This window comes from Stutzerimonas stutzeri, from assembly GCF_024448895.1.
GTDB classification, from domain to species: domain Bacteria; phylum Pseudomonadota; class Gammaproteobacteria; order Pseudomonadales; family Pseudomonadaceae; genus Stutzerimonas; species Stutzerimonas stutzeri_Q.
The window spans coordinates 57,406-113,881 of the sequence record NZ_JAMOIC010000010.1 but is presented as its reverse complement, the minus strand read 5'-3'; the positions used below and the strand labels follow the sequence as shown (position 1 = coordinate 113,881).

At 58.8% G+C, this 56,476-nt stretch carries 55 protein-coding genes (2 of these 55 running past the window's edge); 33 read left to right on the top strand and 22 right to left on the bottom strand.

The genetic code is table 11. From position 1 onward, the window contains the following. The 3 genes from NA619_RS13775 to flgA form a co-directional block, all read right to left on the bottom strand. Positions 1–345 carry the 5' portion of a flagella synthesis protein FlgN gene (locus tag NA619_RS13775; RefSeq protein WP_255962417.1) on the bottom strand. 126 nt of this gene lie to the left of the window's left edge, so only the first 345 of its 471 coding nucleotides appear in the window; its start codon is at positions 343–345; the stop codon falls past the left edge of the window. 60 nt (positions 346–405) lie between these two features. Next, complete coding sequence (gene flgM, locus NA619_RS13770) at positions 406–732, bottom strand: flagellar biosynthesis anti-sigma factor FlgM (protein WP_255962415.1); 327 nt, start codon at positions 730–732, stop codon at positions 406–408. A 103-nt stretch (positions 733–835) separates the two neighbouring features. Then, positions 836–1,576 (bottom strand): flagellar basal body P-ring formation chaperone FlgA, encoded by a 741-nt coding sequence (gene flgA / locus NA619_RS13765; RefSeq protein ID WP_255962414.1) that lies wholly within the window; start codon positions 1,574–1,576, stop codon positions 836–838. 95 nt (positions 1,577–1,671) lie between these two features. Here flgA and NA619_RS13760 point away from each other — a divergent pair, with 95 nt between their 5' ends. The 18 genes from NA619_RS13760 (at position 1,672) to NA619_RS13675 (ending at position 17,320) form a co-directional block, all read left to right on the top strand. Continuing rightward, positions 1,672–2,604 carry a chemotaxis protein CheV gene (locus tag NA619_RS13760; RefSeq protein ID WP_255962413.1) on the top strand — a complete coding sequence of 311 codons (933 nt, stop codon included), beginning with the start codon at positions 1,672–1,674 and terminating at the stop codon, positions 2,602–2,604. A 37-nt stretch (positions 2,605–2,641) separates the two neighbouring features. Then, a complete protein-coding gene (cheR, locus tag NA619_RS13755; protein WP_255962412.1) occupies positions 2,642–3,466 on the top strand; it encodes a protein-glutamate O-methyltransferase CheR in 825 nt (274 codons plus the stop codon). Positions 3,467–3,667: 201 nt separating this feature from the next. Further along, positions 3,668–4,072: a flagellar basal body rod protein FlgB gene (gene flgB / locus NA619_RS13750; protein ID WP_255962411.1), complete on the top strand. Its 405-nt coding sequence runs from the start codon at positions 3,668–3,670 to the stop codon at positions 4,070–4,072. A 14-nt stretch (positions 4,073–4,086) separates the two neighbouring features. Continuing rightward, the gene (gene flgC / locus NA619_RS13745) at positions 4,087–4,530 is read left to right on the top strand and encodes a flagellar basal body rod protein FlgC (RefSeq protein WP_222911445.1); all 444 of its coding nucleotides are present in this window, start codon (positions 4,087–4,089) and stop codon (positions 4,528–4,530) included. A 17-nt stretch (positions 4,531–4,547) separates the two neighbouring features. Continuing rightward, positions 4,548–5,228, top strand: coding sequence for a flagellar hook assembly protein FlgD (gene flgD / locus NA619_RS13740; RefSeq protein ID WP_255962410.1), 681 nt, complete (start codon positions 4,548–4,550; stop codon positions 5,226–5,228). A gap of 31 nt (positions 5,229–5,259) precedes the next feature. Continuing rightward, positions 5,260–6,540 carry a flagellar hook protein FlgE gene (gene flgE / locus NA619_RS13735; protein ID WP_255962409.1) on the top strand — a complete coding sequence of 427 codons (1,281 nt, stop codon included), beginning with the start codon at positions 5,260–5,262 and terminating at the stop codon, positions 6,538–6,540. A gap of 195 nt (positions 6,541–6,735) precedes the next feature. Continuing rightward, the gene (gene flgF, locus NA619_RS13730) at positions 6,736–7,476 is read left to right on the top strand and encodes a flagellar basal-body rod protein FlgF (protein ID WP_255962408.1); all 741 of its coding nucleotides are present in this window, start codon (positions 6,736–6,738) and stop codon (positions 7,474–7,476) included. A gap of 46 nt (positions 7,477–7,522) precedes the next feature. After that, positions 7,523–8,308 carry a flagellar basal-body rod protein FlgG gene (flgG, locus tag NA619_RS13725; RefSeq protein WP_045426038.1) on the top strand — a complete coding sequence of 262 codons (786 nt, stop codon included), beginning with the start codon at positions 7,523–7,525 and terminating at the stop codon, positions 8,306–8,308. 29 nt (positions 8,309–8,337) lie between these two features. Further along, the gene (gene flgH / locus NA619_RS13720) at positions 8,338–9,051 is read left to right on the top strand and encodes a flagellar basal body L-ring protein FlgH (protein ID WP_255962407.1); all 714 of its coding nucleotides are present in this window, start codon (positions 8,338–8,340) and stop codon (positions 9,049–9,051) included. 14 nt (positions 9,052–9,065) lie between these two features. Continuing rightward, complete coding sequence (locus tag NA619_RS13715) at positions 9,066–10,169, top strand: flagellar basal body P-ring protein FlgI (RefSeq protein WP_255962406.1); 1,104 nt, start codon at positions 9,066–9,068, stop codon at positions 10,167–10,169. A gap of 10 nt (positions 10,170–10,179) precedes the next feature. Then, positions 10,180–11,385: a flagellar assembly peptidoglycan hydrolase FlgJ gene (gene flgJ / locus NA619_RS13710; protein ID WP_255962405.1), complete on the top strand. Its 1,206-nt coding sequence runs from the start codon at positions 10,180–10,182 to the stop codon at positions 11,383–11,385. A 2-nt stretch (positions 11,386–11,387) separates the two neighbouring features. Beyond that, positions 11,388–13,376 carry a flagellar hook-associated protein FlgK gene (gene flgK / locus NA619_RS13705; RefSeq protein WP_255962404.1) on the top strand — a complete coding sequence of 663 codons (1,989 nt, stop codon included), beginning with the start codon at positions 11,388–11,390 and terminating at the stop codon, positions 13,374–13,376. 11 nt (positions 13,377–13,387) lie between these two features. Further along, entirely contained in the window at positions 13,388–14,626 is a 1,239-nt protein-coding gene (flgL, locus tag NA619_RS13700) for a flagellar hook-associated protein FlgL (RefSeq protein ID WP_255962403.1), read from the top strand. A 136-nt stretch (positions 14,627–14,762) separates the two neighbouring features. Beyond that, on the top strand, positions 14,763–15,077 hold the full coding sequence (locus tag NA619_RS13695) for a ComEA family DNA-binding protein (RefSeq protein WP_255962402.1): 315 nt from the start codon (positions 14,763–14,765) through the stop codon (positions 15,075–15,077). Positions 15,078–15,544: 467 nt separating this feature from the next. Continuing rightward, positions 15,545–16,009, top strand: a complete 465-nt coding sequence (locus NA619_RS13690; protein ID WP_255962401.1) for a YkvA family protein — start codon at positions 15,545–15,547, stop codon at positions 16,007–16,009. A 143-nt stretch (positions 16,010–16,152) separates the two neighbouring features. Further along, entirely contained in the window at positions 16,153–16,476 is a 324-nt protein-coding gene (locus NA619_RS13685; RefSeq protein ID WP_255962400.1) for a helix-turn-helix domain-containing protein, read from the top strand. After that, positions 16,458–16,853: a hypothetical protein gene (locus NA619_RS13680; protein WP_255962399.1), complete on the top strand. Its 396-nt coding sequence runs from the start codon at positions 16,458–16,460 to the stop codon at positions 16,851–16,853. Before NA619_RS13685 ends, NA619_RS13680 begins: the two co-directional genes overlap by 19 nt. Further along, complete coding sequence (locus NA619_RS13675; RefSeq protein WP_255962398.1) at positions 16,853–17,320, top strand: tetratricopeptide repeat protein; 468 nt, start codon at positions 16,853–16,855, stop codon at positions 17,318–17,320. The genes NA619_RS13680 and NA619_RS13675 overlap by 1 nt, the downstream gene beginning before the upstream one ends. Here the strand turns inward: NA619_RS13675 and NA619_RS13670 are convergent. The 7 genes from NA619_RS13670 to minC all read right to left on the bottom strand — a co-directional run bounded on the left by NA619_RS13670 (position 17,287) and on the right by minC (position 25,952). Then, complete coding sequence (locus tag NA619_RS13670) at positions 17,287–19,083, bottom strand: bifunctional diguanylate cyclase/phosphodiesterase (RefSeq protein ID WP_255962397.1); 1,797 nt, start codon at positions 19,081–19,083, stop codon at positions 17,287–17,289. The genes NA619_RS13675 and NA619_RS13670 overlap by 34 nt on opposite strands. Positions 19,084–19,181: 98 nt before the next feature. Beyond that, the gene (locus NA619_RS13665) at positions 19,182–21,311 is read right to left on the bottom strand and encodes a carboxy terminal-processing peptidase (RefSeq protein ID WP_255962396.1); all 2,130 of its coding nucleotides are present in this window, start codon (positions 21,309–21,311) and stop codon (positions 19,182–19,184) included. 441 nt (positions 21,312–21,752) lie between these two features. Further along, on the bottom strand, positions 21,753–23,042 hold the full coding sequence (locus NA619_RS13660) for a M18 family aminopeptidase (RefSeq protein ID WP_255962395.1): 1,290 nt from the start codon (positions 23,040–23,042) through the stop codon (positions 21,753–21,755). Positions 23,043–23,340: 298 nt separating this feature from the next. Next, the gene (locus NA619_RS13655; protein ID WP_255962394.1) at positions 23,341–23,976 is read right to left on the bottom strand and encodes an RluA family pseudouridine synthase; all 636 of its coding nucleotides are present in this window, start codon (positions 23,974–23,976) and stop codon (positions 23,341–23,343) included. Between the two features lie 83 nt (positions 23,977–24,059). After that, a complete protein-coding gene (minE, locus tag NA619_RS13650; RefSeq protein ID WP_019341568.1) occupies positions 24,060–24,317 on the bottom strand; it encodes a cell division topological specificity factor MinE in 258 nt (85 codons plus the stop codon). Beyond that, a complete protein-coding gene (gene minD / locus NA619_RS13645) occupies positions 24,314–25,129 on the bottom strand; it encodes a septum site-determining protein MinD (protein ID WP_255962393.1) in 816 nt (271 codons plus the stop codon). The genes minE and minD overlap by 4 nt, the downstream gene beginning before the upstream one ends. 91 nt (positions 25,130–25,220) lie before the next feature. Further along, positions 25,221–25,952, bottom strand: coding sequence for a septum site-determining protein MinC (gene minC / locus NA619_RS13640; protein ID WP_255962392.1), 732 nt, complete (start codon positions 25,950–25,952; stop codon positions 25,221–25,223). 160 nt (positions 25,953–26,112) lie between these two features. Here minC and NA619_RS13635 point away from each other — a divergent pair, with 160 nt between their 5' ends. Then, positions 26,113–27,063, top strand: coding sequence for a lipid A biosynthesis lauroyl acyltransferase (locus NA619_RS13635; RefSeq protein WP_255962391.1), 951 nt, complete (start codon positions 26,113–26,115; stop codon positions 27,061–27,063). Here the strand turns inward: NA619_RS13635 and NA619_RS13630 are convergent. The 3 genes from NA619_RS13630 to NA619_RS13620 form a co-directional block, all read right to left on the bottom strand. Continuing rightward, on the bottom strand, positions 27,053–27,898 hold the full coding sequence (locus NA619_RS13630; RefSeq protein WP_255962390.1) for a pirin family protein: 846 nt from the start codon (positions 27,896–27,898) through the stop codon (positions 27,053–27,055). The two genes, NA619_RS13635 and NA619_RS13630, sit on opposite strands and share 11 nt — an antisense overlap. A 91-nt stretch (positions 27,899–27,989) precedes the next feature. Then, positions 27,990–28,745, bottom strand: coding sequence for an MlaA family lipoprotein (locus NA619_RS13625; RefSeq protein ID WP_255962480.1), 756 nt, complete (start codon positions 28,743–28,745; stop codon positions 27,990–27,992). 7 nt (positions 28,746–28,752) lie between these two features. After that, complete coding sequence (locus tag NA619_RS13620) at positions 28,753–30,045, bottom strand: serine/threonine protein kinase (RefSeq protein ID WP_255962389.1); 1,293 nt, start codon at positions 30,043–30,045, stop codon at positions 28,753–28,755. Positions 30,046–30,591: 546 nt separating this feature from the next. Here NA619_RS13620 and NA619_RS13615 point away from each other — a divergent pair. Next, positions 30,592–31,740 (top strand): sensor histidine kinase, encoded by a 1,149-nt coding sequence (locus NA619_RS13615; RefSeq protein WP_255962388.1) that lies wholly within the window; start codon positions 30,592–30,594, stop codon positions 31,738–31,740. A 28-nt stretch (positions 31,741–31,768) separates the two neighbouring features. On the opposite strand, the gene NA619_RS13610 is transcribed toward NA619_RS13615, so the two are convergent. Next, positions 31,769–31,993, bottom strand: coding sequence for a DUF2061 domain-containing protein (locus tag NA619_RS13610; protein ID WP_255962387.1), 225 nt, complete (start codon positions 31,991–31,993; stop codon positions 31,769–31,771). Between the two features lie 258 nt (positions 31,994–32,251). On the opposite strand from NA619_RS13610, the gene NA619_RS13605 reads away from it, so the two are divergent. From NA619_RS13605 to NA619_RS13585, 5 genes are all read left to right on the top strand, one after another. After that, a complete protein-coding gene (locus NA619_RS13605) occupies positions 32,252–32,566 on the top strand; it encodes a DUF485 domain-containing protein (protein ID WP_255962386.1) in 315 nt (104 codons plus the stop codon). Beyond that, positions 32,566–34,221, top strand: coding sequence for a cation acetate symporter (locus NA619_RS13600; protein WP_255962385.1), 1,656 nt, complete (start codon positions 32,566–32,568; stop codon positions 34,219–34,221). Before NA619_RS13605 ends, NA619_RS13600 begins: the two co-directional genes overlap by 1 nt. A 199-nt stretch (positions 34,222–34,420) precedes the next feature. After that, a complete protein-coding gene (locus tag NA619_RS13595; protein ID WP_255962384.1) occupies positions 34,421–35,227 on the top strand; it encodes an SDR family oxidoreductase in 807 nt (268 codons plus the stop codon). A 110-nt stretch (positions 35,228–35,337) separates the two neighbouring features. Continuing rightward, the gene (locus NA619_RS13590) at positions 35,338–36,483 is read left to right on the top strand and encodes a CynX/NimT family MFS transporter (RefSeq protein ID WP_255962479.1); all 1,146 of its coding nucleotides are present in this window, start codon (positions 35,338–35,340) and stop codon (positions 36,481–36,483) included. A 129-nt stretch (positions 36,484–36,612) separates the two neighbouring features. Then, the gene (locus NA619_RS13585) at positions 36,613–37,035 is read left to right on the top strand and encodes a hypothetical protein (RefSeq protein ID WP_255962383.1); all 423 of its coding nucleotides are present in this window, start codon (positions 36,613–36,615) and stop codon (positions 37,033–37,035) included. A 3-nt stretch (positions 37,036–37,038) separates the two neighbouring features. On the opposite strand, the gene NA619_RS13580 is transcribed toward NA619_RS13585, so the two are convergent. The 6 genes from NA619_RS13580 to NA619_RS13555 all read right to left on the bottom strand — a co-directional run bounded on the left by NA619_RS13580 (position 37,039) and on the right by NA619_RS13555 (position 46,213). Next, positions 37,039–37,269 (bottom strand): YheU family protein, encoded by a 231-nt coding sequence (locus NA619_RS13580; RefSeq protein ID WP_255962382.1) that lies wholly within the window; start codon positions 37,267–37,269, stop codon positions 37,039–37,041. A 9-nt stretch (positions 37,270–37,278) separates the two neighbouring features. Further along, entirely contained in the window at positions 37,279–40,038 is a 2,760-nt protein-coding gene (locus tag NA619_RS13575) for a hybrid sensor histidine kinase/response regulator (protein WP_255962381.1), read from the bottom strand. Between the two features lie 216 nt (positions 40,039–40,254). After that, positions 40,255–41,454, bottom strand: coding sequence for an osmoprotectant NAGGN system M42 family peptidase (locus NA619_RS13570; protein ID WP_255962379.1), 1,200 nt, complete (start codon positions 41,452–41,454; stop codon positions 40,255–40,257). A gap of 149 nt (positions 41,455–41,603) precedes the next feature. Then, positions 41,604–43,346 (bottom strand): N-acetylglutaminylglutamine synthetase, encoded by a 1,743-nt coding sequence (gene ngg, locus NA619_RS13565; protein WP_255962377.1) that lies wholly within the window; start codon positions 43,344–43,346, stop codon positions 41,604–41,606. A gap of 61 nt (positions 43,347–43,407) precedes the next feature. Beyond that, on the bottom strand, positions 43,408–45,180 hold the full coding sequence (locus tag NA619_RS13560; RefSeq protein WP_255962376.1) for an N-acetylglutaminylglutamine amidotransferase: 1,773 nt from the start codon (positions 45,178–45,180) through the stop codon (positions 43,408–43,410). Between the two features lie 178 nt (positions 45,181–45,358). After that, the gene (locus NA619_RS13555) at positions 45,359–46,213 is read right to left on the bottom strand and encodes a LysR substrate-binding domain-containing protein (protein WP_255962375.1); all 855 of its coding nucleotides are present in this window, start codon (positions 46,211–46,213) and stop codon (positions 45,359–45,361) included. A gap of 95 nt (positions 46,214–46,308) precedes the next feature. Between NA619_RS13555 and NA619_RS13550 the strand changes: the two genes are divergently transcribed. Continuing rightward, a complete protein-coding gene (locus NA619_RS13550; RefSeq protein ID WP_255962478.1) occupies positions 46,309–46,548 on the top strand; it encodes a DUF1127 domain-containing protein in 240 nt (79 codons plus the stop codon). Positions 46,549–46,603: 55 nt separating this feature from the next. On the opposite strand, the gene mnmC is transcribed toward NA619_RS13550, so the two are convergent. Next, positions 46,604–48,577 carry a bifunctional tRNA (5-methylaminomethyl-2-thiouridine)(34)-methyltransferase MnmD/FAD-dependent 5-carboxymethylaminomethyl-2-thiouridine(34) oxidoreductase MnmC gene (mnmC, locus tag NA619_RS13545; protein WP_255962374.1) on the bottom strand — a complete coding sequence of 658 codons (1,974 nt, stop codon included), beginning with the start codon at positions 48,575–48,577 and terminating at the stop codon, positions 46,604–46,606. Between the two features lie 180 nt (positions 48,578–48,757). On the opposite strand from mnmC, the gene pap reads away from it, so the two are divergent. Both pap and NA619_RS13535 read left to right on the top strand, forming a co-directional pair. Continuing rightward, positions 48,758–50,239: a polyphosphate:AMP phosphotransferase gene (gene pap / locus NA619_RS13540; RefSeq protein ID WP_255962373.1), complete on the top strand. Its 1,482-nt coding sequence runs from the start codon at positions 48,758–48,760 to the stop codon at positions 50,237–50,239. A 146-nt stretch (positions 50,240–50,385) separates the two neighbouring features. Continuing rightward, the gene (locus tag NA619_RS13535) at positions 50,386–51,570 is read left to right on the top strand and encodes a thiolase family protein (protein WP_255962372.1); all 1,185 of its coding nucleotides are present in this window, start codon (positions 50,386–50,388) and stop codon (positions 51,568–51,570) included. A gap of 264 nt (positions 51,571–51,834) precedes the next feature. Here NA619_RS13535 and NA619_RS13530 read toward each other — a convergent pair whose 3' ends face one another. Next, positions 51,835–53,226 carry a class II fumarate hydratase gene (locus NA619_RS13530; RefSeq protein ID WP_255962371.1) on the bottom strand — a complete coding sequence of 464 codons (1,392 nt, stop codon included), beginning with the start codon at positions 53,224–53,226 and terminating at the stop codon, positions 51,835–51,837. Between the two features lie 249 nt (positions 53,227–53,475). Here NA619_RS13530 and NA619_RS13525 point away from each other — a divergent pair, with 249 nt between their 5' ends. The 5 genes from NA619_RS13525 to NA619_RS13505 all read left to right on the top strand — a co-directional run. Next, entirely contained in the window at positions 53,476–53,943 is a 468-nt protein-coding gene (locus NA619_RS13525; RefSeq protein ID WP_255962477.1) for a DUF2059 domain-containing protein, read from the top strand. Between the two features lie 15 nt (positions 53,944–53,958). Continuing rightward, positions 53,959–54,258 (top strand): BolA family protein, encoded by a 300-nt coding sequence (locus NA619_RS13520; RefSeq protein WP_255962370.1) that lies wholly within the window; start codon positions 53,959–53,961, stop codon positions 54,256–54,258. 241 nt (positions 54,259–54,499) lie between these two features. After that, complete coding sequence (locus NA619_RS13515) at positions 54,500–55,435, top strand: rhodanese-related sulfurtransferase (protein WP_255962369.1); 936 nt, start codon at positions 54,500–54,502, stop codon at positions 55,433–55,435. Between the two features lie 58 nt (positions 55,436–55,493). After that, the gene (locus NA619_RS13510) at positions 55,494–56,126 is read left to right on the top strand and encodes a DsbA family protein (RefSeq protein WP_255962368.1); all 633 of its coding nucleotides are present in this window, start codon (positions 55,494–55,496) and stop codon (positions 56,124–56,126) included. Continuing rightward, positions 56,119–56,476 carry the start of an ABC transporter ATP-binding protein gene (locus NA619_RS13505; RefSeq protein ID WP_255962367.1) on the top strand. 1,424 nt of this gene lie beyond the right edge of the window, so 358 of the gene's 1,782 nt are visible here — the first part of the coding sequence; it begins with the start codon at positions 56,119–56,121; its stop codon lies off the right edge, out of view. Before NA619_RS13510 ends, NA619_RS13505 begins: the two co-directional genes overlap by 8 nt.

The window sequence follows — 56,476 nt, the reverse complement described above, 5'->3', positions numbered from 1 at the left end:
ACGTATCAGTTTACCGTTGCGCTCGTTCGCGTTTCGGCATGCTCCGAGTATTTCGTCGAGCTGGCTCGCCTGAGCGACGATATCTTCACCAATGGAAGATGCTGAGGCGAATGCAATAAGTCCGTTTCGGTCTGCGCTTAGTTGCGCTTTGGCGAGCGTTTGGCTCCGCATTGCTCCGTGCTGGCTGAGCAGCGCAAGCAATGCCTGCTTTTGCGTGAGCAACTGCTCCAGCCCGGCAAGATTTCGCTCTGCCAGGGCTTGGTATTCTGTATCTGTGAGCTCAAGAAGCTTACGGGCCGAGCCGATATCTTCAACAAGCTGCTGGAGCAATTCGGTGTCTTGCATTGTGGCCTCTAACGCATTCACGCTCGCCGGCACTTATCGCTAAGTATCAGTCGCCAAGTATCAGCGCTGGCTTTCAAATGCCAGTAGCTTGGACGCCACTCGCTGGCTGTCCACCTGATAGCTACCTTCGGCGATTGCCTGTTTGATCTGAGCAACACGCTCCTGATCCACAGCCGGCTGTTGATTGAGTTTTTCAGTGGTCTGCTGAAGCCGCTGCGCTTCTGGACTGAGTTGAATACTCTCGCCAGATACTGTAGTGCTGGTAGTGCTCTTTAGTGCTTCGGCATTCTGTTGAGCAGCTGGTCGCTCAGCGTTTTGGACAGTGCTGGTGCGACTGCTGCTGGATGAATTGACGGCACTGTTAGGCCGGTTGAACTCGATAGCCATGATCGAAACCTCGAATAAGTCAGGACGCTTGCCTGCTTTTCGGCAAAGCCAAGGGAAACTTTAGCTTTATTTCGAGCAGATGCAGCGCCGCAAACTTCAAGGACTACATTGCGACCTCCACCTGCCCGGGACCGATGACGCGCGCCTTGATCGTTCGGCCAGATCGTTGATTCTTGATGCGAATCTGCGTGCCGAGGGCGCCATCGGATAAAGCTTCTCCAGGCATTCTCACATTAATCGACGAATTTTTCGCGGTGATTACTACCTGGTCGCCTTTGCGAATTATTTCTGCAGCCGAGATATAGGCGGGCGGTAGGACCTGATCAGGAAGGGCGGGGCGGCTCACCTTGTTGCCCAGCACTTGATCAAACGCCGTGAGGTAGCCTTGATTCAGCAGGCTCACGTCCCGTTCAGCAAGAGTGACGTCTGCCTGTTGGATGATGGTGTCACGCGCCAGTGGTCGGCGGGCGACGATTACGTCGCGGTAAAGATGAACCTGCGCTGGCACGAAGACAGACCAGGGCGCAGTGCCTGTACAACTGACCCTGACGGTTGTGCGGCCGACCGGCTGTGCGGGGCTTTCAAGCTTCGCCTGCAATGGTTGGTCGCAGGCGGCGAGCCGCAGGCGCGGGTCCAGTCGGTTGACTTCTATTTCATGCCGGGCCTGAATTTGACTACGCTGCAAATAGTTGCCTACTTCCTGCTCAAGAAACTCGCGGGTAGCGTCGATAAGCTGTTCAGGTCGCGTAATGCTTGCTGCGTCAGCCAGCTGGACGAGGCCGCAAAGAATCGGTATCAGGAACGCTTGCTTAAGCGCCTTGCATGGATGCCGGAAAATAGTCATCTGTGTATTCATGTCATGGCAGAAGCAAAGGGCGTGCCGTTAGCTCACAGCCTGTGACGTGTGACATTAACAATCGCAAGCACGAGGGAACTGGCATGGCCGGTGTATTGGATTCGGTTAACCAGCGTACCCAGCTGGTCGGGCAGAATCGTCTGGAGCTACTGTTGTTCAGGCTCGATGACAAGCAGCTGTACGGCATCAACGTATTCAAGGTCAAAGAGGTGCTGCAATGTCCGCGTCTGACCATCATGCCCAGGTCAAGCCCGGTCGTGCGTGGGGTTGCCAACATCCGCGGTAATACTCTGTCGATCCTCGACCTGTCTTTGGCGACTGGAAAACCAGCCCTGCAAGACCTGCCCAACAGCTTTGCGATCATCGTCGAATACAACACCAAGGTGCTCGGCTTCCTGGTGCGCTCGGTCGAACGAATTGTGAATATGAACTGGGAGTCGATCCTTCCTCCACCGAAGGGCGTAGGAAACGATCATTATTTGACGGCCGTTACTCACCTGGACGGCCAGATGGTCGAGATCATCGATGTCGAGAAAGTCCTGGCTGAAGTGGCGCCAGTATCCGAACAGCTTTCGGTGAGCATTGCGGACGAGGAGACCAGCAGCAAGGCTTCGACCAGTAGAGTGTTGATCGTCGATGATTCGTCCGTTGCACGGAAACAGATCATTCGTTGTCTACAGAATCTGGGCATTGAAGTTGTCGCGCAGAATGACGGGCGCCAGGCATTGACCTATCTGCAAAAGCTGGTTGCAGATGGCAAGAAGCCGTCGGACGAATTCGTGATGATGATTTCCGACATCGAGATGCCAGAGATGGACGGATACACGCTAACGACAGAAGTGCGGCAAGATCCTGCCATGCGTGACATCCATATCCTGCTGCATACTTCATTGTCTGGGGTATTCAATCAGAGCATGGTCAAACGAGTTGGTGCTGACGATTTTCTTGCCAAGTTTCAGGCGGATGATCTGGCCAACCGAGTAATAGAACGGATCCGGGCTACGGATAGGAAATGAGGCGTCGTCCTCTCATTACGACTGGTGGGCTTTATTAGTGTCAGATGATCCGGATTTCGATCAGTTCCGCGTCTTCCTCGAGAAGACTTGCGGCATTCTGCTGGGCAACAACAAGCAGTACCTCGTCTCCAGCAGGCTAAATAAGCTGATGGAGCAGCAGGGCCTCAAGACCGTGGGTGATCTGGTCAGGAAGATCCAGGCCCAGCCACGTAGTGGCTTGCGCGAGCAGGTCGTCGATGCGATGACGACCAATGAGACGCTCTGGTTTCGGGATACATACCCGTTCGAGGTAATGCGCAGTCGCGTGCTACCTGAGCTGCTCAAAAGCGCGCCAGGGCAGCGCTTGCGTATATGGTCTGCCGCCTGTTCTTCAGGCCAGGAGCCCTATTCGTTGTCGATGACCGTCGACGAATTCGAGCGCAACAGTCCGAGTCAGCCCAAGACGGCTGTGCAGATCGTGGCGACCGAACTTTCTGGAACAATGCTTGCGGCTTCCAAAGCAGCCGAATACGACAGCCTGGCGATCGCTCGTGGGTTGTCGAGCGAGCGCTTGCAGCGATATTTCGATGTAAAGACGCCCGGTCGTTGGGTGGTGAAGCCGGCAGTCCGAAGCCGCGTCGAATTTCGTGTGCAGAACCTGCTAGATAGCTATGCGGTACTTGGAAAGTTCGACATCGTGTTCTGCCGCAATGTGCTCATCTATTTTTCGGCAGACGTGAAGAAAGATATTCTCAAACGGATCCACGCGACCTTGAAGCCGGGTGGTTATCTGTTTCTCGGCGCGTCTGAGGCATTAAACGGCCTGCCAGAGCTGTACCAAATGGTTCAGTGCAGCCCGGGAATCATCTATAAGGCCAAGTAGCCATTCGTCCAGGCGAGACGGCGGCAGAAAACCGTCATCGCGCAGCGCATAACCGGCAACGAACTGGTAATTCGTTGCCGCTTTTGACGTCTTACCCCTCGCGCCATCCTGTAAATCCCTTACAAATCATAGACCTGATTAAATGGCACGGCCTTTGCTATACGTTTGCTAAGCAGACTGTATCCGGCAGAGGGCCAGATCATGAGCATCAGTTTCGACAAGGCACTTGGCATCCACGAAAAAGCGCTTGGTTTTCGCGCTCAACGCGCAGAAGTGCTCGCAAACAATATCGCCAACGCCGACACCCCTAACTACAAAGCCAGGGACCTCGAGTTCGGCTCTGTACTCGCTGCTCAGCAAAGCAAAAATCAAGGCGGTTTTGGTGTCGCTACCACCAGTAGCAAGCACATAGCGGCCCAAGGGATGGAAATTGCCGATCCCGGTTTGCGATTTCGAACGCCTGCACATGCATCGCTCGACCAGAACACTGTAGACGCTCAGGTAGAGCAGGCAGCCTATGCCGAAAATGCTATCGACTTTCAAGCAAGTTTCACCTTGCTCAACAGTAAGTTCAGGGGGCTGATGAGCGCCCTGCGCGGCGAATAAGAGGAGCGAAAGCCATGTCCCTTAGCAGCGTATTCAATATTGCCGGCAGCGGCATGAGTGCTCAGAGCACGCGCCTGAACACAATTTCCAGCAACATTGCCAACGCCGAAACGGTGTCGTCCAGCGTTGACCAGACCTACCGCGCACGGCACCCGGTTTTCGCAACCATGCTCCAGCAGGCGAATGGTCAGCCGGACCAATCGCTCTTCGCCGAGCAGAATCAGGCAGGTGCTGGGGTTCAGGTGCTTGGTGTGGTTGAAGACCAGAGTGAGCTACAGGCGCGCTATGAGCCTAATCATCCGGCAGCGAATGAAGAAGGGTACGTGTACTACCCGAACGTCAATGTCGTTGAAGAGATGGCTGACATGATTTCCGCGAGCCGTTCATTCCAGACTAACGCCGAGTTGATGAACACGGCCAAGACCATGCTTCAGAAAGTTCTGACCCTGGGTCAGTAACCTTACGAGAGATAGCCATGAGCACGACAGGCGGCGTTAGCGGTACCGGTTCGGTAATGGACCAGTACCAGATCAAAGATCGCGAAGTAAAAAGCAATGATCTCGGCAAGAACGAGTTTCTTGAATTGCTGGTGACCCAGCTGAACAACCAGAACCCGCTGGAGCCGCAGGAGAACGGCGAGTTCATTGCCCAGCTTGCGCAGTTCAGTACCGTGGAAGGAGTGGAGAAACTGAACTCGAGCATGGAAACCATGCTGTCGGGGTATCAATCCTCCCAGGCGCTGCAAGCATCCTCGCTGGTCGGTCGTAAAGTTATCGTGCCAACCGATAAGGCTGTTGTGGACACCAGTGAAACATTCAAGGCCAGCATCGTGCTGCCGACGACGAGCAGCAACGTGGCGGTCAACGTCTATGACAGCTCAGGTACTGCAGTGAATCGGATCAACATGGGGGCCCAAGAGGCCGGCAATGTTTCATTCATGTGGGATGGCAAGGACTCGAGTGGCAAAACATTGCCACCGGGTACATACCGATTCGAAGCGCAGGCCACTTATCAAGGCGAGACGAAAGGGTTGTACACCATGCTTCCCGCCAATGTAGATAGCGTCACTCTTGGGCAGAACGGCGGGGAGCTGCAGCTCAACCTGGCCGGTGTGGGCAGTATTGGACTGTCGAAAGTCCAGGTCATTGGTCAGTAACCGCCGGCGCGCCCGGTAACAGGAGCAGTTCATGTCGTTCAATATCGGCCTCAGCGGCATGCGTGCCGCCAGCAAAGATCTCAATGTCACAGGTAACAACATCGCGAACGCTGGCACGGCGGGCTTCAAGCAGTCCCGCGCGGAATTTGCGGATGTGTATGCCTCGTCGGTGCTCGGCACCGGCAAGAACCCGCAAGGCAGCGGCGTGTTGTTGGCTAACGTTTCTCAGCAGTTCAACCAGGGCAATATCAACTACACGCAGAATGCACTGGACCTGGCAATCAACGGCAACGGCTTTTTTCAGGTCAGTAACAACGGCGCGCTGAGCTATACCCGCGCCGGTTATTTCGGTACTGACAAGGTAGGTAACCTGGTCGATAACTTTGGCTACAAGCTCCAGGGTTACTCTGTTGACGGCAACGGCAACATCCAGACTGGCCAAGTGAGCGACCTGAAAATTCAGACTGCCAGCCAGGAGCCCAAAGCTACTACCAAGGTCACCCAAGGATTCAACCTAAACTCTACCAATATCGAGCCGATCAACACGCCGTTCGATCCGGCCGACCCGTTGAGTTACAACTCCTCAACATCGACCAACGTTTTCGATGAGCAGGGTAATTCCCACGTCATGACGCAATACTTCGTCAAGACCGGTACCGCTAACACGTGGCAGATGCATGTACTCGTGAATGGGCGAAACCCGTCGGATCCCGTCAACAGCACGGCGCCAAGCACGACGAACCTGGAATTCAGCCCCTCCGGTACCCTTGTCAACCCGGCCAGCGGAAGCACTCCCATTGCGGGCTGGCAGCCTGCGGTCAAGAATACTGATGGCAGCTGGTCCCTGAATAACGCTGCTCCGGCCGCGGGTCTCGACATGACCATCGACATGCGCGGTTCGACTCAATACGCCAGCTCGTTCGCCGTCAACAATGTGAGTCAGGATGGTTACACCACAGGTGAACTGGCCGGTCTTGAAATCAGCGAAACCGGCGAAATCTTCGCCCGCTATACCAATGGCCAGTCCAAGGTACAGGGGCAGATCATTCTGGCTAACTTCGCCAACGTTCAAGGATTAACGCCGGTAGGTAAAACCCAGTGGGTGCAATCGTTCGACTCTGGCGAACCCGTGCGCAACCCGCCGGGTAGCGGCACGCTAGGCTCGCTTCAGGCGGGTGCCCTTGAGGATTCCAACGTCGAGCTATCAGACCAGCTCGTCAACCTGATCGTGGCTCAGCGTAACTATCAGGCGAACGCCAAGACCATCGAAACTGAAAGCGCGATTACCCAGACGATCATCAATCTGCGTTGATGATGATTGCTCAAGCCGCACCGAGGCGGCGGTAAATTGCCGTCTCGCTTTTACAAGGTCCATCAGGGCCTTTTTTTTTGCGATAAATTCTCTGTGAATCAACAATTTAAGTTTCGATTATTGCGGTGGCACGTCTATTGCTTAGTTGGTGTATGTAGATCTGGTTTGCGTCAATTAGCGTGTTTCGGAGGTTCGATGGACAAGATGCTCTATGTGGCAATGACGGGGGCGAGCCAGAACGCTCGGGCCCAGCAGGCGCATGCCAACAACCTGGCAAACATCTCGACTACGGGCTTTCGTCGCGACTTCGAACAGGCGCGATCGATGCAGGTGTTCGGCGACAGTTTCCCTGCTCGGGTTTATGCAATGACTGAGCGCCCTGGTACCGATTTCAGCTCAGGCACGCTCCAGGAAACCGGGCGGGATCTGGATGTGGCGGTCGAGGGCGACGGCTGGATCGCCGTGCAAGCGCCTGACGGTAGCGAAGCCTATGCCCGTACCGGCAGCCTTAATGTCGACACCCTCGGAATGCTTAGGACCGGAGACGGACTGCCGGTTCTCGGCAATGCCGGGCCGATTGCTGTGCCGCCAGACGAGAAAATCGACATTGGCGCGGACGGCTCTATCAGCATTCGAGCACTGGGTGAGAACCCTAGTGTCGTCGTCGGTGTAGACCGTCTGAAGCTCGTGAACCCCGACCCGAAGCAGTTGGAGAAGGGTACCGATGGCCTGATTCGAATGAAGACCGGTGAGCCTGTGGAGGCTGACGCTGCGGTTCGCGTGACCTCGGGATTTCTTGAAGCCAGCAACGTCAATGCCGTGGCCGAGATGACGTCGATGCTCGCGCTGTCCCGCCAGTTCGAGCTTCACGTGAAAATGATGCGTACTGCCGAAGAAGATGGTGCCGCTGCGGCCCGAGTCTTGCAGATCAGCTAAACAAACTAGGCGGCGCGCCCGAATTCCGGCGCACGAGGAGAAGAACATGCTTCCAGCACTGTGGGTCAGCAAGACCGGTTTGTCCGCACAGGACATGAACCTGACCACCATTTCCAACAACCTGGCTAACGTGTCCACCACCGGCTTCAAGAAAGACCGGGCCGAATTCCAGGACTTGCTCTATCAGATCCGCCGTCAGCCGGGCGGCCAGTCCACTCAGGACAGCGAGCTGCCCTCAGGCCTCCAGCTTGGTACGGGTGTTCGCATCGTCGGTACGCAGAAGCAATTCACTGCTGGCAGCCTGCAAACGACCGAGCAACCGCTCGATATGGCGATCAACGGCCGCGGCTTCTTTCAGGTCCTGCTGCCAGACGGCACGGTTTCCTACTCGCGTGACGGCAGCTTCCATCTGAATGCCGAAGGCCAGATCGTAACGTCCAACGGCTATGCCCTGGAGCCTGCGATCGTCGTGCCGCCGGAAACCCAGACATTTACCGTTGGCGAAGACGGCACTGTCTCCGTGACGACCCTCGGCAATCCGGCTCCGCAGATCATCGGCAACCTGCAGACCGCTGACTTCGTCAACCCGGCGGGCCTGCAAGCCATGGGCAGCAACCTGTTTCTGGAGACCGCAGCGAGTGGTGCTCCCCAGGTGAGCACTCCTGGCCTCAACGGCCTGGGCACCGTACTGCAGAACACATTGGAAAACTCCAACGTCAGCGTCGTTGAAGAACTGGTGAACATGATCACCACTCAGCGCGCCTACGAGATGAACTCGAAAGTCATCTCCACGGCCGACCAGATGCTGTCTTTCGTTACCCAGCAGCTGTAACAGCTGTTAGCCGCTGGATTGAGGTGATTATGCGCCGCTTGATGATTGTCCTTCCGCTGATGTCTGCCGTGATCCTGACCGGTTGCGTGGCGCCGGCCCCGAAGCCTAATGACCCGTACTACTCCCCGGTACTGCCGCGTACTCCGCTGCCGGCTGCGCAGAACAACGGGGCGATATATCAGGCTGGCTTCGAGACCAACCTGTATGACGATCGTAAGGCTTATCGGGTTGGGGACATCATTACGGTCACGCTCAACGAGAAGACCCAGGCGAGCAAGAACTCGAACTCGAAGATCTCCAAGGACAGCAGTGCCAACATCGGTCTCGGGTCGTTGTTTGGCGGCGCGGTTGCAATAGCCAATCCGCTGGCCGGCAGCGGTCTGCTTACCGGCGACAAGCTGGGCCTGGGTGCGGAATACGATGCGTCACGTGATACATCCGGTTCCGGTCAGGCAGGGCAGAGCAACAGTCTCTCCGGTTCGATCACCGTGACCGTCTCGGACGTATTGCCCAACGGCATCCTGGCGATCCGCGGTGAGAAGTGGATGACGCTGAATACCGGCGACGAGCTGGTGCGCATAGCTGGACTAGTGCGCTCGGACGATATCGCCACCGATAACACCGTTCCTTCAACCCGTATCGCTGATGCACGCATTACCTACTCTGGCACCGGCGCCTTCGCCGATGCCAGCCAGCCCGGTTGGCTGGACCGTTTCTTCATCAGCCCGTTGTGGCCGTTCTAAAGCAGGTGCACGCAATGAAATTGTTCAGCTCGATCGTAGTTGCCGTGCTGTGCCTGGCCGCCGTTCCGGTTCATGCCGAGCGGCTAAAGGACATCGCAACCATCCAGGGCGTGCGTAGCAACCAGTTGATCGGCTACGGCCTGGTGGTCGGCCTGAACGGCAGTGGCGATCAGACCACACAGACGCCATTCACCGTGCAGACCTTCAACAACATGATGGCGCAGTTCGGTATCAAGGTTCCCGCCGGCGGCAACGTTCAGCTCAAGAACGTGGCTGCCGTGTCGATCCATGCCGATCTGCCAGCATTTGCCAAACCCGGCCAGACGATCGACATCACCGTATCGTCTATCGGCAACGCCAAGAGCCTGCGCGGCGGTAGCTTGCTGATGGCTCCGCTTAAAGGTATTGACGGCAACGTATACGCCATCGCCCAAGGCAACCTGGTCGTCGGTGGCTTCGATGCGGGTGGTGCGGATGGTTCGCGCATTACCGTCAACATTCCTTCAGCGGGTCGTATCCCGGGCGGCGCAACGGTCGAGCGGCCGGTGCCGAGCGCGTTCAATCAGGGCAGCACGCTGACCATGAACCTCAATCGTCCGGACTTCACCACCGCCAAGAACATCGTTGACCACATCAATGAACTGCTTGGCCCAGGCGTGGCGCAGGCCCTCGACGGCGGCTCGATCAGCATCACCGCACCTCTGGATCCGAGCCAGCGCGTCGATTATCTGTCGATCCTGGAAAACCTCGAAGTCGATGTGGGTCAGGCAATCGCCAAGGTCATCATCAACTCGCGTACCGGTACCATCGTGATTGGTCAGAACGTGCGGGTTCAGCCAGCTGCGGTGACGCATGGCAGCCTGACCGTGACCATTTCCGAAGATCCGCAGGTCAGTCAGCCGAATCCGCTTTCGGACGGCCAGACAGTTGTCGTGCCCAACTCAAAGGTGAAAGCCGAGCAGGAAGCCAAGCCGATGTTCAAGTTCGGCCCCGGCACAACGCTCGACGAGATCGTTCGCGCTGTGAATCAGGTTGGTGCTGCCCCCAGTGATTTGATGGCAATTCTGGAAGCGCTCAAGCAAGCCGGTGCGCTGCAAGCCGACCTGATCGTTATCTGAGGAACGAGACATGGAAAATCGTCTGGGACTGGGTCGTCGCACGCCTGACAGCGGTAGTTACTCCGACCTGAATCGGCTGAATCAGCTCAAGGTGGGCAAGGACCGCGACGGGGCCGAGAACGTGCGCAAGGTCGCGCAGGAATTCGAATCCTTGTTCATGAACGAGATGCTCAAGTCGATGCGTGCAGCGACTGAGGTTCTGTCCAAAGACAACCCGCTCAACAGCCAGGCGAGCAAGCAGTACCAGGACATGCACGACCAACAGCTCTCGGTCACCCTGTCCAAAGAAGGCGGCGGTATTGGGCTTGCCGACGTGCTGATCCGCCAGTTGAGCAAGGATCAGAAGCCAGACGAGAAGCCCAACCCCTTTGCCCAGGTCGCGCAGACCGAGGGCGCCAAGTGGTCGAGTAACCCTAATGCCAATGCGACGCTCGCCAAGGTGGACCCGGCTCGCAATGACTCTCAGTTGTTGAATCAGCGCCGTCTGGCACTGCCTGGCAGGCTGGCCGAGCGTGCGCAAGCGGATGTGGCTGCGACTGCGACGAGTCCTCAGGTCGATCAGGCCAACCAGGCTGGCGTCACTCAGCCGCTGGTGGCCATTGACTGGAAGCCGGCAACCGCCTTCGCCGCCCCCAAGGAAGCGGCCTTGACCGTCAATGGTGTCGAGGCGACCGCGCCCAGCGCACCGAGCAAGACGCGCTTCAGCTCTCCCGCAGAATTCATCGCGACCATGCTGCCTATGGCGGAGAAGGCGGCCAAGCGTCTCGGCGTTGAGCCACGTTTCCTAGTGGCACAGGCTGCGCTGGAAACAGGTTGGGGCAAGTCGATGATCAAGCAGAAGGACGGCAGCAACAGCCACAACCTGTTTGGTATCAAGGCGAATGGCTGGAGCGGTGAGTCGGCAAAAGTCACCACGACCGAATACGTGAACGGCAAAGCGACCAAGCAGGTGGCCGGTTTCAGGGCTTACGACTCGTTCGAGCAGAGCTTCAACGATTACGTACGTCTGCTTGAGAACAACGAGCGCTACAAGCCGGCGATACAAGTGGCCAGCGTTTCCGGCGACTCCGAGCGGTTCGTCAATGAATTGCAGCGGGCCGGTTACGCGACCGATCCTCAGTACGCGAACAAGATCAACCAGATCGCTCGCAAGGTGCAGACCTATCAGACAATCGCCGACGCCAGCACGTCGCCCGCAATGCGGACTAGAGGTTAATCATGGCTGACCTACTGAATATTGGCCTGTCCGGCCTGAGCGCCAGCAAGAGCCAGCTCTCCATCACCGGCCATAACATCAGCAACGTCAACACGCCCGGCTACAGTCGCCAGGACGCATCCCAGGCTACCCGCGTGCCTCAGTTCAGCGGGGCAGGGTACGTGGGTTCTGGTACGACGCTTGTGGAAATCCGCAGAACCTACAGTGAGTTTCTGACCAGCCAACTGCGGAGCAGTACCTCGCTGAGCAGTGATGTTGAATCCTATAAAGGCCAGATTGACCAGCTGGACTCTCTGCTCGCGGGGAGCACGACGGGCATCACGCCCTCCCTGCAGAAATTCTTCTCAGCATTTCAGACGGCTGCGGAAGATCCAGCCAATATTCCTGCGCGGCAGCTGGTGCTGGCCGAAGCAGAAGGGCTGGCACGCCGGTTCAACACCGTATCGGATCGCCTGACCGAGCAGAACAATTTCACCAACAAGCAGATGTCAGCGGTGACCGATCAGGTCAATCGACTTGCTGGGACCATAGGCAGCCTCAACCAGGCTATCGCTACCGCGTCTGCAAACGGCAAGCAGCCTAACGACCTGCTCGACAAGCGTGACGAGGCGGTTAGACAGCTGTCGACTTACATCGGCGTCACCGTCACTCCGCAAGATGACAACAGCTTCAACGTGTCCGTAGGTACTGGTCAGCCATTGGTGGTGGGCAGCACTGTCAGCCGTCTGGAGGTTGTACCGGGGCAAAGCGATCCTAACCGTCATGAAATTCAGTTTGTCAGTGGTAACTCCAGGCAAGGCATTACTTCGCAGATCAGCGGCGGGGAGTTGGGTGGCCTGATCCGCTACCGGGAAGACGTGCTGGATTCGACGATGAACTCGCTTGGCCGCTTGGCTCTGGCGGTCAGTGATCAGGTCAACTCGCAGCAGTCGCAGGGGTTGGATCTGAAAGGGCAGGTCGGTGAAGCGCTTTTCGGCGACTACAACGCAGCGTCATTGGCAGGCTTGCGGGCGACTGCGTTCAGCAGCAACACCTCGGCAGCAGACGCATCGCTCAGTATCACCAACACTGAAAACCTGACGATCAGTGACTATCGTATGGAATTCGATGGCACCAACTACTCGGCCCGGCGGTTGAGTGACAACGCCAGCATCGCAGTCAGTACCAACGCTGGTCCTCCCGCATACCTCAGCTTCGCCGATAATGCCGGCAAGGACCAGGGGTTCACGGTGGCTATCAGCGGCACGCCGAACGCGGGTGACAAGTTTTCGCTGCAGCCAACGCGACGTGGCGCTACCGACATCAAAACGGTTCTGGATCAGGCAGATCAGCTGGCGTTCGCAGCGCCAGTGCGGGCACAGAGCAATCTGCAGAACATTGGCAATGGCGCGATCAGCCAACCTGAAACCTCAGCAGCGGTGAATATCGACACGCTGAAGGCAGCGCTTTCATCCGCGATCACCCTGACCTATAACAATGGGACTCCGCCAACCATCAGCGGGACAGGCGTCACTCAGGTAAGTCCAGCCGTCTTTACGCCTGGGCAGACCAACGAGTTAGCGGTGATGATCGATGGCCACAGTTTTAAATTCACAGTCAGTGGCCGTCCGCAGCAAGGCGACACCTTCACGATCGGTTTCAACCAGAATGGCGTTTCGGATAACCGGAACGCATTGAAGATGGTTGATCTTCAGACCAAGCAAACGATTGGAGTCGACGCCGGTGTGGCTGGGTCGGGTAAGAGCTTTACCGATGGTTACGGCGAACTGGTCGAGCGTGTCGGCACGCTTACCGCTCAAGCGCGAATGGACAGCGATGCAACAGGGGCGATTCTCAAACAAGCTACCGATAACCGTGATTCGCTCTCGGCAGTCAACCTCGACGAGGAGGCGGCCAACCTGATCAAATTTGAGCAGTACTACAACGCGTCTGCCCAAATCATTCAAGTTGCGCGCACCATGTTCGATACATTGATAAGCACCTTCAGGTAACAGGCCCGATCATGCGCATCTCGACCTTGCAAGCGTTCAATAATGGCGTCAATGGCATACAGCGAAACTATGCCAACGCCACACGAACACAAGAGCAGATCAGTACAGGCAATCGGATCCTGACACCGGCAGACGACCCCGTGGCATCGGTGCGCCTCTTGCAGCTCGAGCAGCAACAGAACGTGCTGAGTCAGTACGACTCGAACCTCACGGCGGCGAAGAACAGCCTGACCCAGGAGGAAGTGACGCTTAACTCGGTTAACACAGTCCTTCAGCGCGTGCGTGAATTGACCGTGCAGGCGGGCAATGGGTCGCTTGACCCGCAAGACCGCAAGGCAATCGCCTCAGAGTTGGGCGAGCGGGAAGACGAACTACTGTCACTGATGAACACGCGCAATGCGCGAGGCGAGTATCTGTTCTCAGGTTTCCAGGGCAAGACCCAGCCCTTCGTCCGTGGTCCTGACGGAAGCTATAGCTATCAGGGTGACGAAGGTCAGAGGAAACTTCAGGTCGCCAGCTCGCTGAACATCGCTATCAGCGACAACGGCAAATCGGTCTTCCAGTCTGTAACCAACGCTGGGCGTCTGTCGATGAGTCCTTCGGCCGACATGATCGTTGCGCCAGCGGTGCGGCTGTCGGCGCCTCTGGTCGATGATGAGGTTGCCTTTGCGGCTTCTGGTTTTCCTGCAACTGGAATTGAGATTCGCTTTGCGGACCCGGCTGATCCTAAGAAATATGAAATTTACGAAGTGGGTGGTGCTACAGCTCTAAGTGCCGGTCGGTTGGATGAGGATGACGACTCAAGCGATAAGATCGTATTCCGGGGTATGACGATTCATGTCGATGGCGTCCCGAGCGGATCGGAAACCTTCACGGTCAACAGAAATGGAGAGGAGAAACAGGGCATCCTGGATACTATCGCGGGCCTGCGCAAGGCCTTGGAAAGCCCTACTACCGGCAACACAGGTGTACGCGACGCCGTTGCGGTGGCTTTGACCAACCTCGACCACGGTATGGTCAGCGTCGACCAGGCACGCGGCAATATTGGTGCCCGCTTGAACGTCATCGAAACGACGCAGACTGACAACGAGGATGTTGCGCTGGTCAACAAAGGCGTCCAGGCCGAGCTGCGTGAGCTTGATTATGCCGAGGCGTTGTCTCGCTTATCCATGCAGACAGTTGTGCTTGAGGCTGCTCAGCAGAGCTATGTGAAGATTGCGGGGTTGAGTCTGTTCAACGTGATGCGTTGATCCGCTGGGCTCAGGGTGAGGCATCGGTCACGGAACGGTGTCTTCGGTTTGACATGTCATTGTTCCGGCTTAGAGTGGTGGCTGCGGCGCATGGAGTACCGCGCTGTTAATCCAATACTCATAAGGACATGAAAAAATGATTAAAACTCTCCTTTCTGCAACTGTTTTCGCGATGCTCGCTGGCCTTTCTGTCAACAGCTATGCAGCGAAAGCAGATCCCGCCACAACCGCTTCAGCGGCCATTGTCCAGACGGCCCCAATCAACCTGAATGCTGCCGACGCCGAGACTCTGACCCGCGAGCTGAAGGGCATTGGCCAGACAAAAGCGAAAGCCATTGTCGAGTATCGCGAAACCCACGGTGCCTTCAGCTCCGTTGACGAACTACTCGAAGTAAAGGGAATAGGCGCAGCGACATTGGAAAAGAACAGGGCCAAGCTCAGTTTGAATTGATGGTTCCTAATTGAGTAGAAAAAACCGGTCGAAAGACCGGTTTTTTTTTTGTTTAAAGATCCTCAGCCGAGGCTTTTTTCTCGAAAGCGATCCGGGCCGTCCACTACTGCATCAATATTTCTTCCGGAACGAGGGGGCCGCAAGTTTGTCTTCTTTAAAGCTATTGGGCAGAAGGGGAATGTCAATTTTCTAGCCAATTTTTGCCTTTAATGCGTTTGGCATATTGCGGTTATGCATCTTGAGATTCTGTTATTCCCCGGTTGAGTTCGATAGGTATTAGATCCAGTGGAGATCATAACGTACTGTTTTTAAGAGTAATTTTGGTGGGTATAAACTCATTGATCGGGATGTAACCCTCGTCAGCCGGGCGTCTCCGGCAATCATTCAGAACCGTTCACACAGTTATACACAAGGTCTGTGGGTAATTAGGCAACGCTGTTTGGGCGCGGGTCTAGGAGGAATCATCGATGAAAGCACCTTGGAAATTCCTGAAGTACCTGCCAATGGCGCGGGGTGTGCTGGCCCGGGGAAGGCTGCCGGTCGTGCTTCTGGCCGTTGCGCGCAAGCGATCAGCCAAGGGCGGCGGTCTGATCAAGGGCCTGCGTGAAGACCTCGGCCTACTGCAGGCGCTCTGCGTAGCGTGGTGGCGAGGCGAGTACAGGGCCATCAGCAAACCTGCTCTGGTCGCTGTGGTTGCTGGTCTGCTGTACTTTCTATCGCCATTGGACGCCATCCCAGATTGGATCCCGGGTCTGGGTTTCGTTGATGATCTAGCCGTCCTGGCTTGGGTCATGCGCAAATGGGCCGATGAACTTCAAGCGTTCCGCGCGTGGAAAGATCGTCAGTCAGCTGATGTGCTGGCAGACATCAACCGTTTGCCTGACCCTGACGAGCCGATGGTAGATGAGGTAGGGCGTGCACGAGGCGCCTAGGTGCGGTACTGGACGCCTGAGTCTGCGGTGCGCTGAACACCGTTGAGCCTTTTCATTCTTTAGTGCGTGATCGTCCGCTAAAAAAAACCGCTCACACTGTTAACATCCCCTTTCATTCACGGGAACAATGAACGGGGTAGCGGATGAGCGTCCAGATCATCATGCGTGACGGTGTGCCTGAATACGCTGTGCTGCCTTGGGACGATTACCAGCGTTTGCTAGGTGCTCAAAGTCCTGGCGCGGCTGTGCCAGCGGCGACCAATTGCCCTGCTGCACTCCCACGGTTCGATGAACTGGCCGTTATCCGGGATAAGAAGGGCATGACCCAGGATGCCCTCGCGCGGTCAGCCGGCATAAGCCCTGTCTATCTGAACCTCATCGAATCCGGCCAGCGCGACCCAGGGGAACCGATACGCCGCGCATTGGCCCGAGCGCTGGAGATCGAGGGATGGGAGCAACAAGCGTGAAGGATGGCGCCCCGTCAGCGCGCATCAGCAGGCAGCACTGGCAGGCTCTGCTTAATGAATTGGCCGATGCTCGACGTCAACATCATCTAGTAACTTATCGCGCATTGGTGGAGCGTCTGCAGCTCCCGGTTCCCGCGATGCAAACCCTTACTGCTGCGCTTGAATACCTGGCGGCGCTTGATGCCCGCGCTGATCGGCCTTTGCGCAGTGCTTTGGTCATAAGCCAGGGTGCGAGCCGATTACCCAAAACTGGATTCTTCGAATGTGCCACACGCCTAGGGCGGTTTTCCGGTCCTGCAGATGGCGCGGCTGCTGCTTCCTGGCACGCCGGCGAAGTAGCGCGCGTGTTCGAGTTTGATTATCCGGAGATTCCCTGATGCTGCATAAAGTACGGGCGCGTGCAGGTTATCTGGCCGCACGCAAATTGATGAGCGCTCGATGGGCGGTCCAGCATCCGAGAATATGGGGTTGGATCGAAGGCCAATTTTCCCGCATGGCCGCGATTGGTGACCCTAAGGCTCAAAGCTTCTACGGCCATATTTTGCTCTTCCGCGGGCAGGGATATGGTGCGCGGCAGGAAGGTATTCGGCTGCTGCGTCTAGCTGCCGAGAAAGGCGATGCCAAGGCCGCTTACCAGATGGGCGTCATCAGCCTTAGCGAGGATGCCACTCACGGACCGGACGGAGCAAAGGCAGCACACTGGTGGACGCTGGCGGTGGAGGCGGGACACCCGTTGGCGGCAACACGACTGGCTCAGCTCTATCTCGCCGGCGGCCACGGCTTGGAGCGAGACGTACAGAAGGCCGAGCATTACAAGGCCAGCGCCGCCAAGCTGGGGCTCTGATCTTCAGCTACATGGAGCGTCGGCTCGACAACGTATAGGCTGTAACCTGGTTTCAGCTTGGCTTGGCGTTTGGCTTCCGACGCAAGCCCGGCCAGCAGCGAAGCGTCCAAGGTGTCTCCAGCCTCGGGCTTCAGCGGAACGGCACCGACTGAGAGAGAGAGCAGGGGATAGCGCTGTGACCCGCCTTGGCGCGCTTCAGCTATGAAGCAGCCTTCAGCCAGATGCTCGCTACGATAAAACCTTCTGCAACGTATCTCGAAGGTATCGAACAACCGCTCGATTCTTGATGACCAATCTTCGGATTCGATGACGAGCATGAAGTCGTCGCCGCCGATGTGTCCGACGAAATCAGCCCCGGAATCGATCAGTTCATTAAGGCACTGCGCCAGGCACAGCAGAATCTCATCGCCCTTTGCGTAACCGTAAAGGTCGTTGAAGGGCTTGAAGTTATCGATGTCCACATAGCAGATGATAGCTTCGCGGCGATGACGCAACAGGCGCGCCAAACATTGCTGAATCGGAACGTTGCCGGGTAATAAGGTCAGTGGGTTTGCATGTTGAGCCTGGCGTACTTTCATTTCGGTAATCAGCTTGAGTACGTCTATCACCCGACCCAGTCCGTGGTAGAGGCCATTGATCGTGATGATGAACTCTTCATCGATGCGTTGGCGGGCTCTGCTGGTCAGTAGCCGGCTGACCTGCTGCAAGGAATGCCCAAGCTCGACCGCGAGAAAATCGCCAGTCATCAGCTTCGCAATTGGTTTGCGAGTCAGCAGATCGGTGGCAAAGGGTTTGAGCAGCGCTTCCGACAGCAGATTTCTGTGAACGATGCCGACGGGCGCGCCCGTTTCGTCAAGCACCGCAACTGAGTTGAGGCTTGGCTGCTGTCGGAACATTGCCAGCACTTCGCCGGCCGGGTGAGTCGTAGCAATCGCAGACTGCTTCAGAACCAAATCAGACAGGCCAGGCTGATCGTCGCTGAGCGAATCCTCGCGAGTGCTGGCGTTTGGCAGCAGAACGCTGGCATCCAAGTGCGCCTGCTCTTCTGGCCGTCCCAGCAGATACCCCTGGACCAGATCGATGCCCATGTCCGCAAGAATCTCAAGCTCTTCACTCAACTCGATGCCTTCTGCGATGACCACGGCGCGCGAAGCTCGGGCGATCTTCATGATCGACTCGACGAATTCGCGTTTGACAGGGTCCCGGTGGATGCCATCAATGAAGTAGCGATCGATCTTTACGTAGTCGGGCCGCAACTCAGACCACATACGCAAGCCGGAATAGCCCGCGCCCAGATCGTCGAGCGCGATGGAGAAACCCATATCACGGTAGTGATGCAGCGCGGCATCCAACAATTCGAAGTCATCGGTGGGGGTTTGCTCGGTCAGCTCGATCACGACGTTGTCCGCCGAGATGTTGTATTTGTGCAGCAGCTCCAACGTGCGCCCCGGCCTGTGGGTGGCGTCTAGCAGCGTCTCCGGAGATACGTTGAGGAACAGTTTGCCTTGCAGCTGCTGCTCGCTATACCGGCGGCATGCGCTTTCACGACAGGTCATTTCCAGCTCGTTCAGGCGACCCGCATGCCGAGCTGCCGCAATGAGATTGATAGGGGAGTGCAGCGAGGTATTGGAGGGGCCACGAGTCAGTGCTTCGTAGCCCAGGATACGGCGTTCGGAAAGCGACACGATGGGCTGAAACAGACTGGTGATGTCGCCGTGAGCAAGGATGTTATCCAACGTGCTCAACTGCTCGGTGACGGTCATGGCGATCTCGTATAGGACGTGAAAGTGCGAAGGGCCGCACAATGGCGGCCCTTCGTATTTCACGACGCTATGATGTCATTTTGATGACAACCCGATGTCTAGCGCCCGTTGCCGCTAGTCTCTGCCATCGCATCATCTAAGCCGAGGTAGTCGAGGAGAATCCGACCACTTTCAGAAAGATACGCGTCGTCTTCAGGTTTGATTTTCTTTTCCTCGATGTGAGGTGTTGTTTCATCTTCACGTTCGAGTTTGGCCAAAGGTTCTTCGCCCTTGGCTTTGCGCAGTGTGTTTTCAAGGGTCAACTGACGCTTCTCGATACGCTCCTGCTGGGCTCGGCGTTTTTCTTCATTGAGGCTGATGGTCGTCTCGTGAGTCAGCTCCTGCGTCAAAGCAAGGCGATCCCGGGTAAAGACGAAATCAGGGTTCTCATTGGTTCGCGCTTCGTGGCGGGCTTTCAGTTCGGCCAGGAATGGTTTGAAGGGGTTCATGTCCGGTGTGATCGCCGCGCGGATACTATCCCAGGGCATCGCTTCAGGCAGAGCGCTTTCGCCGATTTCTTTGGTGTCTACGTCGGCTGGATAGGAGATGTCCGGGATCACGCCCTGATGCTGAGTGCTCTGCCCAGAAACACGGTAGAACTTGGCCAGTGTCAGCTTGAGCTCACCATGGTTGAGCGGCTGCACCGTCTGGACTGTGCCTTTGCCGAACGTCTGGCCGCCCACGATAAGCGCGCGATGATAGTCCTGCATCGCACCCGCGAAGATCTCCGATGCCGAAGCAGAGAGGCGATTGACCAGCACTGCCAGCGGACCTTTGTAAAACGCTCCCTCCTGCTCGTCGGCTAGAACGTCTACGCGGCCATCGCTATTGCGAACCAGAACCGTCGGGCCTTTATCGATGAACAGGCCGGTCAGTTCGGTCGCTTCCTGAAGCGAGCCGCCGCCGTTATTGCGCAGATCGATGACGACGCCATCGACCTCTTCCTTTTCCAGCTCGGTCAGCAGCTTTTTGACGTCGCGGGTGGTGCTTTTATAGTCCTTGTCGCCGGCACGCAACGCCTTGAAGTCCAGATAGAACGCCGGGATCTCGATGACGCCGAGCTTGTAATCGCGACCGTCCTGCTGAAGGTTGAGGACCGATTTCTTGGCCGCTTGCTCCTCGAGTTTTACCGCCTCGCGGGTGATGGCGACTGTCTTGCTGGTCTGATCATTTGGGGCATTGCTGGCCGGGACCACCTCGAGCCGGACAATCGAGCCCTTGGGACCACGAATCAGCTTGACCACTTCATCGAGCCTCCAGCCGATGACATCAACCATTTCTTCATTGTTCTGGCCGACGCCGACAATCTTGTCGGCTGGTGCAATCTGCTTGCTTTTCTCCGCAGGGCCGGCAGGCACCAGGCGCACCACCTTGACGTATTCGTTATCGCTCTGCAGTACGGCACCGATGCCTTCCAGTGAAAGGCTCATGTTGATGTCGAAGTTTTCTGCGTTGTCAGGCGACAGATACTGAGTGTGAGGATCGTAGGACTGGGCGAAGGCGTTGATGTAAGCCTGAAAGACATCTTCCCCTCGCGTCTGCTCAAGCCGCGAGAGCTGATTCTTGTAGCGCTTGATCAGCAATTCTTCGATGGCTTTGGGCTCTTTGCCGGCGATTTTCAGCCGCAGCACTTCGTCCTTGACGCGCTTGCGCCACAGGTCATCGAGTTCCTTTTCGTCTTTGGACCAGGCGGCGTTCTCACGATCGACCAATAGCTCCTCATCGACGGTGAAGTCGAAGCCGTCCACGCCTTTTTCCAGTAAACCCAAGGTGTATTGAAGGCGAGAATGCAGCCGCTCCAAGTGAACTTTGTAGATGGTGAATCCAGGCTCGAGATTGCCATTCTTCAGGAAGTCGTCGAACTGGTTGCGCCACTCCTTGAACTCAGCCAGGTCACTCTCGGTGAAATAGCTGCGCGATGGGTCGAGCATCTTGATGTAGCTGTCGAATATCTTCGCCGAGCGCGCATCATTGAGTGGTGGCTTGTTGTAGTGATGCCGCTTGAGCAACTCAACCACGTTGAGGCTGGCAATCACCTGATCACGGTCAGGCTGCAGATAATCCCAGTGATCGCCTGCCGGCTTTGCGGATGCAGTAGCAACCTGAACGCCGAGCAGCAATGCTACTAGACCAACGGTCAATGATCGTTTGAATTCAAGGGGGCGACTCAGGGCTGTGTAGTAACGCATATTTGGCCATCAAATCAGGCGCCGGCGCAGATTGACCGGCGGGAATAAACCACAGCCCGACGGCACCTGGCGGCATAAAAGCCGTGACGGCAACCACTCCGAGCTGGCGGGGGACCCTTCGCATCACACGATACCGTATCGGTAGTCGACAGGATTAGACCGGGGTATCGCTATTGGTTCGAAATGGAAATATCAGCGGCTTGTGGCCGGCAGTTTGGCGGGCGCAAGTAGGAAGCACTATGGAGGCAGCCTGCAGGCTTTGCAAGGTGGGCGACTGGGCTATCAACGCGCGTTGAATACTGCGCGGTCGAGCCCAGCGTCCCTGCCATCGAGAAGAGTGCTGCATTGGCTGCTGTTGCACTGCTCCGGCAACCGAGATGCCCTGTTTGCGCGCTCGGGTTACCAGGCCTGAACCTGGGCAGCAACGCAGTTGTATCCGGCTTAGGGCAGTTCAGCGCTGGAGTAGAACGCGGTGAGCACTTTGACCAGATGTGCGAGGTCCTGGCTCCCCGCCAGCTCGCGTATGGAGTGCATGCCAAAGGTGGGGAGGCCTATGTCGACGGTGCGTACGCCCAGTTGACTCGCAGTGATAGGGCCGATGGTCGAGCCACAGCCCATATCGCTGCGAGTGACGAAGCTCTGTACTGACACTTCATTCTCAAGGCAGAGATGACGGAAGAATCCCGCTGTTTCGCTACTGGTGGCGTAGCGCTGGTTGCTGTTGACCTTGATCACCGGGCCGGCGTTGAGCTTGGGCCCATGATTGCCGTCATGTTTATCGCTGTAATTGGGGTGCACGGCGTGGGCGTTATCGGCCGAGATCATCAGTGAGCGATTGATGCAGCGTTGGAATGCTTCATCTCCTGGCAGTAAACGGCGCAGCACCTGCTCAAGAAACGGCCCGTCGGCCCCACAGATCGAAGCGGAGCCAACTTCCTCGTGGTCGGTGCAGACCAGCACGCAGGTTTCTTCCGGACCGGCTTTCAAAAGCGCTTGAAGACCGGCAAAGCAGGACAGCAGGTTATCCAGCCGGGCGCCGGCGATGAAGTCGCCATTCAGCCCGATGACGGCTGCACTCTGCGTATCGTAGAAGCTGAGCTCGAAGTCCAGCACCACATCAGCAACCAGGCCATGCTCGCGGCTGAGCTGATCGGCCAATAAAGCCCGGAAATCAGGCCTTTCTTCGCTGGCGACTTGTGCCAGGACGGGTGGCAATTCGGTCTGAGGGTTGATTGCCCAGCCCTGGTTAGCTTCGCGGTTAAGGTGAATAGCCAGGCTAGGAATCACTGCAATCGGAAGCTCGAAGTCGATCAGCTGGCTCTCGATCTTTCCGTCACGGCTATAGGTCACGCGTCCGGCCAGCGACAGGTCACGGTCGAACCAGGGCGCAAGGAGCGCGCCACCGTAGACTTCAACACCGAGCTGCCAGAAGCCTTGGCGCTGCAGCTCCGGCTGCGGTTTTACCCTTAGGCAAGGGCTGTCGGTATGCGCGCCGACCAGGCGCATTCCATGCTCGATCAGCGGCTCAGTGCCGAGTTGGAAGGCGATGATTGCAGAGTCGTTGCGCGTCACGTAGTAACGTCCGCCGGCCTCGGTATGCCAGGTCTCGCCCTCATCAAGCGCTTTGTACCCGGCTGCCTGCAGGGCCTTTGCCAAATTGGCGGTGGCATGAAAAGGGGTGGGGGAGGCTTTGAGGTAATCAATCAAGCCTTGGTTGAGTTCTTCGCGCATGACGAGCTCCAGACTGCGAGGCGTCAAAGTCTATAGCATTCATCGCTGGGGAATAAGCTGAAGGTCCGAAGCTAGCCGGCAGCGCTGGGTGATAACAGGACCGGATTCAATTGCGCTGAGCTACGACCTCGAAAATGTGCCAGTGCTTGAAGTTGCCCACCGCGGTCTTGCTGTCACGCCAGAATCCGCAAAGTTCGAGGTCAAAGCGCATGGGCTGGATTGCCAAGGCGAAGGGCGAGCGCCTTGTGAAGGTTTGGATGAGCCGGTGCGCCGAGAGTCGCCTTGAGGAAATCACGCATCAGAACGGAGCGGGGCAGTCGAAGCGCAGGCGCTCAGTCGTTTGCGGGTGGGTCAGAGAAAGCATGCTGGCGTGCAGGCAGAGTCGGTCGTGCGCAGCCAGCGCCTCGTCATGGGCATAAAGCCGATCGCCCAGCAGCGGGTGACCGATGGAGAGCATGTGCACGCGCAATTGATGGGAGCGACCGGTGATTGGAGTCAACTCGACGCGGCTGAAGTGGCCGCAGCGCTCCATTACTCGCCAGTAGGTCAGGGCGTGCTTGCCCAGCTCATGGTCAACCACGTGTCGGGGTTTGGTCGGCGGGTCGTAGCGAAGGGGTAGATCGATGCTGCCGCTATCCAGTTCGGGCTCGCCCCAACACAACGCTGTATAGGCCTTTTCGGTTTCACGGTCATGGAATTGCCGCGACAGCTCGCGATGGCTGTCGGCGTCACGTGCCAGCACGATAAGGCCAGAAGTTTCCCAGTCCAGCCGGTGGACGATGCGTGCTTCCGGGTAACCATTTTCCTGCAGGCGGGTGACCAGGCAGTCCTTGTTGTCGTCCGCGCGACCGGGGACTGACAAGAGCAGGGTAGGTTTGTTGATCACCAGCAGGGCGGCGTCCTGGTGAACGATCTGGATGTTGCTCAAGGGCATCTACGAATTCCACAAACGACATCGGCGACCGAAGTCGCCGACGATTGGCGCAGCACATGCGAGCCTGCTGCCTGGCCTGATTGTTAACGATCAGGCAGTGTGATGTTCAACTCGAGGATCGAACAGCTGCCCTGATCTTCAAGGGCTACCTGCACCTGATCGCTGTCGATGTTGACGTACTTTCGAATCACCTCGACCAGCTCTTTCTGCAGGGCCGGCAGGTAATCCGGTTGCGTCCGCTGGCCGCGCTCATGAGCGACGATGATCTGCAGGCGTTCCTTCGCGATGTTGGCTGGCGTTTCCTTCTTCTTGCGTTCACGAAAGAAGTCGAGAAGGTTCATTCGCGGCCTCCGAACAGTCGTTGCAGGAAGCCCTGCTTTTTCACGTCGAGGAAGCGATGATTCACTTCCTTGCCCAGCAGCCGATCCACCGCATCGCTGTAAGCCTGACCGGCATCGCTCTGGTCGTCGAGGATGACCGGTACACCCTGGTTGGAGGCTTTCAGTACTGCCTGGGATTCCGGGATCACGCCCAGCAGGCGGATCGAAAGGATTTCTTCGACGTCCTCGACGCCAAGCATTTCGCCTTTAACCACCCGCTCAGGGTTGTAGCGAGTCAGCAGCAGGTGTTCCTTGATCGGCTCGTCGCCGTTTTCGGCGCGGCGGGATTTGCTGGCCAGCAGGCCGAGCATGCGGTCCGAGTCGCGAACCGAGGAGACTTCCGGATTGGTCACGACAATGGCTTCGTCGGCGAAGTACATCGCCAGGTGCGCGCCTTTTTCGATACCGGCTGGCGAGTCGCAGATGACGTACTCGAAGTTCTGCGCCAGTTCGTCGATGACCTTACCGACGCCTTCGAGTGTCAGTGCATCCTTGTCGCGTGTCTGGCTGGCCGCAAGGACGTAAAGGTTTTCGAGACGCTTGTCCTTGATCAGTGCCTGAGTCAGGGTCGCATCGCCCTGAATGACGTTGACGAAGTCATACACCACGCGACGCTCGCAGCCCATGATCAGGTCCAGGTTCCGCAGACCGACGTCGAAGTCGACGATGACGGTCTTGTGGCCGCGCAAGGCGAGGCCGGTACCGATGGCGGCGCTGGAAGTCGTTTTACCAACGCCACCCTTGCCGGAAGTGACTACGAGGATCTTGGCCAAGGTGATTCACCCTAAATATGAAGTCGGGACCGTAGCCGAATCGGCTCACAGTACGCCCGTTTTGGTGCTTGAAAATTCGCGGCAGTATCCGTTAAAGGCGTGTGATGTTCAACACATCGCCGGATAGCCGCATCTGCACGGCTTCGGCCCATAAAGGGTCGCGTCGCAGGTCTTCGGCCACCTTGTAATGCCCGGCAATCGAGACCATTTCAGCAGCCAGCTGCTGGCAGAAAATGCGTGCGTTGGTATCACCCTTGATGCCAGCCAGGGCGCGCCCACGCAGAGGACCGTACACATGGATATTCCCATCGGCGAGAAGTTCCGCGCCTGGGCTGACGGCGGCCAGCACGATCAGGTCGCCATCTCTGGCGTACACCTGCTGGCCACCACGGATCGGAGTGGTTACGACACGGGTCGGGCGATAGACCGGTTCGGTTGGCTTGACGGGTTCGGCAGCGGCTTTACTGCCCAGGTCCAGCTTGCGCTCCTTGGCGCCCGAGGGTGGCAGCACAGGGAGGTCGAGCGCACCAGCCGCTTCGATGATCTGCGCGTCTGCCGAACGCAGCGCCAGAGTCCGCAGACCGCGCTTGCGACACAGCGCGATGAGGGCTTGCAGGTCCAGATCGCAGTCGGCGGGTAGCTTGTCCAGCGCGAGTATCAGCGGGGTGTTGTTGAAGAAGTCCGGCGCCTGCTCGACTTTAACAGCGAGCTGCTGATCGAGGCGCTCCAGGTCGTTCTGCGCCAGTTCCAGCACGGTGATGGCGAGCATGCTGCCCTTGAGCTGGAAAACGGGGGCTTGGTCGAGATGATCGGCTTGGCTCATGGTCTGCCTGCTGCGGTAAATGGCGAGGACTTATAGCGGGGCGGATCGCAGGCTGCAAGTCTTCGCCACGCTATCGGATGGATGCCGCGCATCGTGAGGCAGCCGCATCGGCAGGCGATTTTTGGCTAGAATGCCCGCTTTTATCGGTTCGAGCTTGCTGATGGATCGTCCCCGCTTTAGTAGTGCCTTTCTTCACCCGCGTTTCTGGCCGTTATGGTTGGGCTTTGGGTTGCTGTGGCTGGTGGTGCAACTGCCGTATCGACTGCTCTTGGTCCTTGGGCGCGGACTGGGTGTATTGATGTACCGGTTCGCGCGCTCTCGACGGCATATCGCGCGGCGTAACCTGCAGTTGTGCTTTCCCGAAATGAACGAAAATGAGCGCGAGCGCCTGCTGCGCGCGAATTTCGCCTCGACCGGTATCGCCTTCTTTGAAATGGCGATGAGCTGGTGGTGGCCCAAGTCCCGGTTGCAGCGTTTGGCGCATATCGAGGGTCTCGAACACTTGCAGCGGGCACAGGCCGAGGGGCAGGGCGTGATCTTGATGGCGTTGCACTTCACTACTCTGGAAATCGGGGCGGCTCTGCTCAGCCAACAGCACACCATCGATGGTATGTATCGTGAGCACAAGAACCCGGTATTCGATTTCATCCAACGCCGTGGGCGGGAGCGGCACAACCTCGATGCGAGTGCCATCGAGCGCGAGGATGTCAGGGCCATGCTCAAGGTGTTACGTGCGGGGCGCGCGATCTGGTATGCGCCAGACCAGGATTATGGCCGCAAGCAAAGCCTGTTCGTGCCATGGTTCGGCATCAACGCGGCGACGGTGACGGCAACCACCAAGTTCGCCCGTCTGGGCAGAGCCCGAGTAGTGCCTTACACGCAGGAACGGCTTGGCGATGGGTCTGGTTATAGGCTGGTCATCCATCCGCCGTTGGCCGATTTCCCGGGTGAAAACGAGGAGGCCGACTGCCGCCGGATCAATGATTGGGTTGAGGACGCTGTTCGACAGCATCCCGAGCAGTATCTGTGGGCTCATCGGCGTTTCAAGACTCGCCCGACAGGGGAGCCAAGCCTCTACCGCAAGCGCCCCAAAAAACCCGTCAGTCTGTAAACACGCCTTCGCGGACATCGCGTAGCGCTTGCTCTATCTCATCACGGCTATTCATCACGAATGGCCCGTATTGAACGATCGGCTCGCCAATGGGCCGGCCAGCCAGCAGCAGAACCCGAGCGCCGTTCTCGGATGAAACACGCACCTGGCCGTGTTCCGACAATCTGGCGAGCTGATGCTTGGTAACAGGCTTGCCAGCGACCGAAATCTCTCCTTCGAATACGTAGAGCAGCAACCGGTGACCATCCCGGATCTCCGGCTCGATGGCGCTGCCTGGTGGCAGCTGCAGATCGAAGAGCTGTGGTTCGGTGTCCGGACGTTGGACCGCGCCCGAGAGTTCGACGCCTTCAGCGCTGAAGTGTCCGGCAATGACAACTGCTTCGATGCCACTCGGCAGCCTTGTTCTGGGTATTTCCGCAGGGGCGAAATCCCGGTAATCAGGGTCGTCCAGTTTGCTTTTCGCAGGGAGGTTCAGCCACAGCTGAAAGCCGCGCATCAAACCCTGTTCCTGCTCAGGCATCTCGCTGTGAATGACACCGCGAGCTGCAGTCATCCATTGGACCCCGCCACTTTGCAGCAGGCCGACATTGCCCAGATGATCTTCGTGGCGCATGCGCCCTTCGATCATGTAGGTGACGGTTTCGAAGCCACGATGTGGGTGCGGTGGAAAGCCGGCAATGTATTCGTCAGGGTTATCCGATCCGAATTCATCGAGCATGAGAAAGGGGTCGAAGCGCTCCGGAGCCGCGCCGCCAAACAGCCGGGTAAGGCTGACGCCGGCGCCGTCTGAGGTTGCGCGACCTGTAGTGATGGCAAGAATTTCACGTGTGGGCATGGGCTCGTCCTCATTGCTGATGGACGCAGCTTAAAACGGGTTGCCCGATCGAAGGATGCGAATTCCCTTTGGTTCGTATCGGGCAAACCGATCATTCCTGAATTTGCAGCTCCCGGGCTCGGGTGTAGACGTAGCGGACCTTTTCATATTCGAACGGCGAGTTGAGCTGGCCGTAGCGAAGACTGGTGGTGTGACGGATGTCGATCACTCGCAACGCAGTGAGACCGAACTCGCCACCACTGGCTTCGGCGTAGCTGAAATAGTCCACTTGTCTTTCAACTCCGAAATCCACCGCTTGGCCTGCGGTATCACGCAAGTTCGACGGGCCGAGTGCTGGCAGGATCAGATAGGGGCCGTGAGGCACACCGTAGAAGCCCAGGGTCTGGCCGAAATCCTCCTTTTGGCGCGGCAAGCCCATGTGTGTGGCCGGGTCCCAGATGCCACCGACACCCAGGATGGTGTTGAACAGCAATCGTGCCGTGGTGCTCATGGCGCGCTCGCCCTTGAACTGCGCCACGCTGTTGAACAGCGTGGGTATCTCACCAAGATTGCTGAAGAAATTACTTACGCCGGTGCGCACGATTCGCGGTGTGACATACCGATAACCACGCACTGCCGGCAGCATCACCCATTGATCCAGGCGATAGTTGAAGTAGTACATGCGCCGGTTCAGCGATTCCCAAGGATCGTAGATGTTCAGCGCATCGAAGGTCGCCCGTTCGAACTCTCGTTGATCCAATCCGGGATTGAATTCCAGATTTCGCAGAGGATTGGTGAAACCGTCTTCATCAGCGGTGGTTGTCTGGGCATGAGCAAGGCTGCTGGTAAGCAACAGCACGGCAAGCAGGGATCGTCTAACCACGGAAGAACTCCAGCATGTCGTGGGCGTTGACCCGGTATTCGAGATTGCCGCAATGGCCGCCAAGGGGATAGAGCGTCATCCGGTCTCCAAAGGTGCGGCGCAGGAATCCGAGGTCGCCCGCCCCGAGAATGATGTCGTCAGCGTTGTGCATGACGCCAATCTTCGGGCTGTCCCGGAGATAGTCCTCCAGCGCGTACAGGCTTACCTGCTCGATCAGCTGGGCCATGCTTCCGCCATCCTGTTGTGCGCGCCACATGGGTATCAGCTGCTCGGTGATGTAGCAGTCGAAGTCACAGAGCAACGCGCGCCGGAAGAACGGCTCGAGACTGGTCCCTTCGTTGATCGGATAATCAGGCGGGACAATCAGACCACGGCGGTTTATCAAGTCGGACGTGAACGCGATATCTGCCGCGGAGAATCGAAACACCGAGCCGATCAGCATGGCCATCTGTTCGTCAGTCAGGCGCAGCGCAGACTGCTGGAAGTCGAACAGCATCGCTTCGTCCAGGTTGATCGCTCCCTGCTGACGGTAGTAGCGAGTGAGCTTTTCCAGGATGACTTCATAAAAGGTGGTGGTGCTGTCGATGGCTTCGACGCGTGTCTGGACCAGCTTGTCGAGATTCTGAATCGAGGTGTAGAGGTTGACTGGCGGGTTGATCATCAGCACCCGCTTGAAATTGAAGCTCTGGCGTGTCTCGTCCAGCTTGCTGACAAATGCGGCGTTGAGCGCACCAAGGCTGTAGCCCGTCAGGTTGAACTCTGTGACGGGCAGGTCGTGATGCTGCGCCCGGATTGCTTGCATCACTCGATAGAGATCCTTGGCATCATCCGGGCTGTAGCCAGGCGTGCCGTAGCGCGAGGCGGCGGCGATGAAGTCGAAGCTGGTCGGTGAGGACAGCTGAACCACGTGGTAACCGGCACCATAATAAAGACGCTTGAGTGACTCGGTCTTGCCAGACGAGAAGCTAGCTCCCGTTCCAGAAATGATGAACATCAGCGGGGCTGGACCCGGTTGCTTCGCCAAACGATACGTCAGCCGTTTCACAGCCCAGAAGTTTTCCGGCAGGATGAATTCACGTTCTGGTCGAAGCCGCAGGCTGTAGTCAGCCTGGTCGATATCGTCGTCGAGCGGGACCTCGGCACGCAATTCGGTGGGCGTCGTGGCGATGGTCGCCTCGAAGGGGTTGGTCAAGGGGTAGCCATACTGCTCGGCGCTGATGTCTGCGGCATGGGCAGGCGCTACGATCAGGGCCAGCAGCGCGGTCAGGCACAGCAGCTGTCGCATGTTGGATAACTCTCTAAGGAAACGCGTCGGGGACGGCAAAATCATGGTACCTGGGTGCGACTCTGATAATGGTAGTGCCGGTAAACCATAGCCGCCGACGTGTAACTCGAGCCATGTACGTGCGTTCGAGTGATGCGTGCTGATCGGATATTGAACCCGGTATTGAGGCGTAGAGTGCCTAAGATCAACTGCTCGGCGCCTACCTGCTTAGTAGCTCAGTTCGCCGTTTTTCGCGGTTTGCCCGTCGGGGACGCACCGCGCAGCGAGCCCTTTATTCGTCCCGAGCATGAGGCTTGGGCGAATAGTGGAAGCACCGCGGGGTCTACTGGTCCATCATTGACCACAAGCAAGGCTGCTGGTTGCGTTTCGGAGGTCGCTCAGTCGACGATGTGCGCTGCGTCACGCTTTGGTTGCCGCGGGCAGCAGCCTCACGACCTATTGCTACAGCGGACCTCCTCCAGTTCGCCTCCGTTCTTTCCCGGCATTCAATCCGGATGCCCCTGCGTCGAGTTTGACGTCCCGATCATTTATGCGGAGTTCTACTCGATGCGTCTTGCCCACTTCATTCTCAATAATCTCGAACCCATCCTGCAGGCCTGGGAGGACTTCGCCAAGTCGATCGTGCCTGCATCCACCACCATGAACTCCATCGAGCTGCGCGACCATGCCGAACAGATGCTCAGGGCGATTGCTGACGACATGGGCACTGAGCAGACTGCTGCGGAACAAGTCGACAAGTCCAAGGGGGACGCTCCTGAGCTGGCGGGCGAAACCGCCGCCCAGACCCACGCAGTTACGCGTCTGATGGCTGGATTCACCCTGGACCAGATGGTCTCGGAGTATCGTGCGTTGCGCTCCAGCGTGCTGATGCAGTGGCTGAGTCAGATCAAGAGCGGGACGGATTTCGAAGTCGAGGACATGACCCGTTTCAACGAAGCCATCGATCAGGCGCTAGCGGAGTCAATCGCGCGCTACTCGGAGACGGTCACTGCGTCGCGCAACATTTTTCTGGGCATCCTCGGTCACGATTTACGGACTCCGCTGGGGGCTATTTTGCTCGGCTCCGAAGTGTTGCTGCTCGCTGAGGATCTGGGCCCTCGCCCCACCAAGATCGCATCGCGCATTTATACCAGCGTCAAACGCGCCAACAAGATTGTCAGCGATCTACTCGACTTCACCCGCTCGCAGATTGGCGCAGGTATTCCCGTGCAGCGCGTTCCCACTAACCTGGTAACCGTCTGTGAAAGCATGGTCGAAGAAGTTCGGGCCTATCACCCGGAGTGTGAAATCATCTTCGAGCCGAGCGGGGAGCTGGTCGGCCAATTTGATGCGGCTCGGATGGAACAGGTGTTCTCGAACCTGATCGGCAATGCGGTTCAGCATAGTCGCGACGCTTCACCGATCCGAGTCAGTCTTCTGGTCGATCATGGTCATGCGGTGTTTTCAGTGCACAACCAGGGTGAGCCGATCGCGGAGGAGGCTATCGCTTATATCTTCAATCCGTTGAGTCGGCATTCCCAATACGCAACGGATGAACGAGGACCCAGCGCCGGACTTGGCCTCGGGCTGTATATCGCCGGCGAGATAGTCGCGGCGCATAGCGGCCGTATCGACGTGAAGTCCAAGGCCAGCTTCGGCACCGTTTTCACGGTCACCTTGCCCCTCACATCACCGGTGATCGGCCCCGACGCATGATGACGACAGGGTCACTCGGCCCTCATCGCTACGCCTGGTGGTGCAGCCAGGCGTGCGCGGGAATCGGCTCTCCCGGCGCCTGACGCTTGTCCAGGCGCTGCCAGATCTTTTCGTGAAAATAGAAGCCCACCGAATTGCACAGCGGTTCGATAGCCGCTACCAAGCCGCCGGCTGCGAGGCTGCCGGTCAGCGCGTAGGTGACCGCAAAAGCAATACAGAAATGCATCAGTGTGAACGTCACGGTCTTGGTCATAGCGGTGCCTCTGGAATTCACTCGAGAATTATTCTCTGTTGAGATGGAGTCTCGTCCGTATCCGGCGGCATTGAAAATCGCCTTACTCCATGGCTTACATTGAGCGAACCTATGTTGCTCAAATTCTCCACGAATGCGTCTAGACCGGCCGTTTCGGCAAATAAAAACCAGACCATGGTCGAGTGGTGTTCGGTCAACCTGCCTCTAAAGTAGCCGCCTCGTCCGCAACAGCGGATCTGCGAACTGTGGAGGTGGCTAATGCAGAACGAAGAAATTTACCGGCGTATCTATGCTGATCCGCGATTTCAGGAGCTGGTAGCGAAGCGCGGTCGGTTCGCCTGGCTGCTTTCGGCGGTCATGCTCGGCGCCTACCTCGCGTTCATTCTGCTGATCGCATTCGAACCCTCGATTCTCGGCATTCCGCTGGGCACCGATACCGTTACCACATGGGGGATTCCGGTGGGGGTCGGTGTGATCTTCATGGCATTCATTCTGACGGGCGTCTATGTCCAGCGAGCCAATGGCGAATTCGATCGCATCAACCAGGAAATCCTAAGCGAGGCTCAGCAATAATGATCATGCGTCTTCTGATGGCAGCCGTTGTGCTGGTTGCCTCCCCCTCGTTGCTTGCAGATGCCATCACTGGCGAGGTCGAGAAGCAGGCCACGAACTACACCGCAATCATCATGTTCGTGGCGTTCATCGTTTTCACCATGGGTATCACCAAGTGGGCGGCCAAGCGCAACACGTCCACCTCCGACTATTACACCGCGGGCGGCAGCATTACCGGATTCCAGAACGGTCTGGCGATCGCCGGTGACTTCATGTCCGCGGCGTCCTTTCTGGGTATTTCGGCGCTGGTTTACACCAGTGGTTACGACGGCCTCATTTATTCCATCGGCTTTCTGGTCGGTTGGCCGATCATCCTGTTTCTGATGGCCGAGCGACTGCGCAATCTGGGCAAGTTCACCTTTTCCGATGTGGCCTCTTACCGCCTGGGTCAGACCCAGATCCGCATCCTGTCGGCCTTCGGCTCGCTGATCGTGGTGGCCTTTTACCTGATCGCGCAGATGGTCGGTGCCGGCAAGCTGATCCAGCTGCTGTTCGGTCTCGACTATTACGTAGCCGTGGTGCTGGTTGGCGTGCTCATGGTCATGTACGTGCTGTTCGGCGGCATGCTGGCGACTACCTGGGTGCAGATCATCAAGGCGGTTCTGCTGCTGTCCGGTGCGACCTTCATGGCGGTCATGGTCATGAAGGCCGTTAACTTCGATTTCGGCAGCCTCTTTGCCGAAGCGGTGAGCATCCACGAGAAGGGTGCCGCGATCATGAGTCCGGGTGGCTTGGTATCGGACCCGATCTCCGCGATCTCCCTGGGTCTGGCGCTGATGTTCGGTACTGCCGGGTTACCGCACATCCTGATGCGCTTCTTCACCGTTGCCGACGCCAAGGAAGCACGCAAGAGCGTGTTCTACGCGACAGGGTTCATTGGTTACTTCTACATACTGACGTTCATCATCGGCTTTGGCGCCATTCTGCTGGTGAGCACCAATCCGGAATTCAAGGATGCGGCCGGCGCCATCATTGGCGGTACCAACATGGTGGCGATCCACCTGGCCAGTGCCGTGGGTGGCAACCTGTTCCTTGGGTTCATTTCCGCCGTGGCGTTCGCGACGATCCTCGCTGTGGTTGCGGGGCTGACTCTGGCGGGCGCGTCCGCTGTCTCACATGACCTCTATGCCTGTGTGATCAAGAAGGGCAAGGCAAAAGAAGAGGACGAGATGCGCGTCACCAAGATCACCACCCTGAGTCTGGGTGTAGTGGCAATCCTGCTGGGCATCATCTTTGAAAAGCAGAACATCGCCTTCATGGTTGGCCTGGCGTTCTCGATTGCTGCCAGCTGCAACTTCCCGGTGTTGTTCCTTTCGATGTACTGGAAAGGGCTGAGCACCCGCGGCGCGCTGGTTGGTGGTTCGCTGGGTCTGGCCACCGCGCTGATCCTGACCGTCATCAGCCCTACGGTATGGGTAGATGTGTTCGGGTATGCCGAAGCCATCTTCCCCTACAAGTATCCGGCGCTGTTCTCGATGATCGTGGCGTTCGCCGGGATCTGGTTCTTCTCGGTCACTGACAAGTCAAAGTCTGCTGGTCTGGAGCGGGAGCGTTTCTTCTCCCAATTCGTTCGTTCGCAAACGGGGCTAGGTTCCAGCGGGGCGGTTGCTCACTGACCTGTTCGCACGGAAGACGGTAGACAAAGGGCAGCCCAGGGGCTGCCCTTTTTTTTGCGCAAACGAGCCCCACGGATGGCGACCAGGGCGTTAAATCGGGCGCGAGACATGACCGTCATTCAGCATTTCGATAGAGGCCGGAGCCCATGCCGGCTTTCGCTAGACTCGAGGCAACTCAACGAACAAAAGGTTACAAACGATGCAAAACCGCATGATGGTCACTGGCGCCGGTTCCGGTCTGGGTCGCGAGATCGCTTTGCGCTGGGCGCGTGAAGGCTGGCAATTGGCGCTCTCGGATGTTAACGAGGCCGGACTGGTCGAAACCCTGAAGATGGTGCGCGATGCGGGCGGTAATGGTTTCACCCAACGCTGCGATGTGCGCGACTACAGCCAGCTGACCGGCTTGGCGCAGGCCTGCGAGACCAAGCTTGGTGGGATCGATGTGGTCGTCAACAATGCCGGCGTCGCATCGGGCGGTTTCTTCGACGAGCTGTCGCTGGAGGACTGGGACTGGCAGATCGCGATCAACCTGATGGGCGTGGTCAAGGGCTGCAAGGCGTTCCTGCCGCTGGTACAAAAAAGCCACGGCAAAATCATCAACATCGCCTCCATGGCTGCGCTGATGCAAGCCCCGGGGATGAGCAACTACAACGTGGCCAAAGCCGGCGTCGTCGCGCTGTCGGAAAGTCTGCTGGTCGAACTCAAGCAGCAGGAAGTGGGCGTGCATGTGGTCTGTCCGTCGTTTTTCCAGACCAACCTGATGGACTCCTACCGTGGGCCGACCCCAAATATGAAGGCGCAGATCAGCAAGCTGCTCGAAGCGTCACCGATCACCGCCGCGGACATTGCCGACTACATGTATCGCCAGGTCGCCGAAGGCGTGTTCATGATCCTGCCGCACGAAGAAGGACGCATGGCCTGGAAGATCAAACAGCAGAACCCCCAGGCGATCTATGACGAAATGGCCGTGCTGGCAGAGAAGAAACGCGCCAAGAGCAAAACCTGACCAGGCGGTCCGTTTTGCTTGCCGTGATCCAGGGTCGGGAGTAGGGTTGCCTGTCCGATCCCGTCCCGACTCATGGACTCACTGTGAAAAACCCATCTCGCTGGCTGCTCATGCTGGCTCTGGTGCTTGCCGCCATCAATCTTCGCCCCGGTATCACGTCTTTTGCCCCACTGATCGAGCGCATCGCCGCTGAGCTCGACCTAAGCCGAAGCCTGATCAGCCTCACCACCGCGTTACCTGTTCTGCTGATGGGGCTGCTAGCGCCGTTGGCGCCGCGCCTGGCTATACGTTTCGGCCTGGAGCGAACGATCGCACTCTGCCTTGCGCTCATTGGTACGGCGCTGGTGCTGCGGCTGTTTGGTGAAAACACCGTGATTCTGATCGGCACGGCCGCCATGGTGGGCGCTGGAATTGCCGTTGCCGGCCCCTTGCTGTCAGGGTTCATCAAACGCTATTTCCTCCAAAGCATGGGTAAGACCGCCGCTTTCTATTCACTCAGCATGGCGATCGGCGGGACCATCGGTGTAGTGCTGACGGCACCCGCAACTGAGGTGCTGGGTCAGCGCTGGACGTTGGGTCTGGCACTGTGGTCGATTCCGGCAGTGCTGGCGCTGGCCGTCTGGTGGCGGTTGCCCAATCAGCCTGAGGCGGCGGTCGAGCATCGGGCCGGATTGCCATGGAGCCAGCCACGCGCCTGGCTGGTCAGTATCTATTTTGCGCTACAGGCCGGCTTGTTCTATGCGCTGGCCACCTGGCTGGTAGCGCGCTATCACGAAGCAGGCTTCACCCTTCTGCAGAGCAATGCCTTCTTCAGCGGCTTCATGCTGATCGGACTGCCGAGTGCTTTCGCGATGCCCTGGTTAGCGCAGCGCTTCGGCAATCGACACCTGATGATGGCGGGTTGCGGCGTGTTGGCCACCGCCTGCTTGTTGGTTATCGCATGGCTGCCGCAGGTCGAGCCTCTTGTGATCTGCATGCTGCTGGGCGTGGCGCTCAATGGCACCTTTTCCATGTCGTTGGTGCTGCCGATGTACGAGGCGAGTACGCCTCTCGCCGTCAGCCGCCTGACTGCCATGATGCTCTGCACGGGCTACTCGCTGGCGTGTTTTACACCGGTGCTGACTGGGCTGGGACGTGATGTTGCGGGGGACTATCGGTGGCCGTTTCTGGTCCTGGCTGCCATGTCTGCGCTGATGTCCATCCTGGCTGTGCGACTGGCGCCGCGGCGCGACCTGGCAGCAGCCAACGACCGCTGAACGTTTGGCATGGCAGGTGTGTGGTCTGCGTCACTCCTGACGCAGCGCGGACCGGTTCAGTAGGGCGTAGATACTGGAAGCCGGGCCGGATTTGGTTACCATCACGCTCTTTGCTCTGGAGCGTCCTCAGTGGAGCCAGAATCCATCGTCTATGGCAGCATCCGCGGTTGGCCTTCGGCCGATGCCGATGAGTGTCAGCAGCGCAGAGCGGTGAACCGCCGCGCACTGGATCGCCTGCCCCGAGGCGATGGCTGGCCGTTCATTGGTCGGGAGATGTTTTCCTGCTGTGCCGCGGAGGGCCTCTATCAGACACAGGTGATCCACTTCGGCGCCAGCTACCGCGCGATCGAATATGAATGGTCGCTGTGGGTGCGCAATTTCGAGGCGCTACTCGACGAGCTCTACTGGACCAGCGCGGTGGTCCATCTGGAAACGGAGCTCAACGGCACTCACACCTTTCGCTGGGAAACCGAAAGCGGTTCGCATAGCCCTCACCAACGTGACTTGCGTATGCGTTGTGCCTGGGAACGCGATGGCGGAGTGCTGGGATGAGCGTCAGTCTTCCAGCCATTCCTTCGGTACATCCCTTCTGAGAACGAGCTGACACTGCTGGTGATCGGCATCGAAAACGATCACCGCGGTGCCTTTTCGCAACGCCTGCCTGACGCGCTCCACCCGGGTTTGCAGCGGTGTTTCGTCACCGTTATCGGTGCCCTCGCGGGTCACGAAGTCTTCGATGAGGCGGGTAAGGGTGTCGGGTTCGAGCTGGTCGTACGGAATAAGCATGAGGTCGGGTCAGTTCGGCGATTGAGGTTCCGGGATCGGAGCGCCGAGATGGCGGTCGAGGCAAGCATACAGCTGCTCGCTATCGAGCGGTTTACCGATGAAGTCGTTCATTCCTGCATCGCGACCTTGCTGACGGTGTACCTCGAGGACATGCGCGGTGAGCGCGACGATCGGGACTGGCGTGAGGCCCTGTTCGGCCTCCAGACTACGGATCTGCCGGCTGGCTTCGAATCCGTCCAACTCGGGCATCTCGCAGTCCATCAGAATCAACTGCGTGGCGGAAGGATCTTCTCGATAGGCAGTCACCGCCCGCTTTCCATTCTCGGCGACGGCGACTTCATAACCGCGCTTGCGCAGCAGACTCGAGACCACCATCTGACTGACAGGGTTGTCTTCTGCGACGAGGATGCGCGGGTGGGCCCGTTTCGCGGCCTGGACAGGCACCAAGGGTTGGGTCGGAGCAGTGCCGGTTGGTTGATAGAGTCGGTTCAACGCTTCACGAAGCGGGCCGAGCAACAGGGGAAGCGGCAGCCGAACCAGTCGCAATGATGAAGCCAGAGAGGGCGCCTGAATCTGGGGCGGGCAGAACAGCATGACGCGCTGGTTGGCCTCCAGCTGGCTGCTCAGAGGTGTCAGCCAGTCTTCGGGCTTTCCTGACCATGGCGCCATGATGATCAGCAGAGGTCTTGCGGCATGGCTGTCCATGTAACGTGGAAGCCGTTGTGGCTCTTCGCAGCGGACTACGCGCATGCCCCAGCGTGTCAGCAGATTGCTCATGGCGTCCAGCGACTGGATATCCTGGGATGCGATGACCGCCGTGCGACCCTCGAGCAATGCGGTAAGCGGATCATGGCCCGCGCCCGCGGCGCGCAATGGAATGCCGAAGCTGAAGCGGCTGCCTTGACCCGCGGCGCTGTGCACCTCGATCTGCCCGCCCATCATTTCCACCAGCTCCTTGCTGATGACGAGCCCCAGTCCGCTGCCACCGTAACGGCGCGTGGTACTGGAGTCGCCCTGGGAAAAAGATACGAACAGCTGTGAGAGGACGTCGCTGCGCATACCGATTCCGCTATCGGTCACGGAGAAAACCAGGCTGCGTGCATCGTGCGGGCCCTGGCGCGCGACTTCGAGGATGACAAAGCCCTTCTCGGTGAACTTCAGGGCATTGCTCAGCAAGTTGAGCAACACCTGCTTGAGCCGGGTGGGATCGCCGCGTACCCGTCGTGGGACGCCAGCCGACAGGCTCGTGTGAAGCTGTAGGTCCTTGCCAAGTGCCTGCGCACTGAACAGGCTGGTGGTTTCTGAAATCAATGCCTCGAGGTCAAACTCGATGTCTTCCAACACCAGCTTGCCGGCGCCGATGCGGGCGTAGTCGAGGATGTCGTTGATCACCGACATCAGCGAAGCACTGGAACTGGTAATGGTGTCGAGATAGAAGCGCTGATTGCGATCCAGTGAGGTTTCACGCAACAACTGCAGCATGCCCATAACGCCGTTGAGCGGGGTGCGTATCTCATGGCTCATCTTCGCCAGGAAACGGCTTTTCGCCTGATTCTCGCTTTCCGCTCGTGCTGCCGCCTGGCGAGATCTGAATCCTTCTTCCTTGAGGAGATTGATGCGGTCGGCAAGGCCGATGGACAAGGTGATCAGCTCGAAGGCGATGCCGAGCTTCACGACAGAGGCGCCGTACATGCCGAACAGATTGATGCCCAGCGAGCCGGCCGTCACGATGACGAACGTCAGCAGCAGCACCCCCCATGCCAGCGTGTAATACAACCCATAACGAACGCCACGACGCCAGACGAACGCACCAGTAAACAGCAGCCCGATCGACGAAACGATGACCATGACGCTCGCAAGAATGCTCCAGGTCTGCAGATCGAATACCAGCCCTGAGAGGAGTGCGCCCAGGGAGATGAGCAGCGCAACGCGCAGCGCAAAATCGAGTCGCGGAAAAAGCTCACGGGTATGCAGGAAGTGGCGGCTGAACTGTATGGAGATCAGGCAGTGACTGAGCATCAGCACATAGATGCCCATTGAGACGATGTTCCCGTCGTCAGTCAGCCACTTGACCAGCATGCCGTCGAAGCTCAGGGCAAACAGACCGACGTTGACGTTGTAGACCAAGTACCAGAAGTAGGCTGGCTCGCGTAGCGACAGGAACAGAAAGAAGTTGTAGCAGAACATCGCAAACAGCACGCCGTAGAAAGCGCCAGCCAATCCCATCGTCCCTTCGGTGGCCGCCGCGTTGGCGACGTAGGTGCTGAAGTACAGTGGAACATAGAGCGTGCTGGTGCTTTCGACACGAAGCAGCAGCGATGATGTTCCGGGTTTCAGATCGGTTGGAAACCAGAAATTCCTAACCTTGACCTCGCGTGAGCTGAACGGTCGGGTGTCGCCTGACTCCTGCCGCGTCAGGGTGCCGTCGGGCTGCTGCAGATACAGCTCGATATGATCGAGCAGGGGATAGTTGATCTCGATGAAGCCTGAAACGGTCTTGTCCAGCTGGTTATCGAGATCGACCCTGAACCACCAGACCGCATTGTTCTTGCCTTTGTTGGCGTGGGCTCCGCTGACCTGTTCGAAAGTCTTCTCTGGCAGGTTTAACACCTCACCGACACTGAGCTCTGCTGCCGGGTCTCGGAGAAAATAGGTCCAGTGAGCAAGCGGCTGGCGAAAGTCGTCCGAATCGACCGGAACGGGGGCGAAGGCCCACGCCTGTGTGCAAAGGCAATAAAGGAAGATGGCCAGGCAGAGACGCGGCAGCATGATGAGATCCGGGTCGTGCACGGTACAACGATCAAGCGATGCAGCAAGATCATTGAATCGTGCGCGGTTTCATTTACGCGAATGGCAAGCCAGGTTCGCTTGAGCCCGGCTAGCCCGGACGTTTCATAGATTCAATCGCTGCGACTTTGCCCGGATCAGCGCCGCCTCGCAATCTTCAAATGCCCCAAGTTGGCGGCACATCATGAAATGTGTGGTTCAGTCCGACGAGTCGTCTGATCTCTTGTCGAAAATCGAGTCGACTGGCGGTAGACGCGTGTCGTTCTGCATCTGGGTGTCATGTTCGAGTTGATGGCTGAAATTCTCCAGCGTGTCCTTTCCTGCATGAGCGTCGCTGGCGAACACCGGTGGGCTCAGGAGGTAAGCACAGATCAGCCGGCTCATCGCCGTCAGGCTGTCAATGTGTGTCCGCTCGTAGCCATGCGTCGCGTCGCAACCAAAGGCAAGCAACGCGGTGCGGATGTCGTGGCCTGCGGCGATCGCTGACTGAGCATCGCTGTGGTAGTAGCGAAACAGGTCGCGGCGCACCGGGATCTCATGGTTATTCGCTAGCTTGAGCAGGTGCCGTGAGAGATGGAAATCGTAAGGGCCGCCCGAATCCTGCATGGCGACGGTGACCGCATGCTCGCTGGATTCCTGACCTTTGGCGGTTGGCGCGATGTCGATGCCGACGAACTCGCTCACATCCCATGGGAGCGCCCCGGCGGCGCCAGAACCGGTTTCTTCTGTAATGGTGAAGAGCGGGTGGCAATCGATGGGGGGCTCGCGGCCACTTTCCACCACTGCCTTGAGCGCAGCCAGTAGCGCCGCTACGCCGGCCTTGTCGTCGAGGTGACGGGAGCTGATGTAGCCGCTGTCGGTAAACTCCGGCATCGGGTCGAAAGCTACGAAGTCACCGACGTTGATGCCAAGTCCGATGGTGTCGGCGCGGCTCTTGGTATAGCCATCCAGACGTAATTCGACGTGATCCCAACTGATCGGCATTTCGTCCACGGCAGTATTGAACGCATGGCCGGAGGCGAGCAGGGGTAGCACGCTGCCGCGCACGACGCCCGTGTCAGTGAAAACGCTTACACGGCTGCCTTCGGCGAAACGGCTCGACCAGCAACCCACTGGTGACAGCCCGAGGCGTCCGGTCTCATGAATTTCACGCACGCTGGCACCAATGGTGTCCAGATGCGCGGCTATTGCGCGGTCGGGGCTATACCGGCGGCCTTTGAGTGTCGCGCGGATGGTCCCACGACGCGTCAGCTCGAAAGGGATGCCCAGCTCTTTCAGACGCTCTGCGACATAGCGAACAATGGTGTCCGTGAATCCGGTAGGGCTTGGAATGGCGAGCATTTCGAGCAGCACGCGCTGCAGATAATTCATGTCCGGATCGGGAAGCTTTGCAGTCATGATCAGTCCTTAGCGGCGAATGAAGGCTGCCGCCGTCGTGTAAGTGAAGCTGAGCCGCGGTAGTGCCGCAAGCAAGTCGCAACGCTGCGGCTGCTGGCGGGACGCGAGCAGTGATTCGCGAGTCCCGCATCGCTGGCGCTACTTCGACACTAATGCGTGCCGTGGCTCAGCGGGAAGAGCAGGTCAACGAAGCGTTCGGCAGTAGGTTGCGGATGGTGATTGGCAAGCCCGACCCGTTCGTTGGCTTCGATGAAGACGTAGTCAGGCTGGTCGGCGGCCGGCACCAGCAGGTCCAGTCCCACTACCGGAATATCCAGAGCGCGTGCGGCTCGGACGGCGGCATCGACAAGGTCGGGATGCAGTTCTTCGGTAACGTCGTCCAGCGTTCCTCCGGTGTGCAGATTAGCCGTACGCCGGACCGCCAGATGTTCGCCGCGCGGCAGAACGGTTTCATAGTCGAAACCGGCATCGGTCAGGCAACGATGCGTTTCTTCATCCATCGGGATGCGGCTCTCGCCACCGGTAGCAGCCTGGCGACGGCGACTCTGTGTCTCGATCAGTTCGCGGATGGTATGGCTTCCGTCACCGACCACCTCGGCCGGGCGACGGATCGCGGCGGCCACAACCTCAAAGCCGATAACCACAATGCGCAGGTCCAGGCCCGGATGGAAGCTCTCCAGCAGCACGCGCTGGTCAAACTGACGCGCCCGGACGATTGCCTCTTCGAGGTCCTGATTATTACGTAGATCCACCGACACGCCGTGACCCTGCTCGCCATCAACCGGCTTCACTACCGCGCTGCCATGCTTCTCCAGAAAGGCTGCGTTCTCTTCAGCCGTACCGGCCAGCTGCTGAGCCGGAAGCTTAAGCCCGGCGCGGGCAAGAGTCCGATGGGTCAGGCTCTTGTCCTGACATAGCGTCATGCTGACTGCCGACGTCAGATCGGAAAGCGACTCGCGGCAACGCACTTTTCGCCCTCCTTGAGTCAGGGTGAACAAGCCGGCCTCGGTATCATCGATGGTGATTTCAATGCCGCGACGCCTTGCCTCGTCGACAATGATCCGCGCGTACGGGTTCAGCTCGGCTTCCGGGCCCGGCCCGAGAAACAGAGGCTGGTTGAAGGTGTTCTTGCGCTTGACGGTAAAGGTCTGCAGATCACGGAAGCCCAGCTTGGCGTAGAGCGCCTTGGCCTGCTTGTTGTCATGCAGCACCGACAGATCCAGATAGGCGAGACCGCGGCCCATGTAGTGCTCGATCAGGTGACGGACCAACGCTTCGCCAACGCCGGGGCGTGTGCAGCTTGGGGCAACCGCGAGGCACCAGAGGCTTGAGCCGTTTTCCGGATCATTGAACGCCTTGTGATGGTTGATGCCCATGACGCTGCCGATGATCTGCCCGGAATCGTCGTCTTCCGCGAGCCAGTACACGGGACCACCTTGCTCCCTCGGCGTACACAACTCGGGGTTGACCGGCAGCATGCCGCGGGACTGGTACAGGCAGTTGATCGCCTTCCAGTCCGCCTCACTCTGGGCGCGCCGGATCCCGAATCCCCTGAAGCTGCGACGTGCCGGACGATAATCGGTAAACCAGATGCGCGACGTATCGGACGGGTCGAGAAACAGCTGTTGCGGGGCGTAAGCGAGGACCTGATGCGGTGCGGCGACGTACAGCGCGATGTCCCGTTCGCCGGCTTGCTCGTGAAGCAGGTCGGCAGCCAGGTTCGCTGGATCCGAATAGGTATGGCCAATCAGGATCCGGCCCCAACCACAGTGCAGCGTTACCGGCGCTTGGGATTCTTCCTTGCCGTCCTCGGCGAGGCGCTGTTGCAGGCGCTCATAAGTGGGCGTCTGGCCCCGCAACAGTCGCTGTCCGTACGCTTGAGACTTCTGCATGATGAATTCCTTGGAGCTGGTCATGGCGGGGCGCTATTCACCCCGCGTCATGCCTGGATTCTTAAAGACCTTGTTCGCTCAGCCACAGGTTCACGGCTGCCAGCTGCCAGAGTTTGGAGCCGCGCAGGGGCGTCAGCTGGCCCTGTGGATCATTGAGCAGTTTGTCCAGCATTGCCGGGTTATAGAGGCCGCGATCCTGGCTCGGATCGGTCAGCATTTCCCGCACCCAGTTGAGGGTGTTGCCCTGCAGATGCTTGAGCCCCGGAACCGGGAAGTAGCCTTTGGGCCGGTCGATGACAGCGGCGGGGATGACTTTGCGCGCCGCTTCCTTGAGGACGTACTTTCCGCCGTCGGGCAGCTTGTACTTGGCTGGTATCTTCGCCGATAGCTCAGCCACGTTATGGTCGAGAAATGGCACCCGTGCCTCGAGACCCCAGGCCATGGTCATGTTGTCGACGCGCTTGACCGGGTCGTCCACGAGCATGATTGTGCTATCGATCCGCAGTGCCTTGTCTACCGCCGCGTCGGCCCCTGGCTGCGCAAAATGCTGACGCACGAAGTCGCCGGAGAAATCGCCTTTGACCCATTGCTGCTGCACCGTCTCGGCGTATTCCTCGTAGCTGCGGTCGCGGAAGGCTTGCAGGTAAGCGGCTACCGGGTCTGCCGCGCCGTCCACCTGTGGATACCAGTGGTAACCGGCAAACAGCTCATCGGCACCCTGGCCGCTCTGCACCACCTTGCAATGTTTGGAGACCTCGCGCGATAGCAGATAGAACGCGATGCAGTCATGACTGACCATCGGCTCGCTCATGGCGCGGAATGCCGCTGGCAGCTGCTCGAGGATTTCCTTTTCCTGAATGCGCAGCTGGTGATGTCGTGTCTGGTAGTGCTGCGCGATCAGATCCGAATACTTGAATTCATCACCGCGCTCGCCGCCCGCATCTTCGAAACCAATGGAGAATGTGAGCAGGTTGTCCGTCGCGCCTGCTTCGCGCAATAGGCCGACCAGCAGGCTGGAATCGACGCCACCGGACAGCAGGACGCCGACATCGACCGCCGCGCGCTGACGCAGGGCAACGGACTGGCGCAGGGTGGAGAGGGTGCGTTCCTGCCAGTCCTCGAAACTGTATTGCTGCTCTTCTTCCGAAGCGCCGAATTCCAGCGCCCACCAGCGATGCTGGCTGGACTTGCCATGGGCGTCGACACGCATGAAGGTGCCCGGCGGCAGCTTCTCGATACCGGCGATGAGGGTATCCGGTGCCGGTACGACCGCGTGAAAGCTCATGTAGTGGTTCAGTGCCACCGGATTCAGCACGCCGGCGATGTCACCACCTTTGAGCAATGCAGGCAGAGTCGAGGCGAAGCGCAGGCGATCCCCAGTCTTGGAGAGATAAAGCGGCTTGATGCCGAGCCGGTCGCGAGCGATGAACAGTTCCTGCACGTCACGCTGCCAGATGGCGAAGGCGAACATGCCGTTGAGGCGCGGCAGCAGCGCTTCGCCCCAGGCATGAAAGCCCTTGAGCAACACCTCGGTGTCGCCGCCGGAGAAGAAGCTGTAGCCCAGAGCTTCAAGCTCTGAGCGCAGTTCGGGATAGTTGTAGATAGCGCCGTTGAAGACCATGGACAGGCCCAACGCGGAGTCGATCATCGGCTGGCCGGAAGCCTCGCACAGATCCATGATTTTCAGACGCCGATGCCCGAGTGCAACAGGGCCCTGGCTATTGAAGCCACAGGCATCCGGACCGCGAGCAGTCAGGGATTGGGTGATGCGTTCAACCGCTGCCAGATCGGCCGGTTGATTGTCAAAGCGAAGTTCGCCAGCTATGCCACACATAGGATCCTTTCCGGTTAAGCCGTTGGGAAATGTGACCGGCATGCAAACTGTGAAGTTCAGGTTTTAGACAGGTGCGTCCAGCTCCCATCCGTCGTGTAGCACGCTTTGGAACGGCCTGTGGCCGGGTGCAGCATTGATATGCGGGCCGGTCGATCTGCCAGGCCACCCTGGCGGGTGGTCATAGGCGGAAGCCTTCAACGATATGCTCGGCCAAGGTTTCGCTGACCTGCGAGGGGTTACGTTCACTGCGTAGCAGGACGATGCTGCTCATGGGCAACTCAGGCATTCCCTCGGCTTCTCCCAGCAAGCGCATGTCGGCTGTTACCAGGCTCTGCAGCTGAGCGGTGACCGCCAGACCGGCATTGACCACAGCCATCAGCGCCGACAGGCTCGGGCTGGTGTAGGCGACACGGTACGGGATGTCCATGCTGTCCAGGGCGTTGCACGCCCAGGCACGGCAGAAGCACTCGGTGTTGAACATCGCCAGTGGCATCGGCCGTTGCTCATGGGTGTTGAAGCCTGGCGCTTCGGTCCACACAAAGCGTTCCCGGCGCAGCAGTTGACCGATCTCGGTTCCCGGTTCACGGGTCACGATGGAGAGGTCAAGGTCTCGCCGCTGCAGCAGCTGATAGGACGGCTCGCAATGCACCTCCACCTGCACCAGCGGGTAAGCCTGCGCAAAGCGCGAGAGGATGCCCGGAAGGAAGCGCATCACGTAATCGTCCGGCGTACCGATCCGTACTGATCCGACCATATGCGGCTCGCGCAGGGTGGTCAGCACTTCACCGTGCAGCTTGAGTATTCGGCGCGCATAGCCGAGCAGAATCTGCCCCTCGGGTGTGAGCCGGACCTGCCGACCGTCACGCTCGAAAACCGAACGCTGCAGCACGTCTTCCTCCAGGCGCTTCATCTGCATGCTGATTGCTGACTGCGTGCGGTTCACCGCCTCCGCTGCGCGCGTGAAGCCACCGTGATCAGCGATGGCAACGAAGCTGCGGAGCAGCTCCGCATCGATACTGGGGTAATTGGCCATTCATCAATCTCCGAGATGTACGCCATCAGAAACATTCGTTGGATTGATCATAAGCCCAGGCAGAAACTGGCGCCATCCACCCGGAGATGCAGATGATGAAAAGCCATATCGAGTTTGTGAAAGTCGGATATTCAGCTCAGGACCGTCGTCTATCGCTGGTTGCCGTACTGAGGGCAGCCATGCAGCAGATCAAGCGCTGGTATGAGCTACACCGCCAGCGCCAGCAGCTCGCCTCGCTGAATGACGAGATGCTCAAGGACATCGGTCTGAGCCGTGCAGACATCGAGCCTGAAGTGAATCGCCCGTTCTGGGACGAACCCTTTCGCCGGGGCTGAGTGCTATGCGTCATGCCCGGTCAGGACGCTCCAGCCGGAGCAGGGTAGCGATTCGCTATTCGGAGCGGCGAATGAGTTTTCGCAGCAGGAAACGATTTGGGTGACAGGCTTCTGCAATAGCGCGTGGCACAGGCAGCGGGTCGCCATCGAGCCAGGCGGCGAGCAGTTCGCCGGACAACGGTGCAGTAATTAAGCCGCGCGAGCCGTGAGCAGTATTGACGTACAGGCCATCGAGCCAGGGGCAGGGCGTCTGAGGTACCTGACGGGCGTCCTTGCCAAGTACCGCGTACGCACTGGCGAATTCTGCGGGGTCTGCCAACGGCCCGATGATCGGGAGGTAGTCCGGACTGGTGCAGCGATACGCCACGCGCCCGTGTAGAGCATCCAGGTGGTACGCATCGGCATCCAGGCGCTGATAGAGGTCCTCTGAGATCTCTTCGAGCATTTCCAGATTCGCACGATGCTCCGCCGTGCTTGGCGCGGGATCGCTTTCGGCAAAATTGAAACTCGCACCCAGGGTATGCAGGCCGTCGCGCGATGGAGCGACATAACCCTTGGCACAGATCACGGTGCGCAACGCGGTGCTCCGTTCGGTCGCGGTCAGACCTGTAATCTGCCCGCGGATGCGTTTGAGCGGCAGCCAGGCGCTCTGGCTGAACAGGGACACGTCGGCCGCCCCTGCCAGGACTACCACCGGCGCGTCGGCCAGCACTTGCTCGTTCGCAAGCGCTTGCCAGCATTCTCCAACACGACGCAACTCGAGCGGATGGCGATGGCGAATCAGCTCGATCGCGGGGTGGTCGATCAGCCAGCGGCATAGCGCCGGCGGGTGCGCCCAACCGGCGTCTGGGTAGAACAGACCGCCGTCATCCAGTGTCACGCCTGCCAGTTGTTCGGCCTCTCCACGCTCGACGGCGCGCAGCAGGCTAGGCGGGAATGCACCTGCAAGTGCGGCCTGACGGTCGCGCTCCTTCGCATCGAAAGCAATCTGCAAAACACCGCAGGCCTCCCAGTCCCGTCCCTGCTGAAGGTTGCGCAGCAGGCGGCGGGTGTAGCCGAACCCGCTGGTCACCAACTGCGAAAGCGCGGTGCCGTGCGCTGACAGCTTCAGATAAAGCACACCTTGTGGGTTGCCGGAGCCCTCCTGGGCGATTTCCTCATGGCGTTCGAGCAGCGTCACCTTCCATCCACGCGCCGCCAAGCTGGCTGCGCTGGCGCAGCCGGCCAGACCCGCGCCGATAATGAGTGCGCTGCGCTGTTGAGGTTTATGTGACGGGCGCGCAAACCAGGGTGTGGGGGCTTGCGATGACGTGCCGATGAACTGGCCTTTGAGGCTTTCCCACTTGTGGCCGAAGCCTGGGATTCGTTTCACCGTGAAGCCGGCGTCCTTCAGCGCGCGACGCACGTCGCCGGCTGTGGTGAATGTCGCCAGCGTTGCGCCTGGAGCAGACAGCCAGGCCAGTTGAGCAAACAACGCGGGATGCCACATTTCCGGGTTTTTCGCTGGCGCGAAACCATCGAGAAACCAGGCATCAACGCTGGCGTCCAGGCTGCTCAGGCCGTCGAGCGCGTCGCCAACCAATAGCGTTAGAGCGACTCGGCCAAAGCGAAACTGCTGAAAACCCGGATTGACCGCCACGTACTGATCGAGCAACTGCTGGGCCTGGGGCTGCAGTTCTGGCCACAATGCCAACGCGCGCTGCATGTCATCACGACTGAGCGGGTGCTTTTCAACGCTGATGAAGTGCAGACTGGCCTGAGACTGCGCGCTACGCTCGAACAGGGCCCAAGCGCAAAGAAAGTTCAAGCCTGTGCCGAATCCCGTTTCGCCAATCACTAGACGCTCGTCGGTCCCGAGAGCTGCGAAACGTTCGGCAAGCTGGCTTGGCTGCAGGAACACATGGGTAGTTTCGGCAATGCCGGAGCTGCGCGAAAAGTAGACGTCGCCGTAGAGCCGCGATTGCGGCTCACCGCTCTCGTCCCAGTCGAGTTCGGCATGCTGAAAACCGGGTGCGATCGGGTCGGGCATCGACGTTTCCTGGGGCGAAAAGGAGACGATTCTAGCAGCAGCAGGAAACCTGCTGCGGGCGCGCTTTGTCGCATTAATGTGTACGCGTCCGGCACAGCACACCCTGACGTGCCTTCTGACACCAGCCCAGGCTTGCGACGGCCTGCTAGGGTTCATTGCAGCATTCCTATGGAGAACACGATGTTCGAATCGGCGGAAATCGGCCACACCATCGACAAGGCGACTTTCAAGGACGAAGAACCCGTTCTACGCGAGGCGCTGCTGCAGGCCCAATACCGTCTGCGCGAGCAGGCTCGCTTTCCCGTGCTGATCCTGATCAACGGCATCGAAGGCGCGGGCAAAGGCGAGACGATCAAGCAACTCAACGAATGGATGGACCCTCGGCTGATCCGCGTCGACAGCTTTGATGTTCCAACTGACGAGGAGCTGTCTCATCCACCGGCATGGCGCTATTGGCGCCGCCTGCCGGCGAAGGGGCAGACGGGCATCTTTTTCGGTAACTGGTACAGCAAGATGCTTGAGGACCGCGTCCACGGGCGCATCAAGAAGGCTGACCTCGAACTCGCCATCGACCGTGCCCAGCGGTTCGAGCGCATGCTTTGTGCCGAGGGTGCGCTGATCTTCAAGTTCTGGTTTCACCTGTCCAAGGACCGCATGCTGCAGCGTCTCGAATCGCTCAAGGACGATCCGCTGCACAGCTGGCGTATCAGCCCGCTGGATTGGCAGCAATCGAAGACCTACGACAAGTTCGTGCGCCATGGTGAGCTGATCTTGCGGCGCAGTAGCCGCGATTTCGCACCCTGGTACGTCATCGAGGGGCATGACGAGCGCTATCGCAGCCTGACCGCCGGCCGCCTGTTGCTCGAAGGGCTGAATGCAGCGCTGGATGCAGCCGATCAGCAACCCTCGCAGCCCCACACTGCGCCCGTGGAGTTGAATCTCGACCGGCTGAGCCTGCTCGGCAGCCTCGACATGGAGCAAAAGCTCAGCAAGGACGACTATAAGGATCAGCTCACTCAGGAGCAGGCGCGCCTTTCGCAGTTGTTGCGCGATCCGCGTCTGCGCAAGCGTGCTGTGCTGGCCCTGTTCGAAGGGCACGACGCAGCCGGCAAGGGCAGTGCCATTCGCCGAGTAACCGGCGCGCTCGATCCACGGCTGTATCGCACGGTACAGATTGCGGCACCCAGTGAAGATGAGCTGGCGCAGCCCTGGATGTGGCGATTCTGGCGTAACGTTCCGGCGCGCGGCCAGTTCACCATTTTCGATCGTTCATGGTATGGCCGCGTGCTGGTGGAACGGGTTGAAGGCTTCTGTTCGCCGGATGAATGGCTGCGCGCCTATACCGAAATCAATGAGTTCGAGGAGCAGCTAGTCGATGCAGGTGTTGTGGTCGTCAAGTTCTGGCTGTCGATCGATAAAGAAACGCAGCTGGAGCGCTTCAAGGAACGTGAAGACACGCCGCACAAACGCTTCAAGATCACCGAGGAAGACTGGCGCAACCGGGAAAAGTGGGACGACTACGGTCATGCAGTAGCGGACATGGTCGACCGCACCAGCACCGAGATCGCGCCCTGGACGCTGATCGAAGCCAATGACAAGCGCTTCGCCCGGGTAAAGGTGCTGCGAACGCTGTGCGACGCGCTGGATGCGGCTATCGGTTGATCTTTGCGTAAGACTGGACGGGCGATGGCCGACCATATCCCTGCTGAATGTTCGTCGCCTAGGCCGAAAGGCAGGAACTATGCTCGGCTCATCGTCAACAGGCGGGTCGCACCCATAGCGGCCTGCCCATCCATTCGAGGTATGCCATGCGTGAAGTAGTGATCGTCGACAGCGTACGGACCGGCCTGGCCAAGTCCTTCCGCGGCAAGTTCAACATGACCCGCCCTGACGACATGGCGGCCCATTGCGTCAACGCGCTGCTGTCGCGCAACAACCTTGATCCTAAACTGGTCGAGGATTGCATCGTCGGTGCCGGCTCGAACGAGGGCGCGCAGGGCTACAACATCGGTCGGAACGTAGCCGTGTTGTCGAATCTGGGCATCCAGTGTGCTGGCATGACCCTCAACCGGTTCTGCTCGTCCGGCCTGCAGTCCATCGCCATCGCGGCTAACCAGATTGCATCCGGTTGCAGCGACATCATCGTCGCGGGCGGGGTCGAATCCATCACCATGACGGCTAAGAGCCGCAACAGCGACAACCTATTCAACCCCATCCTGCAAGAGCGTGTTCCGGGCCTTTATCACAGCATGGGCCAGACCGCTGAACTGGTCGCGCGCCGCTACAACGTGACCCGTGAGCAGCAGGACATCTATTCCCTGCAGAGCCAGCAGCGCACTGCGCGCGCTCAGGCCGAAGGGCTGTTCCAGGACGAAATCGTGCCGATGAACGTCCGCTACTTCACCGAAGACAAGAACACCGGGGAGCGCACCGAGCATGAAGGCGTCGTCGATCGCGACGACTGCAACCGCCCCGACACCACCCTTGAAAGCCTGTCCGGCCTGAAGCCGGTATTTGCCGACGACGGTTCCGTGACTGCCGGCAATGCCTCGCAACTGTCTGACGGCGCTTCGATGACCCTGGTGATGAGCTTGGACAAGGCGCTTGAGCTGGGACTCAAGCCGCGGGCGTTTTTCCGCGGATTCACCGTCGCCGGGTGCGAGCCGGAAGAAATGGGCATCGGCCCGGTCTTCTCCGTGCCGCGTCTGCTCAAGGCCAAGGGTCTGCAGGTCAGCGACATCGATCTCTGGGAGCTCAACGAAGCCTTTGCCTCGCAGTGCCTGTATTGCCGCGACACCCTGGAGATCGACAACGAGAGATTCAACGTCAACGGCGGCTCGATTTCCATCGGCCACCCATTCGGCATGACCGGCTCGCGCACCGCGGGCCACCTGATCCGCGAACTGCAGCGCCGTAATCTGCGCTATGGCGCAGTGACCATGTGCGTAGGTGGCGGGATGGGTGCTTCGGGATTATTCGAAGCGGTGCGTTGATCAGTCGTCTTAGGCACGACTAAGAAACCCGCGCCAGATGGCGCGGGTTTTTTCATGTCTGATGAATATCAGCCAGAGTGCGAACGTGTTGCTTTGCGGTGAAGTTACCGGTGGGCTGAAGCCCACCCTACGGGCTAAGGCCGGCGGCGCGGGCGAATAAAATCTCCCCTACAGAATAGGACCAAGTGAGGGTCGTATTCAGTGCCTTTGTAGGGTCGAATTTATTCGACCAAAAGAGGCTGGCGTGATGTATAGCCCGCTGGATCAGCTGCGGCTGGATTCGAGCATGGTTTCCGGGCGCACCCACTGATCGAACTCTTCATCGGTCAAGTATCCCAGAGACAACGCCGCTTCTCGCAGCGTTGTGCCCTCGCCGTAGGCTTTCTTGGCAATCTCCGCTGCCTTGTCATAGCCGATATGCGGGTTCAACGCGGTGACCAGCATCAGCCCGCGTTCCAGGTGTTCGGCCATCCGCGCTGCATCCGGCTTCATACCGACGATGCAATGGGTATTGAAATTCCGGCAGCCATCGGCCAGCAGCCGAATCGACTCCAGCATGTTATGCACGATCACCGGCTTGAAGACGTTGAGCTGCAGGTGACCCTGGCTCGCGGCGAATCCGATCGTGACGTCATTGCCCATCACTTGGCAGGCAAGCATCGACAGCGCCTCGCACTGAGTCGGGTTGACCTTGCCCGGCATGATCGAGCTGCCCGGCTCGTTGGCCGGCAGGCGAACTTCGGCAAATCCGCCGCGTGGTCCCGATCCGAGCAGGCGCAGGTCGTTGGCGATTTTCAACAGCGCCGTGGCCAGGGTCTTCAATCCGCCGTGAAGCGCTACCAGCGGTTCATGACCGGAAAGCGCAGCGAACTTGTTCGGCGCGGAAACGAAGGGAAGGCCGGACAGCGCTGCCAGCTCGGCCGCGATCGCTTCTGCGAAGCCGTGCGGTGCATTGAGTCCTGTGCCCACGGCCGTGCCGCCTTGAGCCAGTTCGAAGACGGCTGGCAGAGAATGGCGGATCGCCTGTTCGGCAATATCCAGCTGAGCAACGAAGGCTGACAGTTCCTGGCCAAAAGTTACTGGTGTCGCGTCCATCATGTGAGTGCGCCCGGTCTTGACCAGCTGCCCGTAGCGAGCCGCTTGCTCGGCAATGCCGCCAGACAGTTCGGCGATCGACGGCAACAGGTCGTCCTGAATCGCCCTCGCGATGGCAATGTGCATGGCGGTAGGGAAGCAGTCATTGGAGCTTTGCGCGCGGTTAACATGATCGTTGGGGTGCACCGGGCTCTTGCCGCCGCGCGTACCTCCAGCCAGTTCGTTGGCACGCCCAGCAATCACTTCATTGGCGTTCATATTGCTCTGGGTGCCGCTACCGGTCTGCCAGACCACCAGCGGGAACTGGTCGTCGTGCTGGCCATGCAGGATCTCGTCGGCGGCCTGTTCTATCAGTCGCGCGATGTCAGGCGGCAGGTCGCCGATGCGGTCGTTGACTCGCGCAGCCGCCTTCTTGATCAGCGCCAGCGCGTGGCATACGGCTAGTGGCATGCGCTGATCGCCGATGGCGAAGTTGGTCAGTGAGCGCTGGGTCTGAGCGCCCCAGTAGGCCTGTTCGGGTACTTCCACTGGGCCCAGGCTATCGGTTTCGGTGCGGGTCATGCCGTGCTCCATCAATGAGGTCTTCCTGTTAGGTCGCCCGTGAACGGGACAGGTTCAATCGGCCTTCGGCTGTTCCTTGAGCGATTGGAACTCCGCGCGCAGAATGTGTCCATTGAGGCTCATCTATCGCTCGGCAAGGATCATCCAATGCGCGCTCTTAATACTTTCAGGCTATCTCCCATCACGCTACGTGCTTGCGGGCTTCGTGGATCAGGGCTCCGTGCATTCGGCCTTTGCGGCGTCCTGTCGATGGCATTGGTCGCCGGCCATGCCAGCGCTGACAGCGCCAGCCATGCCGCCCAGGCCGAGCGATTCCTGGAGCTGGTCAATGCCGACCGGATTTCCGTTCCGGTTTACGCTCAGGTCCAGCAGATGTTCGCCGAGCGATTCGCCCAGACTCAGGCACCGGAGAGCAAGCGCGCGCTTCTGGAGGGTTATCAGTCCAAGGCCGACGCTGCGCTCGACAAGGCGATCGGCTGGAAAGAGGTCAAGCCGGATCTGATAGCGCTCTACACCGATACCTTCAGCGAGGCAGAATTGAGCCGGCTGAACGAATTCTACGAATCCGAGTTGGGCAAGAAGATGCTCACTCAGCTGCCCCAGCTCAATGCGCGATCGGCTCAGGTGACCCAGGCCAAGTTGCAGGAGGCAGTGCCGCAAGTGAACAAGCTGCTGGCTGATATGACAGCCGAACTCGATACCCAGAAAAAGCCCTGAGAGAGCCTGCCAATCATGTCCAAACAAGCCACGATCGAGACGACCCTGCAGGTCACCCTGCAACCTGCCTATCTGCATGTGCTGGACGAAAGCCACATGCACAGTCGCGGGCAGGAAACTCATTACAAGGCGGTGATCGTCAGCGATCAGTTCGCCGGGCTCAATCCGGTCAAGCGCCATCAGAAGGCCTACGCCGCAATGGGCGACCTTATGCAACAGATCCATGCCCTCGCGTTGCACACCTATACGCCAGAGGAATGGGCCGAGCAGGGCGCCGCGCCGGCTTCGCCTGTTTGCGCCGGTGGGCATAAATAGAGGCGGGAGGCCACAAACGGTAGGCTGCAGGAGAAAAGCGTTTGACAGCTTTTCGGCGCCGGGGCGCACACTGAGAAGCCTGAAGCCTGAAGCCTGAAGCCTGAAGCCTGAAGCCTGAAGCCTGAAGCCTGAAGAAAGATTTATTGCTAGAATGCGCGCCGCGCCGGCTCACGCCGGCGTTGTTGTTTTCGCATTCCCGGTCCGCCCCTTGCGCGGGTGGCCACTGGAGAGATTATTCCGCATGACCCAGAAAATCGTCGTCGCGGCGCTGTACAAGTTCGTCTCCCTGCCGGACTACGTTGCGCTGCGTGAGCCCCTGCTCGACATTCTCAACGCCAATGGCATCAAAGGCACGCTGCTGCTTGCCGAAGAAGGCATCAATGGCACGGTATCCGGCAGCCGTGCGGCCATCGATGCATTGCTCGCCTGGTTCGGTACCGATACGCGTCTGGCTGACATTGATCACAAGGAGTCCTACTGCGACGATCAGCCGTTTTATCGCACCAAGGTCAAGCTGAAAAAGGAAATCGTCACCCTAGGCGTGCCCGGTGTGGACCCCAATCAGCGCGTCGGCACCTATGTCGACCCCAAGGACTGGAATGCGCTGATCGATGACCCGGAAGTGCTGCTGATCGATACCCGCAACGACTACGAAGTGTCCATCGGCACCTTCGAGGGGGCGATCGACCCGCAGACCAAATCCTTCCGTGAATTTCCCGACTACATCAAGGCGCATTACAACCCGGCCAAGCACAAAAAGGTCGCGATGTTCTGCACCGGTGGCATCCGCTGCGAGAAGGCGTCCAGCTACATGCTTGGCGAAGGGTTCGAGGAGGTTTATCACCTCAAGGGCGGCATCCTCAAATACCTGGAGGAGGTGCCGCAGGAAGAGACGCGCTGGCGCGGCGACTGCTTCGTTTTCGACAACCGCGTGACCGTGCGCCACGACCTTACCGAAGGCGATTTCGACCAATGCCATGCCTGCCGCACTCCGATCTCGGTGGAGGACCGCCAATCGGAGCACTACGCTCCAGGCATCAGCTGCCCGCACTGCTGGGATAACCTCAGCGAGAGGACTCGCCACAGCGCGCGGGAGCGGCAGAAGCAGATTGAGCTGGCACTCAAGCGCAACCAACCACACCCGATCGGTTACAACTACCGCAAGCACGATGCGTAACCGAGCCAAATCATGAAGGTGCGCAGCCCGCGCTTCACCTGAGACAACCGGAGCACCGATGAGCAGCCGACTGATCTACGTGATGGACCCGATGTGTTCATGGTGCTGGGGCTTTGCGCCGGTCGTTCACGCATTGATCGAGCAGGCGCAGGCGCGCGGTGTGAGCGCTGATCTTGTGGTCGGCGGCTTGCGTCAGGAGCGAGTTGCTATGGATCAGGCGGCCCGTGAGCGCACGGCCTCTTATTGGCATGCCATTCACGAAGCGAGTGGCCAGCCATTCAATTTCGAGGCAGGCCTGCCGGAGGGTTTTATCTATGACACTGAACCGGCGTGTCGCGCGCTGGTTGCGGCGAGGGCTCTGGATACCAACGCTGCATGGCGGCTCGCGACGCTGATCCAGCAAGCCTTCTACGTCGAGGGACGTGACGTCACGCTTGTGCCCGAACTCGTCGAACTGGCCGAGACAGCTGGCATCCCACGCATCGAGTTCGCCGACCACTTCGATTCCCAGGCGGCGCGAGACGCCACGGCTGCGGACTTCGACTGGTCGCGTAACCTTGGAATTGCCGGCTTCCCGACCTTGCTTGCCGAGCACGACGGCCAGCTTGCATTGGTGACCAATGGCTTTCAGCCGATCGAGGCGTTGTCGCCGTTGTTGGCACGCTGGTTGGATCACAATCTCGATGCCTGATCAGCTGACCTGGGCCGAGATCCGCCGGCTGGCGCTCCATCATCGCAAAGCACTGATCCTGGCCAATCTTGTCGCCGTGCTCGCGACACTGTGCAGCGTGCCGATTCCGCTGCTGCTGCCGTTGCTGGTCGATGAGGTGCTGCTGGGGCAGGGCGACACGGCACTGCAGGTGATGAACAGGTTCCTGCCCGCCGGCCTGCAGACCGCCATCGGCTATATCGGTCTGATGCTCTGCATCACCTTGCTGCTGCGAGCCTCTGCGTTGGTCTTCAACGTGCTGCAGGCGCGGCTGTTCGCGCGGCTGTCTAAGGACCTTGTGTATCGCATTCGAATCCGCCTGATCGAACGCC

What these genes read in the sequence shown, in the direction of transcription:
- NA619_RS13670 (WP_255962397.1), bottom strand. Translation starts at nt 19,083, where the DNA reads ATGACCGTCACCGAGCAGTTGAGCACGTTGGATAACATCCTTGCTCAC.
- NA619_RS13635 (WP_255962391.1), top strand. Translation starts at nt 26,113, where the DNA reads ATGGATCGTCCCCGCTTTAGTAGTGCCTTTCTTCACCCGCGTTTCTGG.
- NA619_RS13615 (WP_255962388.1), top strand. Translation starts at nt 30,592, where the DNA reads ATGCGTCTTGCCCACTTCATTCTCAATAATCTCGAACCCATCCTGCAG.
- NA619_RS13555 (WP_255962375.1), bottom strand. Translation starts at nt 46,213, where the DNA reads ATGGCCAATTACCCCAGTATCGATGCGGAGCTGCTCCGCAGCTTCGTT.
- NA619_RS13685 (WP_255962400.1), top strand. Translation starts at nt 16,153, where the DNA reads ATGAGCGTCCAGATCATCATGCGTGACGGTGTGCCTGAATACGCTGTG.
- mnmC (WP_255962374.1), bottom strand. Translation starts at nt 48,577, where the DNA reads ATGCCCGACCCGATCGCACCCGGTTTTCAGCATGCCGAACTCGACTGG.
- flgJ (WP_255962405.1), top strand. Translation starts at nt 10,180, where the DNA reads ATGGAAAATCGTCTGGGACTGGGTCGTCGCACGCCTGACAGCGGTAGT.
- flgB (WP_255962411.1), top strand. Translation starts at nt 3,668, where the DNA reads ATGAGCATCAGTTTCGACAAGGCACTTGGCATCCACGAAAAAGCGCTT.
- NA619_RS13610 (WP_255962387.1), bottom strand. Translation starts at nt 31,993, where the DNA reads ATGACCAAGACCGTGACGTTCACACTGATGCATTTCTGTATTGCTTTT.
- flgG (WP_045426038.1), top strand. Translation starts at nt 7,523, where the DNA reads ATGCTTCCAGCACTGTGGGTCAGCAAGACCGGTTTGTCCGCACAGGAC.
- NA619_RS13550 (WP_255962478.1), top strand. Translation starts at nt 46,309, where the DNA reads ATGAAAAGCCATATCGAGTTTGTGAAAGTCGGATATTCAGCTCAGGAC.
- flgK (WP_255962404.1), top strand. Translation starts at nt 11,388, where the DNA reads ATGGCTGACCTACTGAATATTGGCCTGTCCGGCCTGAGCGCCAGCAAG.
- NA619_RS13570 (WP_255962379.1), bottom strand. Translation starts at nt 41,454, where the DNA reads ATGACTGCAAAGCTTCCCGATCCGGACATGAATTATCTGCAGCGCGTG.
- flgC (WP_222911445.1), top strand. Translation starts at nt 4,087, where the DNA reads ATGTCCCTTAGCAGCGTATTCAATATTGCCGGCAGCGGCATGAGTGCT.
- NA619_RS13530 (WP_255962371.1), bottom strand. Translation starts at nt 53,226, where the DNA reads ATGACCCGCACCGAAACCGATAGCCTGGGCCCAGTGGAAGTACCCGAA.
- NA619_RS13590 (WP_255962479.1), top strand. Translation starts at nt 35,338, where the DNA reads ATGCTGGCTCTGGTGCTTGCCGCCATCAATCTTCGCCCCGGTATCACG.
- NA619_RS13595 (WP_255962384.1), top strand. Translation starts at nt 34,421, where the DNA reads ATGCAAAACCGCATGATGGTCACTGGCGCCGGTTCCGGTCTGGGTCGC.
- flgD (WP_255962410.1), top strand. Translation starts at nt 4,548, where the DNA reads ATGAGCACGACAGGCGGCGTTAGCGGTACCGGTTCGGTAATGGACCAG.
- NA619_RS13695 (WP_255962402.1), top strand. Translation starts at nt 14,763, where the DNA reads ATGATTAAAACTCTCCTTTCTGCAACTGTTTTCGCGATGCTCGCTGGC.
- pap (WP_255962373.1), top strand. Translation starts at nt 48,758, where the DNA reads ATGTTCGAATCGGCGGAAATCGGCCACACCATCGACAAGGCGACTTTC.
- flgE (WP_255962409.1), top strand. Translation starts at nt 5,260, where the DNA reads ATGTCGTTCAATATCGGCCTCAGCGGCATGCGTGCCGCCAGCAAAGAT.
- flgM (WP_255962415.1), bottom strand. Translation starts at nt 732, where the DNA reads ATGGCTATCGAGTTCAACCGGCCTAACAGTGCCGTCAATTCATCCAGC.
- flgA (WP_255962414.1), bottom strand. Translation starts at nt 1,576, where the DNA reads ATGACTATTTTCCGGCATCCATGCAAGGCGCTTAAGCAAGCGTTCCTG.
- NA619_RS13680 (WP_255962399.1), top strand. Translation starts at nt 16,458, where the DNA reads ATGGGAGCAACAAGCGTGAAGGATGGCGCCCCGTCAGCGCGCATCAGC.
- NA619_RS13760 (WP_255962413.1), top strand. Translation starts at nt 1,672, where the DNA reads ATGGCCGGTGTATTGGATTCGGTTAACCAGCGTACCCAGCTGGTCGGG.
- NA619_RS13560 (WP_255962376.1), bottom strand. Translation starts at nt 45,180, where the DNA reads ATGTGTGGCATAGCTGGCGAACTTCGCTTTGACAATCAACCGGCCGAT.
- NA619_RS13675 (WP_255962398.1), top strand. Translation starts at nt 16,853, where the DNA reads ATGCTGCATAAAGTACGGGCGCGTGCAGGTTATCTGGCCGCACGCAAA.
- NA619_RS13715 (WP_255962406.1), top strand. Translation starts at nt 9,066, where the DNA reads ATGAAATTGTTCAGCTCGATCGTAGTTGCCGTGCTGTGCCTGGCCGCC.
- flgL (WP_255962403.1), top strand. Translation starts at nt 13,388, where the DNA reads ATGCGCATCTCGACCTTGCAAGCGTTCAATAATGGCGTCAATGGCATA.
- NA619_RS13620 (WP_255962389.1), bottom strand. Translation starts at nt 30,045, where the DNA reads ATGCGACAGCTGCTGTGCCTGACCGCGCTGCTGGCCCTGATCGTAGCG.
- flgF (WP_255962408.1), top strand. Translation starts at nt 6,736, where the DNA reads ATGGACAAGATGCTCTATGTGGCAATGACGGGGGCGAGCCAGAACGCT.
- NA619_RS13630 (WP_255962390.1), bottom strand. Translation starts at nt 27,898, where the DNA reads ATGCCCACACGTGAAATTCTTGCCATCACTACAGGTCGCGCAACCTCA.
- NA619_RS13690 (WP_255962401.1), top strand. Translation starts at nt 15,545, where the DNA reads ATGAAAGCACCTTGGAAATTCCTGAAGTACCTGCCAATGGCGCGGGGT.
- NA619_RS13515 (WP_255962369.1), top strand. Translation starts at nt 54,500, where the DNA reads ATGACCCAGAAAATCGTCGTCGCGGCGCTGTACAAGTTCGTCTCCCTG.
- NA619_RS13600 (WP_255962385.1), top strand. Translation starts at nt 32,566, where the DNA reads ATGATCATGCGTCTTCTGATGGCAGCCGTTGTGCTGGTTGCCTCCCCC.
- NA619_RS13575 (WP_255962381.1), bottom strand. Translation starts at nt 40,038, where the DNA reads ATGCTGCCGCGTCTCTGCCTGGCCATCTTCCTTTATTGCCTTTGCACA.
- NA619_RS13510 (WP_255962368.1), top strand. Translation starts at nt 55,494, where the DNA reads ATGAGCAGCCGACTGATCTACGTGATGGACCCGATGTGTTCATGGTGC.
- NA619_RS13535 (WP_255962372.1), top strand. Translation starts at nt 50,386, where the DNA reads ATGCGTGAAGTAGTGATCGTCGACAGCGTACGGACCGGCCTGGCCAAG.
- minE (WP_019341568.1), bottom strand. Translation starts at nt 24,317, where the DNA reads ATGAACCTTCTCGACTTCTTTCGTGAACGCAAGAAGAAGGAAACGCCA.
- NA619_RS13660 (WP_255962395.1), bottom strand. Translation starts at nt 23,042, where the DNA reads ATGCGCGAAGAACTCAACCAAGGCTTGATTGATTACCTCAAAGCCTCC.
- NA619_RS13525 (WP_255962477.1), top strand. Translation starts at nt 53,476, where the DNA reads ATGGCATTGGTCGCCGGCCATGCCAGCGCTGACAGCGCCAGCCATGCC.
- minC (WP_255962392.1), bottom strand. Translation starts at nt 25,952, where the DNA reads ATGAGCCAAGCCGATCATCTCGACCAAGCCCCCGTTTTCCAGCTCAAG.
- NA619_RS13655 (WP_255962394.1), bottom strand. Translation starts at nt 23,976, where the DNA reads ATGCCCTTGAGCAACATCCAGATCGTTCACCAGGACGCCGCCCTGCTG.
- NA619_RS13665 (WP_255962396.1), bottom strand. Translation starts at nt 21,311, where the DNA reads ATGCGTTACTACACAGCCCTGAGTCGCCCCCTTGAATTCAAACGATCA.
- ngg (WP_255962377.1), bottom strand. Translation starts at nt 43,346, where the DNA reads ATGCAGAAGTCTCAAGCGTACGGACAGCGACTGTTGCGGGGCCAGACG.
- NA619_RS13520 (WP_255962370.1), top strand. Translation starts at nt 53,959, where the DNA reads ATGTCCAAACAAGCCACGATCGAGACGACCCTGCAGGTCACCCTGCAA.
- NA619_RS13605 (WP_255962386.1), top strand. Translation starts at nt 32,252, where the DNA reads ATGCAGAACGAAGAAATTTACCGGCGTATCTATGCTGATCCGCGATTT.
- flgH (WP_255962407.1), top strand. Translation starts at nt 8,338, where the DNA reads ATGCGCCGCTTGATGATTGTCCTTCCGCTGATGTCTGCCGTGATCCTG.
- NA619_RS13580 (WP_255962382.1), bottom strand. Translation starts at nt 37,269, where the DNA reads ATGCTTATTCCGTACGACCAGCTCGAACCCGACACCCTTACCCGCCTC.